Here is a 56,784-nt window from a genome sequence, read left to right on the forward strand (position 1 = left end):
CCCGGGCGCGTACGTCTTCGGCTCGAACGACTACTACGGCCCGACGCTGCGCAACCCGGCCCGGTACCTGCTGGAAAAGGCCCAGGGCCGCCATGGCCTGAACGGCAACGCGCCCGTCGTCGGCGCGGTCCACAACCCGTGGGAGGACCTGCGCGACGGCTTCGACGCGGCCGGGTGGCTGAACCTGACGAACACCCGCGGCATGCTGAAGGTCGAGGGCATGTCGGTGGAGCTGACCGGCGTGGACGACCCGCACATCAAGCGGGACCGGTACCAGCGGGTGGCCGGCGGTCCGTCGGGCGCCGCGGACTTCGCGATGGGCGTGGTGCACGCGCCGTACCTGCGGGTCCTGGACGCGTTCACGGCCGACGACTACCCGCTGATCCTGGCCGGCCACACCCACGGCGGCCAGCTCCGCATTCCCTTCTACGGCGCCCTAGTCACCAACTGCGACCTGGACACGGACCGGGCGAGGGGCCTGTCCACGCACGCGGCGGAGGGCCACAGGTCCTACCTCCACGTCAGCGCAGGCTGCGGCACCAGCCGCTACACCCCGTTCCGCTTCGCTTGTCCCCCGGAGGCGACGTTGCTGACGTTGGTGGGGCGGGAGTAGTTGCTGGGCCTGGAGTGATCGGTGGGTCGGGGCTGTCAGTTGGCTGGGTGGGCCGGGAGTGGAGCGGCGTCAGAGGTAGCCGATAGGCCGCGCGGCAACGCAGAGGCCGAGGCTGCCGCAAGTCCCGTACGCGCCGTACCCACCGCGGCTGCCGCGGCTGCCGTGGCTGCCGTCCCTGCGTACTCGGCCTCGTCCTCACCCCCACTGCCGTAACCCACCCAGACCATCCATATCGCCCATTTCGCCCACGCTGCTTAGCGTGAGGGCATGACCGCCCCGATACCCAGGGACATCCCGGAGATACCCGCGATACCGGGCGTACCCGTCCTGTTCCCTTCCCACGTCCCCGCCACGGCGGTGGTGGCTCCCACCCCCCGCCGCCCGGCCGCAGTGTTCCGCCTGCTGGTGGCCCTCGTGGCGGCCGCGGCGGTGACCGTGGAACTGGTCCTCGGCAGCCCCCTGCGCACCCTGAGCCACTTCGCGATCCAGAGCAACATCCTGCTGGCCCTGGTCTTCGCCCTCTCGGCCCGCCTTGCGTGGTTCGCGCGCCGCCCGCTCCCCTCGACCCTGACGGGCGCCACGCTGCTGTACGCCGTGACGAACGGCCTCGTCTACCACCTGCTCCTGGCGAACGAGGGAAGCTCGTACGCCCTGCCAGGCGTCCTCACCGGTACCGCGACCGCTCCCACGGGCTGGCACGCGATCACCACCCAGGTCCTGCACACGGTCACTCCCATTGCCGCGCTGCTGGACTGGCTGCTCCTCACGCCGTCGGGCCACCTGCACCTGCGCCAGGCGACGACGTGGCTCCTGTACCCCCTGACCTACCTGGCCTTCACCCTCGCCCGGGGCGAGTACCTGGTCCCCGGTGCGCCGGCCCGCTACCTCTACCCGTTCCTCGACGTGGCCCGGCACGGCTACAAGAGCGTCCTCGGCAACGCCCTCCTCATCGGCCTGGCCATCTACGCCCTGGCCATCCTCCTCGTGGTCCTCGACCACGCCCGCCCAAACCCACTCCGCCACCGCGCCCACCACGCCCCGAAAACCGGATTTCGTCTCCAGCCACCAGTGGGCTAAAGTAAACGTCGTCGCCGCGACAAGCAGCGACATCGGGGTGTAGCGCAGCTTGGCAGCGCGCTTCGTTCGGGACGAAGAGGTCGTGGGTTCAAATCCCGCCACCCCGACAGTGAAACACCAGGTCAGGCCCGGTGCTGAGAAATCAGCACCGGGCCTGATGTGCTTCTCCATGGCTCTCTGGAGAAATTCTGGAGAAGATCTTGAAATTCGCCTCCAGCCCAATGCCCTAGGGACGAGCCTTCAACAGCGCATCCAGGACAGCCACGGGCGAGCCGAGACTCATCGCCCGACGCGCCTCCAGCGCTTCCTCCCACATCCCGGTGAGCGCGATCATCAGCGCCTGCCGCATCCCCGCCGTGATGTGGTCGTAGCGCGACTGCACGGAGCCGTCCTCATGACCCAGGCGTTCATCCATGAGCTTCGGCGGTGTCCCCGCTTCCCTCATCAGGGTCTTGTGAGTGTGGCGCAACCCGTGCGGTGTGAGCCCCGGAGCGATCGGCACCCAGCACGCTTCAGCCCGATTGGAGGCGCCTCGCCCACGTGCCGGGATGCCAGGCCACGGCTCGGCGATCACGGGCACCGGGTGCTCTTCTTGATTGCCGCGCCCGGGATACCGCCCTGTGGCGGCCGGCCGAAAGAGCCAGGTGGCGAAACCAGAGCGCCGCCAGTGGGCGGCCAACTCGCCCGATCCCGCGTTCCGGACGTATCCGAGATCAGTGATGGCCTCCAGCACCTTCAGCCGAGTCGGCTCCGTCACGGCGTCCGGGCGGTTGAGGACGTTGGAAACGGTGCCGGCCGAGACACCAGAGCGGCGAGCCACGTCGACCAGCTTCGCCCCCAGGCGGCTCGCGGACCCGTTGGCGGCTCCGTGGCCGCGGAAGATGTAGGCGCGTCCGTGGCACTCGCAAGGCTTCGGTCTCGTCCGTCCAATGTGGCCGGCGAGCAGGGAAGCGAGGAAATCCGGACTGTCGATGTCACGGTAGGAGTCGTCCTTGGGCGGGCACCGGTGCAGTTCGCCTGTATCCAGTTCGTAGAGCTGCCACTCAACGCGGAGGCTGTTCGGCCGGACGAACTCGGTCTCAAGGCCAACAAGCTCGCCCCAGCGCATTCCTGTGTAGCCCTTGACGATGCCGCCAACGAATTCGTCGTCGCGGCCGGACAACAGCGCCATCCGCTCGGCAAGCAGCAAGATGCCGAGTGCCGTCGTGACCACCTTTTCCGGTCCACGGTTGCGTGAGCGTCCTGCGCGCTTGCCTCGCCCGCGGCGCCTGGTTGCGGGGTTGGAATCGCGCAGCCCCTCGTCAACGGCGTCAGCAAGGATCAGGTGGAGCGTCGCCCGCCAGGTCTTGACGCTGGTGGGCGCGTAAGGGACGGCGCGTTCGTGCTTCTCCCAAGCGGCGATGTCGGTGCTCAAGATGTCAGCGATGGCGAAGTCCTCGAATGCGGGGAGCAAGTGCTCTTCGATGTGCCGCCGGTAGTTCTGCATGGTGGACGCCGCCAAGTCCTGCGCGGCGTACCAGCGGTTCACGTAGGCACCGAATGTGATCCGCTCAGGAGGCGCCTTCTTCGTCCCGGCCAACAGCTTCGCTTCTTCGGCGTCCGCTGCCTTCTTTGCGGCTGTCTTGGTCCGGAAGCGGATGGCGTCACCATCAGCATCGCGGACCGTGGCGTACTTGCCGGGCGCGAGCTTGTACCGGCCTCGCCAGTAGCTGCCGAGGTTCTCGGCATATCCCAACTTGCTCTCCTTTGTAGATGGGTTGCCGCCCGGCCGGACGCCGGGCGGCAACCGGAATCAGGCTGCGGTGGACTTCGATTGGCCCTGTCGCGCCCTGCGCGGGGTCCTTGCCTTCAGCGAGGTGACGGTCACCGCCGTTGTGACGGCCCGGCGACGCGGCGCCTCTGAACCCGCTCGCGAGACAGGCATGACAGCAGCACTGCTTTCGGCAGGACGGCTCTCAAAGATGCGCGTGATCTCTGCGAAGTGCTCGGCCGTGAACCGGTAACTGCCTCCGGGCTTGGTGAAAGGGATGCGTCCCCTTCGAGCCTGTTCCTTCACCCACCACTCGGAGCAGCCCAGGGCTTGGGCCACATCTGCGGCGGTGTGGAGCTGAGGCAGGGCAGTGGTCTTCTGACTCACTCTCGTGGCTCCTTTGGAGTTCGCTTCGGGGTCTTCTCAGAAGCCCGGACCTGTCCGAGGTGGAGATTTCTGCGTCATGGCGTCACGCACGTCATTTGTGGTTCTGACCTGCGGGTATGTGGTGACGCGGGGAGCTCGGGACGTGTCATGGGGCTGTCATCCGTGACGCGGGTGACGCGGGTGACGCGGGATGACGCAGGTTTGGCCGTCTGCGTCACCGTTGTAACCGCAGGTCACGGACCGCTTTCGGGTGGCTAATGACGTGGGTGACGCAAGGTCTCTTCTCTTAGGAAAAGAAAGGTGGTGTCTGTGGTGGTGCGGTGCGGCTCAGGACGTGAAGAAGGAGCCGCTTCGCGGCGCGACCCTGGGGCGGCGGCATGCCGCCGCAACAGCAAGAGGAGCACCTCGGGGGAGAGCGGTGCTCCTCTTGCTTGTTCAGTGCGGCTCCGCGGTGGCGCGGGTCAGAAGGCCGCTTCCTGCTCGGCCAGTTGTGGGAACGGGGGCCGGGTCATCTCGATGTAGCGGGCCGCACTGGTGCGGCCCCAGTCGATGAGGACGCCGCGTGCCGCGAGGGTCGGCTGCAGGCGCTTGAGCCGGTCGGAGAGGACCTTGCCGGTGGCGGGCCAGCCCTTGGGCAGGGGACGGCACTCCTCGCCGCTATAGAGGCCGGTGAGGCAGTGCAGCCACTCCGATGACGTCATACGGACTTCCTCGCCCGGGTCGAATCCGCCGGCGTGCTTAAGAACCGTCTGCGCGAGCAGGTCTCCTTCGATGACGTCGTCGTTGAGGTCATCGAGGCTGGCTCGATACGCGGCCAGCGAGCCGAAGCCGGTCGCCGCGTCGAGTTGCGCGCACAGGTGGGCGAAGTCCGCCATGCGCAGGTCGGTGGGGGTGTCCGCCTCGGCGGCGCGCACCTTCACGGTCAGGTCCAGCAGGGAGCCGAGAACGAGCGGCAGGATCTCCGCGTACTCCCTCCACAGTTCTGCCTCGGTCCGCCGCACCCGGGGCCTTACGAGTCGGAGAGTGAGGAGGCGTTCGGCGAGGTCGGGGCGGATGACGCCGACGTCGATGCCGGTCAGCAACATGGGGCGCCGGTAGCGGGAGCGCACGACGTCGCCGTCGGTGAACAGCGCGCGCTTGATGCTTTCGGCTCCGGTGACGATGCAGCACATGAGGTCGGACAGGTCGGGGGGCAGATGGGAGAGGTTGTCCAGGGCGGTGACCCACCCTGCGGCGACGGCCGTGATCATGTTCTCCTCGTCCTTCGGCGCCCGGCGCAGGTCGCCGTTCATGCCCTCGATGATCCGCACGAGCATCCGGCCGCCGGTGGACTTTCCCGCCCCTTGCGGCCCGGTGAGGAACGGCGCAGGAACGGGCACGGACGGCTCCAAGCAGCCGATCAGCCAGGCGATGGCCAGGCACTCGGTTTCGGCGCTGGCGAAGTTGCACAGGCCGAGCAGGAGGTCGATGCCCTTGCCGTCGGTGTCCTTGGCGGGCAGGGGCAGTTCGCCGGTGAGCTGGGTGCGCCGCCAGCACACCTCACGCGGGTCGGGCGTGAGGATGGTCCAGCCGGTGGGGTGGATCCGGACGGACTGGCCGTCATCGCGGCCCAGGTCGAGCCAGGTAGCACCATCGAACCCGGGCGCCACGCGGATGTGGGTGGGCTGTACGTCCTCGGTCAGGGCGAGTGCTTCGATCAAGTCGAGCGCCTCCTTAAGTGCCGTGCCGTTGAACACGCCGACCCCGTCCTTGAAGAGGCCGACCATGAGTTCCTGCCGGTGGCTGCCCGTCGTGCCTTGGGAGCGGATGGGCCGAGCGACGGGATGGCCGTTGCGCTGCGCGTAGACGGTGCCGTCGATGGTGCGGAAGTACCGGAAGTGCTCTTGCGCGTAGTCGGTGATGATCTGGCGGGCCGGAGTCTTTTCGTCCTCGGACATGGCTACATCCCCAGGGCGTTGAGGGCGTTGGTCCACGCATCGGTGCAGTGCCTCGGGGTTTCGCCCTTGGCCTGCGCGGCGGCGAACAGTCGCGCGACATGTGCGTCGGTGAGGCAGCCGCACCGGCCGTGGGTGGACAGCACGGCGAGGAACGTGCGGTACACCGTCGCGTGGACCGCGCTGCGAACCTCGGTGATGCGCTGCTCTGCCATGGCGATGCCACGCTCCAGGTAGACGGGCGTGCGGTGTCGGCACTCCCCGGCGCCGGTCGGTGCGGACGCCGTGATGCCGTGATGCGCCGGCCAAACCGAAGAAGGCTCCGTCACAGCCAGTGCGCGGACGGCGTCCGGGAGCTCCGTCATGGTGCCGGTGCCGGGACCGCGCCAACGGGCGTAGGCCATCGTGGATTTGATGTCGACGCCGTCACGGATGGCGTTCACCGAACGCATGGCGCCTTGGTAGATCCAGTGTTCGCCGCGCGTGGTGGCCATGGTCCGGGTGGCGGGCAGGGTCTCGCGGGCCCATGCGACGGCTGCCGGGTTGTCGAGGTCAACCACGGTCAGTGTGGCGCCGCCGGGATGGTAGGCGACGGCTGCGCTCTGCCTCCATGCCTGAGCCCATGCGGGTGAGGTGAGGACGCTCGGATCGGTGGTGGCGGCGGCCCACGCATGGCAGGGGCTGAGGCAGCGGCAAGGGCCGGCGGTCTTCATGTTCGGCCGCCCACCGCAGGCACCGTCCATGCATGCGTCGCAGTTCCCGAAGGGGGCCTTGCCGCGCCGGAGGGGTAGCGGTGGCACTCCGGCCGCCGCGAGTTCGAGGGCGATGCGTAGGTGCGTGCGGGCCGTTGGGCTCTCGCCGACGCCGTGCAGGTGGGGCATGCTGGAGGTCTCCTGCTCTCTTGGAGGGACTGGAGAACCGGGGCGGGCGCAGGCTTGTGGTGAGACGGCGCCCGCCCCGGGCGTAGCTACAGGTCGTCGTCGGTGTCGGGCAGGTAGCGCAGGATCTGTGCGCGTTCGCGTTCACCGCGTTCGCGGGCCGCGTCCAGCACCGACCGGTCGATGACGGATACGAGGGCGGCGCGGACTTCGGCGGTCAGTTCGGTGGGGCTCATGGCTTCGGCTTGCACCGTGTGCCCCATGTGCTCGCCCCGTCGGTCGGTATCCTTCTGCGGGGCGGACGGCAGCCGGTAGCGGGTGATCTGCTCAGCTGGCACGGCAAGACGTGTGAAGGTCGGCGCGGGCGCGCCCATGTCGTTCACCAACGCGGAGATGTCCGCTGCGGCGGAGTCAAGGATGGACAGGCCACTTGGGTCGTGATCGCCGACGTCTCTCCGCAGCACTGCGAGTGTGCGACTGGCGTTTTCGCATCTCATGAGCGGTCGCATGCGCTGTAGCGGATGCAACAGGTGTTGTGCACGGCAGGCGATGGACCGGAACCATCGGCAGGTGCATGCGAAAGCCCCCACGCTGCGCGCGGGGGCCCGGTGATGGTGGTTCAGTCCTTGTCGAGCCGGCCGGGATGGATCAGGAATTGCTCGGTCAGTCCGTCGTTGTACTCGTTGACAATGTGCTTTGCGAGGGGGGTAGATCGGGAAGAGGAGCCGCCGCCGCCAACGGTGTTCGCGATGGACGACTCCTTCCACTGTGCGACCGTGAGCGGCTTGCGCTTGCCGTGGCCGGCAAGCTTCCTGCTCAGGCGGTCGAGTCGGGCGTCGGGGTTGCGATCGAGGACCATCGCGATGGCGCGCAACATGATGCCCTCCCACGTCGCAGGGTTACGTCCCCATGCGTCCTCGACGACCTGCAGAACCTGCGGGATCAGCGGAGAGCGCCCCTCAGGGAGGACGAGGGGATAGACCAGGCTTCCGCTCTCGTCCCGGGTGGCGTGCTTCTCGTCCATCACCGCGATGGCGGTGAGCGCCTGAACCGCGCCGATCTTGTTCGCCGAGGTACTGCCCGAGATGCCGAGATCGCGGCTCTCGACCTCGGCGAGAATCCGGGTGTTACGCGGGTCGCCGGCGGTGATCGAGACGCGGAAGATGTCGAACGGCTTCACGGCCTTGCGGTCGCGGTTCGCCGCGAGGAACAACTTCGCCTCCTGCTCGTCGGAGAGCCCCTCATAGACCATGCAGTCGCGGAGGAAGTCCGGGCCCTCCTTCTCGACCGCCACCTCCGTGGAGTGCTGCCCGTCGAGAAGGTAGTACCGGCCGTCCCCCCGGAGGGAGACGATCGCCGGGAGCAAAGCGAAGGGATCCCACATCTTCATGAGCCGCGCCGTCCACGCGGCGTCCTTCTTCCGCTGCGTGGCCGGGCCGGCGTCCTCGGCGGTGTTGGTGCCGAACAGGCGGGCGGAGTCGAGGGTCTGATCGACGTGCAGGTCCCCGACGCGGACCTCCGCGTAGAACTTCCGAACGGTCTTTGTCGCTCCGGCCTGCGCCGGGACGGTAGCGGTCTGTGCCACAAATCCCCCTTGGTGGTGGTCAGGTGACACACAGTCAACCATGGAAATTTCTCGCGCGTCTAGTTTTTCAGCGTCTTGGAATTTCTCGCGTCTCGTCACGGCATGCTGTACCGATTGCGCGACAGCACCACCGGAGGACCAGTCCAACGGCCCGCTCAGCCACCTCGGTTGGCGTGGCTCGCGGACTTCTTGATCAGTCGGTGTGGCGGTTGAGCTGGGCCATCAACTCGCGGTTCGTGGCACGGGCGGCAGCGAGGTCGTCGTACCGCTCCTGGGGCTTCAGCTCCAGGTCGATCACCCGTTGTTCTAGAGTCGTGATCCGGGCCTTGACCTGCTCGCAGTTCTCATCCGGCACGGCACGCACCTGGTCGACCAGCGCGAGCACGAGCGGGCGGGGGCCCAGGCGGCGAAGCCGCGGACGCGGGTGCGCTTATAGGTGCGGCCCGAGACGGTGCCGCAGGGCGCGGTCATGCGGACTTCCCTTCGCGCGTGGGGAGTTCGGGCAGGCCCGCGCGTTCCAGTGCGGTGGGGTCGAAGCCGGGCAGCGTGGCGCGGGTGACGACTGCTTGGGCGAGCTGTTCGGCGTAGGCGACGCCGGTGCGAGCCACCTCGATCTGCGTCGTGGCGCGCAGCGTTTCGACGCGCTCGATGTGGGCGTACTCCTCGCGCCGCTCGCCTGTCTCCCGCTCGTAGGCGACCGTCTCGCGGCGGTCGTGGCGCCAGTAGCGGGCGGCGAGGGTGTACGCGCCGGCGGTGGCGAGCGACCACAGCAGCAGCGGCAGCGAGAGCCCGTCGGAGTATCCGGCAATCCCGGCGAAGGCGAGCGCGCCGGACGCGGCGAACGCAGTCCCCGTAAGGACGCTGTCTCCGGTGTGGCTGCTCGCGCAGACGCCCGCGGCGGCGGCCCCGGCGGACAGGACAGTCATCAACACGGCGTTGCCGACGGAGTGTTCGGCGCCGTTGGCGTTCCAGATCCGAGCGAGCGCGAGCACGGTCGTGGTGGCGATGGCCGGCGCCGCCTTGGGTGCGGCTGCGGCGAGCCAGTGGCGTGCGGTGGTGGGGTCGTTCACGGCTGTTCCTCCTGTCCTGTCAGTTGCCGAGTGCGGACAGGGCGTCGGCGGACGCCTGCACGAGGTTGTGGATGGGCTCGTAGGCGCCGGTGCCGGCGGCGAAGAACCCGAACAGGAACAGCACGACGGCGGCGCCGCCCCCGGCGGAGCGGGTCTTGACCGCGAGCGCGGACGCTGCGCCGAACAGCAGCACGGCGGAGATGTTCAGGATCATCGGGAGCCTTCCGTTCGGTGCATGCAGGAGGGGTAGGCGGAGCCGCGGAAGCAGCTCCGGTAGTCATCGCGGCTGACGCGGAATTCCTGGCCCTGTCCGTCGTTCATGGTGACGGTGAGCCGGTAGCGCCAGCCGCCGGACTTGAAGTAGGCGGCGCTGCGGTCGCTCACGGTCCCGGCCGGACCGGCGCCGTAGCTCGGGTTGCACGCGGTCAGGACCGAGACGGTGGCGATGGTCGCGAGCGCGGTGGTGAGGATCTTGCGCATGGCGAGGTTCCTCCAGCGGGTCAGTTGGTGGTGCCGGCGCGGTAGATGCGGGCGAAGCGGTTGTAGAGCCAGCGGCCGGTGCGGATGCGCTTGCCGGTGGCCTTGCAGCGGCGGCAGTCCTTGCCGCGCTTGAGGCGGCCCTTGCGGTCGGCCTTGAGCGCGTGGCCCATGCCCTGGCACTTGCGGCAGTCGCCGAACGGCGAGGCCGCACACAGACCGCCGTAACCAAGAGTGATGACTATCAGGCAAGCGATAGCAAGGAGGATGGGGGTCATCGGGGGCCCTCCGGGCGGGTTTCGGGGGTTTCCGCAGATGGGGTGCTATCCGCTAGATCACAGGTGGAGGCTGTTTTGGGGTGCTAGCGGGGGTGCTACCGGTAGCAGGTGTGGGTGCTACCGGTAGCACCGTGCCGGACCTATGCAGCGCCCGGCTTTTCGTTACGCTCCGCAATCGCCTTGAGGAGGTCGGCGCGGGCGATGCCGCGCCGGGTGGTGCGGGTGCCGTCGTCCGTCGTGCCGGCGACGTCGCGGGTGCGGATGCCGTGCGGCTTGAGCGCGGACGTGACGTTCTCGCCCTTCCAGCCGCCGTAGACCTCCGGCCGCAGTTCAGCGAGGCGGGCGGCGATCCGCTCGTTCCACACCCGCTCTTCCTTCTCCGGCACCACGGCCGCGACGTCCGCAAGCAGGTCGTAGGACGGGCCAGTGACCTCCTCGGGGGCCTCCCCGAGGGCGTAGCCGGACAACAGTCCTGCCTGCTCACGCATGGTGCGGGCACGGGCGGCGACGGCCACGGCGCCGGGCGCGTCGATGAACGCGCCGGAGACGATCCGGGCGTCCGAGCCTTCACCGACGAAGTAGTGCAGGCCCTTGTCACCCCAGGCGAACATCGTCGCCCGCACCCCGCGCTTGTAGCTGCTCGTGCCGAGGACCATGTCGTTCTCGGTCTGACCCATGACCTTCAGGCACCAACGGGCGCCAGAGTTCGCAGAGATGCCGGTCGGCAACGACTTCGCGTCCGGCCGCTGCGTGGCCAGCAGCAGCACAATCCCGGTCGCCGGACCGCGCTTGACCAGGTCGGTCGCGATTTCCTCGAACTCCTTGCCGTGCTCCGAGTGCTCGAACAGCACCTGGCACTCATCCACCCCGATCACGATCGGATGCAGACCCAGCGAGCGCTTGTCGGCGAGCTGGCTGGTCACCTTCGACTCGGGGCAGATGTCCCGAGGCAGCGACCGGATCACCTTCGTACGACGCCGCAGCTCTTCCCGCAGAGCACGGAAGTCGTTCAGCGCGTACTGGATCGTCTCGTCCTCCTCGCCCACGCCGTGCCGGTGGGAGACGGCCTCACCGACCGGATCGAGGTCGCCAGTGCCCTTCATGTCGTAGGTGTGCAGCTCAGCCCGCGGATCCAACGCGGCAATGAGCAGCAGCAGCCTGAGCAGGAACGTCTTGCCCATGCGCGGGATCGCCCCGATCACCCCGGCGATGAACATCAGAGTGACCGCGACCCAGCGTCCGCGCTGGTCAGTGCCGTACGGGATGGCCTTGAACAGGTCGACCGTGCCGGACTTCAGCAGCGGCCACGCGGGCTTCGGCGCGGACTTCAGGTCCTGGTCCCCCACCCACAACACGAGCCGGCCGGTGTGTTCGTCGGAGACGGCCTCCGGCCACACACACCCCAGCGGCCGGCGCAGACCCGACGCGAGCCGGTCCCGGCGCTCGATCACATCGGTCACGGTCACGCCGTAGGGCAGGTTGCCCTCCGCCCGCCAGCCCGGGCCGTCGCGGGTGATCGGGGCGGTGAACTCGAACCCGTCCCGCCCCTTGGCCTGCGCCTGATTGATCGCCGGAATGCCCAGCGCACCGAGCGCGCGCAGCACGATGTCCGACGTGAGCTTGGTTGCCTTGGGAACATCCACAGCCCTGTGGATAACCGGATCATCCGCCTTACGCCCCGCGGCCCCGAAGGCGAGCACCAGGGCGCCGACCGACACGACTTGCAGCCAGTCGGGGGCGAGCACGTAGATGGCGAGCGCTGCACCCAACCCGACGAACATCGCCAGCACGGCGACCAGGGTGCGGAGTCGGACGCGGCCGTCGCGCTGGCGGGAGAGCTTGAGGTATTCGGCGGCGTCCTCGCGGCGGACGGCAGCGAGTCGGACCGGCTCGCCCTCGCGGTCGGCCATCCACCGCATGGTGCCGCCGACGAACCGGGCCAGGCCCGTCGGCGCCTGCATGGCCAGGCGCAGGGCGTAGACCGGGGAGCGCAGGGCATGATACCCGGCCACGTGCGTGTAGTGCCGGGCCACCCATCCGGTGGCGGTCTTGAGTTCCGCGACCGAGCGCAGCCACAGCGGGACCACGTCCCGCCGCTTGGCAGCGGCGAGCCGACCGAGGTAGCCCGGACCGGTCGCCTTCGCCGCCGACTGGTCGACCATCACGGGCGCGGTCGGGTCGGCCGACTCCTCCCCCGACTCGATCGAGCGGGAGTCGGCCGACGGGTCGGCGCCGGGTCGGGTGGCCGGGTCGGCCGACTCGGCACGGGCCGATCGGGCCTTGTCGAGGTCGACCACGCGGGAGTCGAGGTCGCGGAACGCGTCGAGGTCGCGAGTGCTGGGCGAGTCGGTGATATGGGGCGCACCGTCCCCCATCTCGGCTTCGAGGCGGTTGAAGAGTTCGTTGTCGTCGTCGGGGTGCTTCACTGAGATTCCTTCCACTTCCGGGTGTGAGGGAAAGCGGGCCCGGCCGACGCTGTAGGAGGTGGGCGGCCGGGCCCGTGAGAAGAGAGTCAGCCCAGATGGGCTAGGAGAGGGCACACAGACTGTGTGCGTTGTGAGGTTCAGGCTGCGGCGCGGGCGGGTGCAGTGGTCGCCGCGCTCACCACCAGCTGAACGACGGCTTGGCGGCCTTCGCGCTGGCGGCCTCGTTCACGATCTGCTGTCGCTGGGCCTGCAACGCGGTCAGCTCCGTGGTGAGCCGGTTCAGAACCTTGTGCCACAGCGTCTCCAGCGCCCGTTCCGCGCGGCCGGGGCTCTTGCCCCGAGCGACCTTCACCGAGCCGGCCGCCAGGGCGGCTACGACCTGGCGGCGTTCGCGGACGGTGAGCGGCCACATTTCCTGATTGCGGACGGCCTCGATCTTGCGTTCGGTCTGCTGGATTTCGCGGTCCAGTCGGCGGGTGTTGGGCTTGGGCATTGATCAACCCCTCCTCAGGGGAGTGCATTTGGCAGGCTGGGGGCTGTCGGGGTGGGCGCAGAGGATGCACATGCCGAGGGAGGTCGGCAGGCAGTAGCCGTAGATCACGCGGCACTTGGGGCAGGTGCGGCGGGCGAGCATCGCCAGCGCGAGCGCACCCCACTTGCGCGACGTCATCGGACGGACCGGCTTGGCCAGGTCCTCGCGGTAGAGGTACGCGACCTGCACCCCCGCCTTGCGGCCCCGGTGCCGGCGCATCACCTGCGCGGCGACCGGCTGACCACCGGGCCGTAACCCGCGCTCGCGCAGCTGGCGGCGGGTGGCGTAGCCGTCCGGGGCGAACTGCCAGGGGAAGGTGGGTATGCCGAAGCGGGCGCCGGACGGGTCGAAACACTTGCCATACGCGGCCATCACGCAGCCACCCCCACCACGGGCAAGTCCTGGCGGGCGCCGGAGCGGCCGGCGCGGCGACCGGTGACGGTGGCGAACAGCCAGCCAAGCCCGGCGCGACGCATTCCGGCACGGGCTTGCTTGGCCGCGTACATCGCCTCATCCGCCCGCCGCAGCAGACCCGAGAGGTCATCGGCGGGGAAGTCCTCGGCACGCACCCAGCCCAGCGAGACCGTGGTGTGCAGGGCCGGGTCTTGGCCGTCGACCGGCCGGCCGAGTACGCCGTGCAGGACGGCGAGCATGTCGGCAGCGGTGCCGTGGTCATCGATCAGGACCGCGGCGAACTCATCGCCCCCAAGCCGCCCGGCCACCCCGGACCGGCCGACGTGGTGGGCGAGCCGGTCCGCGGTCGCCTTCAGCAGCGCGTCCCCGGCGGCGTGCCCGTGGGCATCGTTGATGTCCTTGAACTTGTCGACGTCCGCCAGCACCACGACCGCGCGCGGGTCCTTGAGCAGGGTCGTGGCGCGGCGGGTGAAGCCGTCGCGGGTGCGTAACCCGGTGAGCGGGTCACGGCGTGCCGTGTTCAGGCAGCCGCGCAGCCACCACACGTGCGCCGCCCACCCAGCGGCCAGTGGCAGCGCGGGCAGCAGGACCGTGGCCAGGGTGTTCATGCCGCGACCTCCTCAGTGTCGAGGGCGGACGTGGTGGTGTAGGGGGCGTCCACGGCGTGCAGTGCACGGCCGTCGGCTCGCTCTGCGCGCAGGGCGTCACGGACCTGCCGGGCAGGCTGTGCACCGCAGTGCAGGGCCTTGCGCAGCGCCTCCGCGTTGATCGCGGCGTCCGTCCAGTCGGCCGTGGCGGTGCGCGCCTCAGCGAGCAGTTCAGCCGCGGTGCGATGTGCCGGCTTGACCTTGCCCGTTGTCGCCCGCTTGCGCGGCGGTTTGGGCGTCCGCTTGGGCTCTTCGGGCGCCTGCTCGGGCTGCGGCTCCGGGGTGAGCGGTGCGTGGTCGCTGGCGGGGGCGAGTTCGCCCATGCGCAGCATCACGCGCTCACGCCGTGGTGTCTGCGAGCGCCACCGGCGCCCGTACCGCTCCCGCAGGTCCGCGCGGGCCAACTGCCGCTCGCGCTCCTTCTCCAGCGCGACGGCGTAGGAGGTGACCTCCCACAGCGTCATGCGCCGCCACAGCGCGAACGTCGACAGCGGGGCGAGCAGCCAGCGGGAAAAGCGGATCTTTTCCATGCGGCGGCCGGTGGCGGCGCCGATGCGGACGGCGTAGATGTGGGCGCCGATCTCGGAGAACACTACCCACAGCAGCGGCATGGTGCCGTGCGCGACCTTTGCCCACATGCCCTGTCCGGCGGCGACGTTCAGCCCGCAGGTGACCAGGGTGAGCACCCAGGGCACGAACCGCACCCACGCGAGCGCCATGTCCATTCGGATCAGCAGCAGGTTGGCCACGGTGAACACGGGGATGGCCACGTCGATCCCGACGGGAAGCATCCACGGCTCACCGAACCCCCACCGGGCCGCGGCAGCGGAGACAGCGTCGAAGGAAGCGATGAGACCGAGCGCGCCGACGCCGGCGGCGGCCAGTGCCCCGAGTCCGGCGAGGCCCATTTCCGGGCGGGTCAGCGGCGGCACCCCGGACGCGGGTGCCTCCGGGGTGGGCGTCGAGGTCGTCACGCCGCCACCCCCTTTCGTGCCGCGCGGCGGCGCCAGGCGAGGCGGGTGAGCGGGAGGATGTCGAACAGGTCCGGGTTCTCCTCGATCACCTGCGCGGCCATGCGGACCAGGTCGTCGGGCATGTTCGGGTTGTCGGCGAGGATGTCGCGCGCCGCGTCCTCGCGAGCCGCGCGCTCTTCGTCCGTCTCGCCCTCCACCCCGAGCCACAGCTCAACCGGGGTGCCGAGCGCCAGTTCCGCGAAATCCTCGACAGAGACGGCCTGTTGGCGGCCGATGTACGCACGCATGAAAGCTCCTGACATGGGAGGGACAGGAAACCGGAGCAGGCGCAGGCGTGTTGGTGAGACGGCGACTGCTCCGGAACGTTGTGGACACCGGGGCTCCGGCTCCCCTCCACCCCGTCCGTACGGGACCGCTCCGCAGAGCTCCCGGACGGACAGGGCGAGCAACCGGCGCGGCGCTAGCCGCCGCGATTCGGTGGAAGGTGACCGGTCGCCCGCGGCACTGTGAGGTGCCTACGGGCCAGGAATGGAACGGCGCCGCCGTGCCGGTCAATCACGGCCGCGCCCATCGCTTTCGTCGACTCACTGCCACTCCTTGAAACCGCTGAACAGGGGATACGCACTGCAAGGGGGACTTGTCCCCACTCGCCGGCCGTTGCTCGCGGTCACCGGGCCACCTCGCCAGTACGGGCCGAAACCCTGTTCCACCTGGCCTTTAGCGGGATTGCAGCGTCCCCGCCCTCTGCGATTCATGCAGGTCAAGCACTTGCGAACACAGCCGGCGAGGCCCTTCCGGGCCGCCGCGCTGCCGGGAACTCAGATTGACCTAGGTCAATCTGAGTGTCAAGGGGTTGCGGAGAGAGATCAGAGATTGACCTAGGTCCGGTTACTCTCGATGCCATGGACCAGAGCCCTGAAGCGCCAAAGCAGACGCCTACGGCCAAGGAGATTGCGACGGAGTTCCGCGAGCGGATCGCGGGCCCCGATCGCGAGTACGAGCCGGGGGACCAGCTCCCAGCCGCTCGCAAGCTCGCCAAGGAACTTGGTGTGCAGCTCATGACTGTTCAGAGCGCGTTCGGCCAGCTTCGTGACGAGGGACTGGTACTCACTCAGCAGGGCCGCGGAACTTTCGTCCGTGATCCTTCTGTGCCCCTCGGCACCGAGCCGGGCAGTAGCCCCGCGTTCAGCGCTTTGGCGGCAGAGCTCAGCACGATTCATGACGCCCTCCACTCGCTCGGGGAGCGTCTAGATCGGCTTGAGCGGCTCGTGGGCAGCGAGACTCCACCATCGCCGTGAGTTCGTCCGCGCGCCTCAGTAGTCGTTCGACCTTGGCGCGCGCCTCGCTCAAACTCGCTTTGATCAAAGCGAGTTCAGCAGGAGTCATGCCGCCCAGCTCGCCGCTTCGCTCATTGATCCCTGACATGCCAATGAGCATGCGGCCGGGAACGGCAGAGGACCCGGACACTCTGTCCGGGTCCTCATTCCTTACAGGTCAAGGGAGTTGACGACTCGTCATCGAGTGGCCTCATCGACCGTGTCGAGCACGGTTGACCACGGGAGTGTGCGCCCCGCCGGCGCTTCCCGCGGCTCGTACAGTGGCCACACATCCGGGCCCTGGACGACGTGCACACCTCCGGCGAGCAGGGTGTCGATGTGGCGCTGCCACGCCGGGTGGCGAGCATGCGCCGCGTTCACTCGGGGGAAGACGACGACGGGCAAACCGAGGGTGCCGATTGCCTCTCCCACCTGTGTCAGTGCCTGGTTGTCCATCAGGCCAGTCGCAAGCTTGGCAACCATGTTGGCTGACGCGGGGGCGACCACGTAGCAGTCGACCGGCGGGTGTGGTCGGGCCTCGCCGGGCAACCGCGGCTCATCGCGCACGGGTAGACCGGTCAGCTTCTCCAGCCGCTCGACCTCGCCGCTCATCCGTAGCCATTGGCCTGCGGTCGGCGTCAGAGTGACGGCCACCTGCCATCCACGGTCCATCGCGGGCTCAACCAAACCGGTACGCAGCGCTTCCACACCTCCGGCCGCTGACCCGACGACTCCCAGCACACCACGCTTGCCTGAACTCACTGCACCGCCCTGCACCGTTGAGCCATTACGAACACCTCGGACGAAGGCGATCCGCCCGTCACCGGAGACTGTTTGATCAGGTCCCGCAGCGTCTCGCGCACCCTGGGATTGTTGCGCACGAGCTGCGGCGATGTGCGCTCAGCGGTTCGCAGCTCCGTGAACGCCTCATCGCTTTGTCCAGCGAACGACAGAGCACGTGCGAAGTCGATTCGGTGCGACACGCTGCGCTCCTGCGGCATGTGGTCGACGTTGATCCGGCCGTGTTCCACCACGTAAGAGACGTTGTCGAGGTCCAGCTCAACGGACAGGCGGTGAAGTAGGACGTTCGTGGGCCCAAAGCCGGTGTGCCAGTGGTTCTCATCCGACCCGAGGTCATCCGCGAGTTCATTGGCTCGATCCAAGAGGCCCGTTGCGGTGATTCGGTCCTGGTGGCGTGCTGCGGCCACAGCGGCGCGAAGGTGAATCATCCCCAGCAGGCTCAGCGCAGCCGGGTCGTTCTCAGCGACCCGAGACGACAGCCAAGCGGCGGCCGTGTTGCCGAGCTCCAACGCGTCGTCGTACCGGCCGTTGGCCAGCAGGGCGTGTGTGCCGGACCGTGCGGCCGACGCCAACACGAGAGGGTCGTCCGACTCATCCGCGGCTCGCATCGCGCGCTCGGCAGCAAGCCATGAGATGTCCGACTCACCGATCTTCGCGAGTGTCGTTGCTGCGAGGTGGTGCGTACGAGCTGACACCGCCCAGCAGTCTCTACGGTCCTCGCCACGGCGTACGGCTCGCTCTTCAAGTTCCTGTGCTGTCTGGAGAAGCGCAGGAAGTGCGGCGATGACGCTGCCGAGTCGCCCACCCTGGTAGTCGTCCCATGCCTGCTCCACACGCACAGCCACGGGGGTGGGCGTCGGGAGCTGCACCTCGGCCTCGCGGCCGAAGAGCAAACGCGACAGCCGCCGCGGGCTCATGAGCGCGTCGCGCACCGCCGGAACGTCGTCCTGCTGCCTCTCGTCCTCTACGAGCACGGTCTGACCGAGCAAGTCTCCGAGAGGCACGCGCAAGATGCGCGACAGCTCTGTGAGCATGTCGATACGCGGCGGTTTCCTGCGGCCAGTCTCGATCTTCGCCAGCCAGTCAGTACTACGGCCGACCAGTCCGGCCAACACCTCTTGCGTGTAGCCGCGACGCTTCCGATAGAAAGCGATCCGCTCACCGACGCTGAGGTGATCTCCAAGACCACGCATGGGGTGCTGCCTCCCGCTGTGGAGTAGGGGCTGATCTCACCGTACCGACGGGTGAAGGCCATCGCGTAGGCCCGAAGCCTGCCCTCCCCCTCTTCAGGTTGCACCCATGAACAAGAGACGACCCGGACAGAGTGTCCGGGTCTGGAGTAGTTGGATGGAAACTGATTGCAGCAGTTGGCACCGGGATGCCTACCTAATCTGCTTCGCCAACCAAGATGCGCCAGGCCTGCCTGTAGTCATCGCCAGACATAGTCGCGCCTGCGGGCCGATGCCGTTCCCACGCTTCCGGTGGCAATCCCTTGAGGTAGGAGCGAGCCTCACCTGCGCTTGGGACTTGCCCCTGTGCACTGAGCACTTGGGCTCCCAAGGAGTCAGCAACAGAGCGGGGGACAGACGCCATCCGCATCACTACGCCGCTCTCTGTTGCCACGCCATGGTAGATCATGGCGCCAAGCATATTGATGCGTCTCACATCGTCCTCTGGCAAGGAGTCAAAATCTAGTCCCGAGCTCGGCATCTTACTCAGCGCTGAAATTCCCCAGGTTCCAGCCATGGCTAGATTCCTGTAGATCGCCTTACAAGTATCAGTCAGGGCCTTGGTCAGACTCTCGTCGCCATCTTGCTGGAAGTATCGTTGAGCGATTTCCTGAATCGACGTGCCATTAACCCATTCCGTCGCAATCTCGGCGACTTTACTTCCATCGTTAGATCGCCCAGGGGCGATCTCTTCGATACTCTCACGCACTTGCGGCATCTTCATCAGGACGCCCATCAAGTCAGGCAGCGCACTACCTTGAGTCCCAAATAGACTTGTCGGCATCCAGTCTTCGCGTGTCAGGTTTCTATCCAGTTGACGCAATTCTCTGGTGGCTGTACCTACGGACTCGGGTGCAAAGCCAGTACTATCCGCCAATTTGGCATTCTGGGGATTCCGCGAGAGAGACTCGGCATACTTCCGTGTCGCCGACAATAGCGCGCGCCCCTTTTGCCTCTCGGTCTCATCCCCATCCGCCAGCTCGTTATAGCCGAAAGTATTCCGAAGAATCAGCTCAGTCTTAGAGAGAACTTCAGCAAGCGAGTTGCTCTGGTTGTAAAGATGAGCAACGTATCCACGGAAATCAGCCCACTGATCCGAGTATAGGAAGCCTTCCAAGTCCATGAGGCGACCTCTGGCCGCGATCTCATTCACCATCGAGACCAGCCGTGACGCCAAGGAACCCATCGCGTCCTTTACGAAGCGAGTCAGCTCCAACTCGTCTTTATCGTCACGACAGGCTAGACCTACGATTCCGATGCTATCTTGGTCAACTCTGCCTGCTCGACCGACCAGGTTCCAGAAGTCCCGCGAAGGCATCTCCTCGCTATGCGTCTTGAATGAAACTTGTCTACTAGCAACGAAAACAGAAGAGACAGGGAAATTGATTCCCTGAGCAATGCTGGTGGTCGCGACCAAGACTCGCAGGTGACCACTCTCTGCCAACCACTCCATCATACTTCTAGCCTCGTCAGAAAGGCCTGCGTGATGAACGCCAATCCTGCTGTCAAGTAGGCCGATTAGTTCAAAATCTGGGCTAACTTCCGTCGCAAGGAATCGCTGCACCAAGGAGATTTCTTCCGGAATATCCTCCGCAGGAATACTCTCCTTGAGGTTACGCGCAATTGACCAAACGTCGCGGATAGTACGTGCCATAACGATGCTCGTGCCACGATCACTGAGAGCTCTGGCGCCGGCCGCCGCAATCAACCCAAGATTGCTCTTCATCCTGGCATAAGTGAAAGGAAGGTTGGCGCCCTCCCCAATCCTTAGATCCTCATCAACGACAAGGGTATGTGCGCTCGTCGATAGGGTCTTGTATGCAATCGACCAATTTCTTCTATCTTTTTCCTGAGCTGGTGGATTAATCTTCACAAGCCCAACAAGCCGGTCATTGGGTTGCCATGCAGATGTGCCCAGACTGATACTGCGACCGCTTTGAGGAGAAAGCCAATTCGCCAAGTCATCAGCGTTTGGCACAAATGGCATCAGTAGGAGGAAGTTCGCTTCCAGACAATCCTGCTTGACTGTTGCGAGCAGGAGTTCAATCCGGACCCCACGTTGCTTATCCGCGATATTGTGCGCCTCATCAAGAACCATGAGAGACAATGGTCGCTCAACTACGCCATTTCTAATTAGAAGATGCAATTTTTCCGGTGTCGCCACCAGCACGTCAAATGGATCATCCGCTTGAGTTACCATTTGCTGCTCAATATCATCCAGCTCTACAGCAGCCGTGAGCTGTTCTACACGGATACCAAGCGGGGATAGGTCCTTGCGGAGTCTGCGGGTGATCTGAGCGACAAGGGCCCGGGTTGGGGCCACGTAGGCAACCCAGCCACGTTCCTCTTTGAACTGGTTCAATGCTTGAACAGCTTTGAACTCCGCCAGCACAGTCTTCCCTGCGCTTGTTGGTAGATCTACCACTACCGCTGTCGATGCCTGATCGAGCAGACCTTGTTCAAGAAGCGCGGAACGCTGTGGAGGCAAAAATTCGAATAGCGCGTTTCGCGTCTTCACGCTAATAAGGTTTCGGGTCTCTCTGCCGGCAGACGTGAGAGACCAAAGAGAGCCCGCAACCATTCGAGATGCGAGAAGGTGCAGCCATTTTAGTGTTACTTCAGTTGGGGCATCAAGAGCAGATTGCGATGCGTCAATAGCCCGGTCAAAATGGAAGTCAAGCTCAGCTTGGATTCCGGCAGGCGTACCCTGCAACATGTACTCGGCGATCAGTTCACTCGCACGAGCCCAGTGATACAGGGCAATCAGTCTCCAAGCCTTGGGCTTAACTGTACCGTCCTGATCTGCATCAAGAAGGTAAGCCTCTTCTCGCTCAGATTGGGATTCTCTCAGGGTAACAACGAGTTCACCAACAGCCGTTAGGTCACTCCACCCATCTTTGCGTAGCAACCGAATCCAGATATTCGACAAGACGTGCAAGATGTGGCCATCCCAATCCTCGTTCTGCTGAGGAATTACTTCGGGGGTGACATTTCGGTCTCGCAACCATGCCCTAAATTCGGCCCACCGGTCTGAAACATAAGCGAATGAACCAAGTTGCAGAACTTGATAAATGAGAGATCGAGGATTCTCTAAATCGAGCGGTAGGGCACGCCTGAGCTCGAAAGCACGATGTGTGGCCGCTTGAGCTACGGCAGCCTGACCGCTTAGATTTCCGCGATGAGCCCTGAACAGATCATCCATACCCTCTGCGGCAACGATTTCATAGGCGGTTGCTGTGCGGCGAATGAGCTCGTCTGAGTCGCCATCAACGGCAGAGCCGTGGATGTACCGCCCAACGTTTCGCTCTACGTAGAGTCGCGACGCAGCAGTCATAGCCCGCTGCACACGGTCTTCACCAAGCGCGCTGATCGCCCAGTGCTCTGCCAAACGTTCGAAACTACCGCGATCTACTGTCATTGCGGCGTCTCCCACTGCACTTGATCGCCGGCCATGATTTGCAGACCCTGATCAGATACGTATATTGCGGTCAATCGGATCTTCGTGGCAGGAGGGCATCCATCCGACAGATTCTTTGCCCGCGTCTTGAGATCAAGTTCATTTGAATCTGCTATGTGGACAAGAGTCCCGAATAGCTGCACATCTTGAGGATCGTCAAGGAATCTTACCATGGCTTCGGTAAAAATTCCGTGCCAGTCCTTTCCAACGGCATGCATGGCTATATATCTGACAGCCCAGGTCTTCCTGTCATCGTTGTTTCGCAGACCTTCAAGTTGCTTTTCCAAGCCGTGGCGACCGGTGAGTGCTGAGGGCGGCCAAAGCTGTTGCCTACTGGTTTTGACCTCACCGAGGGCTAGTGCTGCCTTTTCGCCGGACGTATCGAAGCCGATCAGATCGACTCCGCCTCCACTCGTGCCGGGATTTTTCAGATCTCGCCCGGATGGCCACGGAAACATACAAGAATGCTGAGATGCCATATGGTACTCGGCTAGCGACTCACCTACTCGCCACTCACTTACGGTACCTGTGGCCGAAAGAACCGTTTCTAAACGATCGACGCGAAAGGCAGTCCGCGTTACTTCTTCGAGTGAGCGTCGTACATCTTCAGCGCCTTTAAGATCTTGAAGCAGTTCTTGAATCGGTTCCGCGAGTGCATGGGCGTCTTCGTCTTGTAGGCCGTACCCCACGGCTGGCACATGTTCTGTCCCGACCGAGTACGTTTCCGTCCATGCCACTCAGGCCCCCCATCCCCTGGTGTTTGCTCCCTGCTACCACATACTGCCTGTAGCCATACCACTACGTCCAGATCGCGAGCGGCTCATTCAGCCGACGGAGCTACCGGCTCATCAGGCCAGTGAACTAACTGACGACGGAGCTCCGTTCGCACCTTGCAGTGCCCAAGCTCCGCTAGCTGAGCACCCTCCGTGGGGGGCCAAACATGAGGTCATAGGTCTGATCGTGTTCGGGACGATGGGGTCGTGTCGCACAACGCGCCGTTGGGTAGAGCGCGTCTGCAGACACAAGGGGAGGAGAGGGTATGACCTTCAGCAACATCCCACTGAAGTGGTCGAGGAAGCACCGCACGCGTCTTGTGAAGGCTGCCGGCGTAGCCAAGGTCGATCTGGTGTGCACAGCCTTAACGTGGCGGCTACTGCGTACTCAGGCTCGAAGCCAGTGGAGCACCGTCGCGTTTCCTGGGGACGCCAAAGAAGGCACCGACGATAGGGAGATGTTGCGCATATCGCTCACGGGTCCGCAGCTGACACAGCTCATGGAGCGAACGCTGTGGGGCACGCTGCCCATGGTTGCCGCTACCCCTGGCGAGCGGGCGGTGTACCAGCGAGCGTATGACGCGGTGGCTACCGTGATCGATGGTGTTGACCTGGCGATTGCTGACGGCGCGGAGGTGCCGGACATTGTGATCGATGCGCGGATAGCAGCGGACTGAGCTTCTGTGGTCTCAGATAGCCCTGTTCCGTGAGCGTCCGCCACCTGACCGAAAGGTCCGACTGGCGTCTCTGACCCGCGACGTAGCGGTTTCCTGCCACGACAGTGCCCACAAAGCCCGCGGTCGGCGAGCCTTCATCAGGTGCCGCCGTCGTGTTCGTGGGCCATGTGTGGGCCAACATGCCGAAGACGAGAACTGCTTGAGGTGTCGGTGCAGGTCATGGCGTTGTCAGCCGCGGCACCGCACTGCTCTTGAACGCAGTGAGCGGCGTGCTTCGGTGCCTGCTCCTTGACTGCAGGGGCAGGCACCGAAGCGGGTGTGTCAATTGAGCTTGGCCTCGTGGAGGCTGCGCGCCTGGGCTGCGAGGAGGCGTCGAAGCTTCTCCCTGTTCTCGCCGTAGGTCTTGAGCGCGTGGCAGTTTGGGCACAGAGCGATCATGTTCGAGGGGACGTCAGGTCCGCCTTTGGCCAGGTCCTTGACGTGGTCAACCTGAAGGATGGGCAAACCAGCGGTGGTCCGCTCGGTGGGGTGCCCAGCGCACTCAGGGCTTTCGCACCTGTTTTGGCAGCGTTTGATGACCGCCGCTCTCGCGCTGGGGTCACGCAGGTACTTGTCGACCAGCGTGGGCTTCTTCATCTGGCCCCGACGCTCGGCCTTCTCCTCTGCCTTCAGCGCCAAGCGTCTGTAGGCGTCCTCGTCGCTCTCTCCGGCGCCGGGCGCTTCCAGGTCGACGTCGCTGGGGCGGTAGTCACCCGTTTCGTCGTGCAGCTCACCCGTATCAATCTCCAGTGCCTCAAGAACCTCAAGAGGCCAGGTCTCACGTTCCGGGGAGGGGACGGGCGCCAGAATCCAGAGAAACTCGCGGCGAGGCTGCTTGTCAGCTCCGGTGCCCCAGCGAAGCCGGCGTTGCACGATCACAGCCCAGGTTTCGAAGCTGAACTGTCCCTGGAACGGTTTGTGCCAGTAGCGCAGCGGGCGACCGGTGCTCTGATGCTCGGCCATGAGCTCGTTGCCGTCAGTGAGCTTCTGGTCGCCCGAGAGACCATCGCCGACGTAGGCGATCCAGTTGGTATCCGGGATACGTCCGTCGGCGTAGGGGCCCTTGTCGTCCGAGAAGACGCTCAAGATGCCGTCGGCGAGGCAGCCGATCCCTGCCATCTTCTGTCCGCCATAGGTGGACCAGATGGCCTCGCGGTCTTTGAAGGTTTCCCCGAGCAGAGGTCGCAGAGCATCCGGCCACCGGCCGGCGAGCAGCTCGTGGAGGCTGAAGTCTTCCAACAAGCCTGCCGGCAGAGGGTGGAAGTAGCGGAGGATCAGTCCTGCCGCCGCCGAGGCTGCGGCATCAGGGTGCGAGCGGAGCAGGTCGTAGTCGTCCTCGCGCAGGCCGCCAGTGGGGTTGATCTCGTTCAGGGATTCCAAAGTGGGGCGCCGTCCCCGGCTGGTCAGGGTGAGTCCCTGTCCCTGCTCGATGGTCCAGAGCTCATCGCGGGTGAGGGCCCAGAACGGGTAACGGGCCCCATCCGAACCGTCGTCGACCTGGCCGTACTTCACCATGAGCGGAGCGACGGCATCACGGATGCCCGACCATGACTGCATGCGGGCGGCTCCGGCCACGGCCTGCCCGATTGCCCACAGGAGGAGAACCGGGCGGTGAAGGGCAGGGCCCGTCGCACGACGGGCCGGCCGGACATCTCCCACTCGTCGGTGGAAAGACTTGGGAGGCTCTACGACGGTGAAGCCTTCTCGCCGCAACCAAGCCACTGCGTGCTTGAGGCCGCCACTGAACCCTGGGGAAGAGGGCTTGAGCGCCACGCCAAAGTCGTACTTGTGGGCGACGCCGGCTATCGCTTTCGAGTCGTACAGCTTCCCCTCGTACTCAAGCAGATACGCAGCCGCGGCGCGGTAGCCGTAGGTGTCCCGGAACGCCTCCCTGCCAAGTCGGTCATGCTCTGCAATCGCCCACAGGATGCCTGCGCGAGTGATCTCAGACGGTGCCATGGCCGACACCGTAGAGCAGGCCACTGACAACGAACCCTGGGTATCTTGTCCAGGGCACCAACTACGGCTCATCGGGCCCGTCGCGCAGATCTAAGTTCTGGTGTCACTCGCCTCCCGAGGGCGGCTGTACGCCCGCCCAGGCCAGACCTTGCAAACTGCTAAGCCCTCGCCGCCCGCTCAAGTCGGGCGGCGCGGCGCGCAGCGTTGAAAATTAACCGATCCTGACCTCGCCGCGCTCAGTCTTCTTTCCTCGCCGACAGCGCCTACATGGGCGCCAGCTCTTGGATAGCGACACCCCTCCGACGCCCGCCCGGCCGATGCCGACCTGGCAGACCGTCTACCGCGCGCTGTCCGCAGCACGGGCACCAGTCGCGCGCGGCGTGGCACCGACTGAAGGCGTGGCGGATTTTCCGCAGGGCTCGGTGCAGCTCGATCGAACGTCATCAATCGCCGCAACTGTCCTCACGTTGGAGCGTCGGTGCTGAAATATCTCAGGGAACCCTTTCAGGGTCGCCAAAGTAGGACTTTAGCCAAGCGCTACCCTCTGGGGTCGCTTTCAATTGTTGAAGGTCCGGGTCGACCAGTGCCCACTCGGGGTTGAATTCAGCTCTCGGATCACGAAGTACTCGACTAAGGCTATCGAGAGCCGCGACGATATAGGAATCGAGCACTTCACCATTTTGTCCACCCATTTTAGTCGCATAAATACAGGCGGCATTGTAGCGCGCCATCCATCCAGGCCGACCCTTGAGCAAGGAACTCATATCCTTACTCAAGTCGACATCACCAACCCGGGACTTTACCCCCAATTCCATGACCTTCACCGCTGTCAGGAAAATCCTGCGCTTATTCTGTCGCAGAGCTATCACGTCCCCATTGCGTCGATTCCAGGTCCTTTCCCAAGACAGCCAATAGTGAGCTTCGCCAAGGTGCTTTTTCCCGGGGTAATGAGATTTCATCCATTTTCCCAGAATGCTACGTCGACTGAGAAGTTTCTTCACTTCCTTTATTTCTTCCAAAACCTCCGTAGAGTCAGCCTCCGCGTTTATGCGCGCCGCTATCCCGCGATACCGTGCTTCAATATTTTGACTCCAGATCTGGCTGCAAAGACGATAAATTGATGCGGCTTCTTCCCGCCTACCCAAGCTCTCCACCAGCTGCGCCCTGAGGAGACGCAAATGGACATTGCTGGCTTCTCTCGATTCCGCTTCCAGGAGTATTTTTATGGCGGCTTCATTATCATTTTCTCCCGCCTTCTCCAAGGCGTCTCGGTAGCAGCGATAGCCTCGCAGATCCGCAGACCAGCGTTCCCAGCGAGGTGTGTGCCTGGCATTAAGGGGAGAGCGGCGGATTTCTTGCAGGCAAAAACTACCTACGTCGGCAATGACGTCCCTCCAGCAACTACCTTCAAAGAAACCGACCGCTTCGATTCGATTGCGCGGCATCTCCATTACCTGTGCCGAAAGTGCACAGGTCTGATCAGAGGGTAGAATTTCAAGTTGCACAGAATGAGCCGGCTTCTGGGCTGCGCGATGAAACATCCATCGACTGAAGACACCCTGCACCGTCTCCGGCGGCGCATGCGTATCTGCCGCAAGCCCTGAAACCCCTGCTTCACCAGGTGGTTGCGCAAGATGCGGCTTTGGTGAATCCTCAACGAGATACTTCGAGAATTCAACCGTTAACTTGTGGGCCAAATCAGCCTCCTCTTCTTCTGTGTGACGGACCTCGCGCACCTCGATTGGAATCGTCCCTCTTCTCTTCATATTCCAATCTCGAAATTTCCTCCAAACCCAGAGGATAGCGATAGCCGCGACAAAGAGTACGGGGACAGCAATAATATTGACAGTGTCAAATACATCTGCCGCAGATTTGCTTCCCATTGCATACCCCCTGGGTTACCAATCAACGCCACGCCGATCACCCGGTGGGTGCCCACCAGTAGCGAAGAAGACGACTGTCCACACTCATACCGGCTAATTTCTTTCCTACACCCATACCGCCAGTCGCGCCACTTGAGTGAGGTCCACATTGCCGTTTAGTCTCGGTTCAAACGCAGGTATAATATGACTCTTATGCCAGCCCGCCGTAGGCCGGCCCTCAATACAAGGCTGCCCACGTCCATAACATCCTCGCCAGCCTCCGTAGGAACGGGCAGTATCTGACGGCGTCGAACGGCTGTAGAGCGCGTCGCGCGGCCAACCGCAGCCACTACCGGTGGGTGGCTAGCAGCGCCGTAAGCATGCTCCTGGAGCTGGAGAAATTCTGGAGACGATCTTGAGCTAGTGGCCCCGAAGCGCCAGCCGATACCGACACAGCCCGACACGCTGACCTGCATCTTTGACAACGGCCCCAGGTCGGCGATCCTCCAGGGCCTAATTCGGGACGAAGAGGTCGTGGGTTCAAATCCCGCCACCCCGACAGCCAAAACACCAGGTCGAGCACCTACGAATTTCGTAGGTGCTCGACCTGTTTCTGCGTGCGTGTCTAACTGCGTGACTCTCGCTCCGGGCCCTGCTGGAAGATGCCGTCCATGACCACGGCCCCGGTCTGGATCACAGGCCGGATTTGCTTCCGGTAGAGCTCCTCCGTGACCGCCGTCCCAGAGTGCCCGACGAGCCGTGAGATCTCCCCCAGCGTGACGCCTCGGTCTGAGAGCAGAGACACGAAGCTGCGCCGGAGCTCCCGGGGTGTCCACTCGTCGGCACTGATCCCGTCGATGTCCTTGAGCGCCTGCCGAAAGGCAGGGCGAACATTCGCGGCATCGAGCGGCTTGCCCACGGCCGAGGAAAAGACGAGCAAGGCGATGTGCGGGGGCTGCGGTGGATCGAACTCGGGACGTCCCTTCGGGAAGGCGTGATCCCAGGTGAGAGCTCGCCGCTCTTCGGTATGTGCTCCGGTCAGCAGTGCGACGACGATGTACGCGTACATCGAGGTCCCTTTGGCCCCTTTCAGGACGGCCTCGGCCTGGACGAAGGCGAGCGCCTTGGATGGACGCCCATGGCCCGCTTGACCGAGCGATTCAAGAGGGCTCCGTTGGCGGGTGCCGGCTCGTCGTGGTGTCTGTAGGGAGCTCCCATCGCGGTGGGACCGAGGTGGTCGAGGACGAGCGGCGGCGCAGGGCCCGGCTCACCCGCTGCAGACCGGGGCGATACTTGAACCATGGCGTCCGCAGCACATTCCGCCGTGCACCAATCGGTGGTGGTGGCCAGTTTCGAGAGCCGCCACACCGCCGAGTTGATGCTCGCGTCACTCGGGCGGGAGTTCCGGAACAAGGACGATTCGCTGAAACTCACCCAGTCGCGGGTGGTGACGGCGGGGGGCGTCGTAAGCGCCCTCCTCACCGTCCTCCTTGCGCTGGTCGTCGGGTTCCTGGGCATGATGTCGATGTTGAAGGCTGTCGTACGTGGAGGTCACGCCGCCCGCACGCGCAAAGGCCGGGTCGCATCGGATGACGAAGCCGCTCATGCGATCCTCGCCGGAGCAGGCCCGAACGCGGCCATCCTCCTTGTTCGCTGCACGAACGACGAGACTCGAACAGACGTCGCTACCCAGCTGCGGCCCGTGCCACCCGCAGCTGGGAAGACACACGCCCCGAATTCCTGGCTGATCTCGACCCGGGCAATAAGCACGACTGGATCCGCGACCTGCTCAGCGACCCGGCTCACCCGCATAAGCCCTCCTGAAGACTTCACCGGGCTCCGGAGCCGGGGCCGGCGGGAGTCCCCTGAGTTCTGGCGGACTCCCGAACTTCACCAGATCGCCTCGCGCGCTGATTCCAGGCGGCCCGCCAGCAGGCACCCCCGTTCGGGCCGTCTCTGGGCCGTGCGGGGATGCCCAGCGACGACCAACGCTGACAGCCACTGACAGCTGAGTCACAGGTCGCAGCGTTGATCGATTACACGGCAGCAGGTCAGAGACCCGGCCCTTCACTTCCGGAAGAACTTGTTTCTTGCTGCGATCACGGCCGTGCCATGCCCGCTGAACCGTTCGAGGGACGGCGTGCGGCAAACGGATTCACGTCTGTCCGAAGCGTTGTGAGGTGAGGCAGACCTCCTCCTGTCACCCCTTCAAGCCCGGAGGTCCTGCATGGTTCGGCTACTCACGGCCGGCATCGTCTCGGCGGCTCTGATCACGCTGGGAATTCCGGCGACCACCGCTGTCGCCGCTCCCTCCACCTGTTTCGGCATTCGGGCGACGCTCACCGGTGCAGGCACCCTCACCGGCACGCCGGGGCGCGACGTCATCGTCGGCTCCGCAGGGGCCGACGTGATCGACGGACGCGGCGGCAACGACCTCATCTGCGGCCTAGGCGGCGACGACCGCCTGATCGGCGGCCACGGCAACGACCGGATCGACGGCGGTGAAGGCAACGACGCGATCCGCGGTGACGTCTCCGTCTTGAGCGGGAATGCCAAGGGCGGCGGCAAGGACGTCCTGTACGGCCGCGGCGGCGACGACGACATGGTGGGTGACTCGAAGAGCGACAGCGGCACCGCCGAGGGAGGCGGCGACGACGTCATGTACGGCGGTGACGGAGCCGACTTCATGGTGGGCGACTCGGAGAGCGACGCCGACGGCAACGCCAAGGGCGGGGGCAACGACCGGATCTACGGCCAAGACGGCGACGAAGAGCACATCACCGGCGACAGCGTGGCCCTCGGCGGCAATGCCAAGGGCGGCGGCCGGGACTATCTGGACGGCGGCAACGGCAACGACGGCCTGCTCGGCGACTCGGCCGCGCCCTTCCAGGGTTCCGGAACCGGAGCGGGCGACGACGTACTCCGTTCCGGACCGGGTACCGCCGAAAACATCATCGGGGACAGCGAAGGCATCGACGGCGTCCATGGAAACGGCGGCGACGACATCATCGATCTCGGCGCCGACGGCGGCATCTTCGCCATCGGCGACCACAACATCGGCGACCCTGCGGGCGGGCGGGCGACCGGGGCGGGCAACGACCGGATCACCGGCGGCACGGCGGACGAGCTCCTCTTCGGGGACAGCTCGGTCGGCGATGCCTCCCGGACGGTCGCGGGTAAGGACGTGATCCACGGACGCGGCGGCGACGACATCCTCTTCGGCGACAACGTGAACTTCGACGGAGACACGAGCGTCGGCACGGCCGGCGGCCGGGACGTGTTGCGCGGCGACACCGGCAACGACGCCATCTTCGCAGGCCCCGCCAACGATCTCCTGGACGGCGGCGCGAACACCGACTCCTGCGACGGCGAAGCCGGCAACCACGACGTCGCCCGGCGCTGCGAGTCCGTCACCAACGTTCCCTGACCTCATGACCCGTGCGCGGCACGTCTGTTTGGCCGGTGCCACGGAACCGTCGCGGTACAGCAGCGAAGTACAGCAACTTCACCGACCGGCCATGGACGACAGTCCCTCTCAGGGACCTCACGACGGCCTCCATGCCCCAGGTGACCGTTCTCTGTAGAGCTACGGATCAGAAGGTCCCGCCACCATGAGACGGCTCGGGCTCTCGTCCCGGGCCGTTCGTGGGCAACGGCGGATTCGGCGCCGCAGAGTTCAGCGCAGAGCCCGACGCTCATCTACACGGCGTGACGGCACACCCAGAAACACGTCGTGCGCCGCAGAGCCATAAACGATGTTGAACGTTTCCAGTCGATAGAACCAGGCACCGTCACAACGGCCGACGAACCGGTGGTTGATCTGCCATTGCAGCCACTGGCCGGGAGCCAGGCGAACGCCAGGCGGGCGCCGATCGCGTCGTGGCATGGCGAACATGCTCACCTCTGGCGGGTCCACGCGCAGCAGCCCGTCAACCTCGCGAAGGATCGTCCCGGGTGCCGACAGATCCCGTACTTGCACGTGAGGTTCGAAGGAGTCGGACTCCTGCATGGCGACCTCGTGAAGGGCGGCATTCAAGCGCGGGGGCAGCGAGAAGGCCGTTGGTGCGGCGTTTCTGCGAGCAGCTCCAGGGCCGCCGCGCGACTTCTTCGTCCACGACGTGCGTATCCGCTGAACAACAACATCCATGGGACCAATCATCAGGCGGGACGCCGCACCGCGGCCACAGAGTTACGTGCCGTGCCACCGTGCCAGATCGAGCGGGGGAACCACGGGGAACAGCGGCGAGCGGCAGGCAACTCGAAGCGATCGCCCGTGGCCCGGAAGCTGCAGCTCACGGCGCACCCTCCCCACCTGGCTCCTGAAGCGGTGCTCTCCCAGACGACGTTGGGCTCAGCCTTACTGTTCCTCGACAAGGCCACAGGCGGAGGGGAATGATTCCAAGAACTCCCGTCGCGCGGGATCCGGCTCTACTTCGGCCAGGTCGGTGAGGACCTGCAAGAGACGGTCACGCTGGTCCAGAGACAGTCGCAGTAGTTCGCCGCCCACGCCTTCCATCATCTTCACGGCCGAGTCGGGGTCGACTTCGTCGTCACCACAACTCTCGAGAAACCAGACGGCGTCGACGACCAGCCCGGCGAGGGCCGGCACAAGCGGATCCGTAGCAGTCATCCCCGCAACCTAGCCGAGCCCTCCGACAACAAGGTCGCGGTCTCCCAGGGAATGAGGGTGCACGGGTAGAACATCGATCGCCCCAGCCGGTGAACCGAGCGCGGCTGAAGCCGATCGTCGCTCTTCGCATTAAAGCCTCGAAAAGGCGGGGCCGCCCGGTAGGGGCTCAGGGGCGGGCAACCCAGCTTGTTGGGTGTTTCAGTGCCCTGCTGAGGGTCTGTGCCACCGGTGGTGCGCATAGTGGGGTTATGACTGCCGCTGCCAGCAGCGTGATCGTTGCCACGCCCGTCGGGTGGTGGAGCCAGGGGGAGGTGTACCAGCCCCAGTGTTCGGCTGCCTGGGCGATGAAGCCGTGGAGCAGGTAGGCGTACAGGGTGCCTGCGCCCAGTGTGGTGAACCACCTTCTGTTCCTCGGGACCAGGGCCAGGAAAGCTGCCGTCAGCAGTACCGAGCAGCCGAAGGTGGCCAGCGTCATGATCGGGCCCGACCAGGCCGGTGCGCCCAGGGCCGTCGCGCTGTCGTTGTGGAAGAACCAGGCGTAGTTCATCCTCGGCACCGCCCAGTACGCCAGCAGCAACGCGCAGACGAAGAGCGGGGCCGCCAGGAGGCGGGCCTCGCGGCGGTGGAGCAGGCGGAAGTGCTCGGGCCTCAGGCACAGGCCCAGTACGAAGTACGGCAGGAACTGGAGGACTCGTTGCAGGTCCAGGTCGTTGCCGTCGGTCGGGGACAGTGTCGCCAGGGCCGCGATCGTGAGGGCCAGTGGGAGTGGGTGGCGCAGCGTTCGCCAGAGCGGTGACGTCAGGCGCCAGATGAACAGCGCCGCCAGGAACCAGGTCAGGTAGAGCGGGTCCAGGAGGGTGATCGGGCGGTCTGGGTCCTCGCTGCTCCAGCGGGTGAAGCAGGTGTACGCCGTCTCGAAGACGACGTAGGGCAGCACCGTGCGCTTCAGCAGGCCGGCGAGTTTCCTCGGGGTCGCCTCGAAGTCTCGCGATAAATAGCCCGCGATCAGGGCGAACACCGGCATGTGGAAGGCGTACACGAGCGTGTACAGGGCGGTGATCGTCCTGCTTCCCTCACGCAGGGGCTCCCACGCGTGGCCCACCGCGACCAGGACGATCGCCAGGTATTTGGCGTTGTCCAGGAACGGGTCCCGCCCCGTCCGTCCCGGTGCCGGGGCCGATGCCGGTGCCGGTGTCCGGGTCGAGGCCGGGACCGGGACCGGGAGCGGCACCGGTCGCTGCGTCTGTGCCCGTCTCTCCCCCGCCTCCGCGGACGGCAGGAAGTCCTGTCGTCCCTCCGGTGCGGCAGTGGCTTCTGTTACCGGTGTGGCGCGTGTGGGGAGCAGCATTGCCAGCACCCTAAACACATCGGCTAGCCCTCGCTCAACCCCCGACGGGAATCACGGCAGGCCCCTGCCCTCCCTCCGACGGGAATCACCGCAGGACCCTGCCCTCCCCCGGATGGGAATCACGGCAGGGCCCCGCCGTCCCCCGACGGGAATCACGGCAGGGCTCCGCCGTCCCCCGACGGGAATCACGGCAGGGCTCCGCCGTCCCCCGACGGGAATCACGGCAGGACCCCGCCCTCCCCCGACGGCAACACAACAAGGGCCCGTCCGCCCCCAACGGGAACCACAACGAGGGCCCGCCCCCCGACAGGAATCACGACGGGCCCCGCCCTCCCCTCACACCTCCGCCGGCGCCGGTCCCACCAGTTCTGACAGGACGTCCTCCATCGTCACGAAACCGATCACCTTGCCGCCCTCGCCGAGGACGGCGGCGAGGTGGCTGCCCTCGGCTCGCAGGGCCGTCAGTGTGTCGTCCAGGGGTGTGTCGATGCGGACCCGGGTGACGGGGTGGAGAGTGGACGGCGGGAACGGGCGGTCGCGGTCGGTCGTGCCGAGCGTGTCCTTGATGTGCAGGTAGCCGAGGACAGTGCCGTCCGGTGCGGTGACCGGGAAGCGGGAGTAACCCGCCTCCGCCGCGACCCGCTCCAGCCGGGCCGGGGTGATCGACGCGTCCACGGTCCGCATCCGCTGGGAGGGGACGAGGATCTCGCCGACGGGGCGGGTGCCCAGCTCCAGGGCGTCACGCAGGCGTTCGCCGTCCGCCGGGGTGAGCAGTCCGGCCTCGCCCGCCTCGACGACCATGCGCGCGAGCTGGTCGTCGGTGAAGACGGCCTCGACCTCGTCCTTCGGTTCGACGCGCAGCAGCTTCAGCAGGGCGTTGGCGAAGGCGTTGATGCCGAAGACGAACGGCCGCAGCGTCCGGGTGAGGGCGACCAGGGGCGGGCCGAGCAGCAGTGCGGTGGGGACGGGGGCGGCCAGCGCGATGTTCTTCGGGACCATCTCGCCGATCAGCATGTGGAGGTAGGTGGCCACCGTCAGCGCGATCACGAACGCGATCGGGTGGACCAGGGCGTGCGGGACGTGGGCCGTCTCGAACGCCGGCTCCAGCAGATGCGCGATGGCCGGTTCCGCCACCGCGCCCAGCACCAGCGAGGAGACGGTGATGCCGAGCTGGGCCGTGGCCATCATCGCGGAGAGGTGTTCCAGGGCCCACAGGGTCATCCGCGCCCGCTTGTCGCCGTCCTTCGCGCGTGGCTCGACCTGGCTGCGGCGTACGGAGATCAGGGCGAACTCGGCGCCCACGAAGAAGGCGTTGGTCAGCAGCGTCAGGGCGCCGATGGCCAGTTGCAGGGCGGTCATCGGGCGTCCTCCGTGAGCCGGGCCGCGGGGGCGGCGACAGGCGCCGGCTGCGTGATGCGGACGCGGTCGGCGCGGTGGTGGTCCACGTCCACGACGTCCAGCCGCCAGCCGTCCAGGTCGAGCACGTCCCCCTTGGCGGGGATCCGGGCCAGCCGGGTGGCGATCAGGCCGGCGATCGTCTCGTACGGCCCCTCGGGCGCGGTCAGTCCTATGCCGGCGAGTTCGTCGAGGCGTACGCCGCCGTCCGCCTCCCACACCGCACGCCCGTCGCGGGTCGCACGGGCGGGCTGGAGGTCGGGGACCTCGACGGGGTCGTGCTCGTCGCGGACCTCGCCGACGACCTCCTCGACGATGTCCTCCATGGAGGCTACGCCGGCCGTGCCGCCGTACTCGTCGATGACGACGGCCATGGTGCGGTGGGCCCGCAGGCGCTCCAGCAGCCGGTCGGCGGTGAGGCTGTCGGGCACCAGCAGGGGTTCGGTGGACAGTTCGGTGACCGGGGTGGTCAGGCGCCGCTCGGGCTCCAGGGCCAGCACGTCGCGGATGTGGACGGTGCCGATGACCTCGTCGAGGCTGTCGCGGTAGACCGGGAAGCGGGACAGGCCGGTGGCGTACGACAGGTTCGCCGCGTCGGCGGCCGTCGCGTGCGCCTCCAGGGCCTGTACGTCGACCCGTGGCGTCATGACGTTCTCCGCGGTCAGCTCGCCCAGGTGCAGGGTGCGTACGAACAGCTCGGCGGAGTCCGGCTCCAGGGCGCCCTTGGCCGCCGAGTGCCGTGCCAGCGCGACGAGTTCCTCGGGGCTGCGCGCGGAGTCGAGCTCCTCGGCGGGCTCCAGTCCGAAGCGGCGCACGAAGTGGTTAGCGGTGTCGTTCAGATGGCGGATGAACGGGCCGAAGGCGGCGGTGAAGCCGCGCTGCGGGCCCGCGACCACCTTGGCGACGGCCAGCGGGCGGGAGATCGCCCAGTTCTTCGGCACCAGTTCACCGACGACCATCAGCACGACGGTGGAGAGCGCCACGCCCAGCACGGTGGCCACGGTCGGGGCGGCGCCGCCCAGGCCGGCCGCTTCCAACGGCCCGCGCAGCAGCGCGGCGAGGGACGGCTCGGCGAGCATGCCGATCACCAGCGAGGTGACGGTGATGCCCAGCTGGGCGCCGGAGAGCTGGAGGGTCAGCCGGCGTACGGCCCGCAGCGCGCCCTCGGCGCCCCGCTCGCCCGCCGCCGCGGCGCGCTCCAGTTCACCGCGTTCGACGGTGGTCAGCGAGAACTCGGCCGCGACGAACAGCGCGCAGGCCAGGGTGAGGAGGAGGGCCGTGAGGAGCAGGAGGACCTCGGTCACCGTGCCGCCCCCCTTCCCTCGTACGGGCGGGAATCGGCACGGCTGGTACTGGGAGGCTCACCCATCGGCGGCTCGTGTCTCCTTCTGTCTTCGGTGGGCCGGAGGGCCGACGTCCGTCCCCGTGGGCCGGAAGGCATCGACCGTTTTCGGACTTTCCCGCGGCGTGCGCCGGGACACCGGTTCCGGCGGGTCCGGCCATCCTATTCTTCTACTCGCTTGTAGAGAACGGCTCGGAATCCCCGGTTGTTCCCACGGACACGCACGTACGCACGTGAAGGAGTGAACGCCACGATGGTGTTCAAACGACTGCTCGGCTCGCTCGGCGTGGGCGGCCCCACGGTGGACACGGTCCTCGACCCCGGTCCCGCGCTGCCCGGCGGCGCGCTCACCGGCCAGGTCCGCCTCAGGGGCGGCGGCGCCGACTTCGAGATCGAGTCGATCACCCTGGAACTGGTGGCCCGGGTCGAGGCCGAGCACGAGGAGGGCGAGAGCGAGGGTGCCGTCACCTTCGAACGGTTCACCGTCGGGGGCGGGTTCCGGCTCGCCGAGGGCGAGGAGCACTCCGTGCCGTTCAGCGTGACGCTGCCCTGGGAGACGCCGGTCACGGAGCTGTACGGCCAGGCGCTGGGCGTCGTCCTCGGTGTGCGCACCGAGCTGTCGGTGGCGGGCGCGAAGGACAAGGGCGACCTCGACCGGCTGGCCGTCGGCCCGCTGCCCGTGCAGGAGGCGGTCCTGGAGGCCCTCGGGCAGCTCGGGTTCGGCTTCCGCTCCGCCGACCTGGAGTACGGCCGTATCGGCGGCACCGGGCAGCAACTGCCCTTCTACCAGGAGATCGAGATCACCCCGTCGCCCCGGTACGCGCACCGGGTGAACGAGATCGAGGTGACCTTCCTCGCCGGCCCGGCCGGGATGGAGGTGGTCCTGGAGGCCGACAAGCGCGGCGGGCTGTTCTCCGGGGGCCACGACGCGCTGACCAGTTTCACCGTCGGCCACCACGACTCCCGCGACTGGAACGCCGAGGTCGAGGGCTGGATCGAGCGGCTGGTGGAGCACCGGGCACCGCACGGATCGCACGCCGCGTACGGCCATGGGCACGACGACCACCACGGCCACCGTCACGACGGGCACCGCTCCGGGCCCGGTGTCGGCACCGCCGTCGCCGCGGGGGCCGCCGGGCTCGCGGTCGGTGTGGTCGGCGGCATGGTCGCGGCCGAGGCCGTGGACGAGGTGGGGGACTTCTTCGAGGGCGAGGAGGAGGACGAGGAGGGCTGATCCCGCCGAGCTCACACCTGGTAGCTTCTACAGTGCTGTAGAAGCTATCGATCGTATGGAGTTCTCATGGCCCTGTGGGACCGCATCAAGGAGTCCGCATCGACGATGCAGACCCAGCTGGTGGCGAGGAAGAACGACCTGAAGAGCGGTGCCTTCCGCGACGCGAGCATGGCCATGTGCGCGCTCGTCGCCGCCGCGGACGGCACCGTCGACCCCTCCGAGCGGCAGCGCGTGGCCCAGCTGATCGCCGGCAACGAGGTGTTGCAGAACTTCCCCGCCGACGATCTGCGCCGCCGCTTCGAGGAGAACCTCAACCGGCTCACCACCGACTTCGACTTCGGCAAGGTGAGCGTGATGCAGGAGGTCGCCAAGGCGAAGAAGAAGCCCGCCGAGGCGCGTGCCGTCATCCAGATCGGCATCGTCATCGGCGGCGCCGACGGCGACTTCGACAAGGACGAGCAGGCCGTGGTCCGCGAGGCGTGCTACGCCCTCGGCCTGCCGCCGCACGAGTTCGACCTCTGACCGACCGGCGCCTGAGCGGCCCCTCTCGACGAGGGGGGCCGGTCAGCGGATGCGTTCGGGGTCGAGGTCCTTGCCGACGACCAGGGTGACCACGCCGGCCGTGGCGTCGGCCGCCTGCACGGCCTTGACCCCGGGCAGCCGTGCGGCGAGCGCCTTCGCCTGCTTCTCCAGGCCGGGCGGGTAGGTGACCTCGGTGGCGCCCGCGTGGGCGGGCGCGTTGCCGGTGCCGGTGACCGTGACGCCGGCCGTGCGCAGTTGCTCCGCGACGGTGCCGGCGAGGCCCTGGACCGGGGTGCCGTTGAGGACCTGGACGCGCACGGCGGAGGCGTACAGCGGGTTCTTCGAGCCCGCCTCCAGCCGCTTCTTGTCGACCTCCCTGTCCTTGGCCAGATCGGTGAACAGGTCGGTGGCCTGCGGGTACTGCCAGACGACGTTGGCCTTGTCGGTCGCTATGTCCGCCTCGCGCGGGTAGTTGGGGACCGTGAGGAAGGTCAGGCGGTCGCTCGGGATGCCCTTGAGCTCCGAGGCGAGTCCGTACAGCGGCTTGATGCCGGCCAGATCGGGGTCCGTGGTCAGGGACTTGGTGCCGGACTGGAGGAAGCCGTAGAGGGCCTTCGGGCTGGTGAGCTTGTCCTTCGCCTTGGCGGCCAGGGCGTCCATGAACTCCTGCTGGCGTCCGATGCGCCCGATGTCGGAGCCGTCCCCGACGCCGTAGCGGACCCGGACATAGCCGAGCGCCTGCTCGCCGCGGACGGTCTGGCAGCCGGGCTCCAGGTCCAGCCGGGCCTTCTCTGAGTGGATGGCCTCCTTCGGGCAGACCTCTATGCCCTCCAGGGCGTCGACCATGCCCTTGAAGCCCTGGAAGTCGACGGACATGAAGTGGTCTATCCGCAGGCCCGTGTTGGCCTCGACCGTCTTGATGGAGCAGGCGGCCGCCCCGGCGACCTCGCCACCGCTGCCACCGATCGCGAACGCCTCGTTGATCTTGAAGTGGTGCGGGTCGGAGGTGCTGCCGTCGCCCTTGTCGCAGGCCGGTATGCCCACCCAGGAGTCGCGCGGGAACGACACGACCGTGGCCCACTCACGGTTCGCGGGCACGTGCAGCACCATCAGCGTGTCCGACTGCATGGTGGTCAGGTCCTTGCCGTACTTGGCGTTGGCGCCGTCACGGCTGTCTGACCCCACGACGAGGATGTTCTTCGAACCGGGGCTGAGATTGACCGGCCGGTCACCGCCGATCCTGTCGTCGACGTCGGCCGACCTGATGTTGTCGTTCAGGTCCTGGTAGACCCACGCGCCGACACCGGCCACGCCGAGGACGACGACCGAGGTCACCCCCGCGCTCCAGGCCAGTATCCGGCCCCGCCGGGTCAGCCGTGCCGGGCCCGTCCCGGTACCGGCCGACGTGCGCCGCCGTTTCCCATGTCCGCTCACCAGCGTCCCTCCCCCTCGCCCCGGCCGTCTCCCCCATGAACAGACGGCGAATTCCCTCACTTGCGTTGCCCGGACCGGCCGATCGGGTCCTGGGTCACAGGGGCGTGGCCGCGTGCAGGATGAGGACCATCGTCACCGCCGAGTTCGCCGACGACATCGCCGATACGGCCGTCCCCGCGGCCGCACACCACGCCGCCAGCCCCACCGAGGTGAACAGCGACGGCCACCGGCGCACCACCGGGGCCGGCCCGAGCAGCGCGGCCACGCGGCGCGGCACGGGCCCCGGCGCCGCGAAGCCGGCCAGCGTCGCGACCGGTGCGCCGCGGGACACCAGCGCCGCCTTGCCGATCGCGTGCGCCACCGTCCGGCGGCTGCCGACCGCCTGGGCCGCCGCCTCGTCCGCCCAGCGCTCCGCCGTGTACGACACCGCGGTGCGCAGCGGGCGCAGGAACGGGTTGGCGCGGGCGGCCAGTTGGACGGCGAGCAGGAAACGGTGGTGGCGCTCGGTCAGATGGGCCCGCTCATGGGCGAACAGCGCCCGGCGTTCGGCGGGTCCGAGTTGGTCCAGCAGACCGGTGGTCACCACCACGCGGTCGCGCCGCCCGCCGGGCAGGGCGTACGCGTACGGCAGCACGTCGGGCAGTACGGCAACCCCGGTGTCCGGCAGGCCGGTCAGCGCCCGGTGGGCGTGGCGGCGTACCCGGGCGTGCCGCCACAGGGTCCTGGCGCAGGCCACGAGCACCGCGCACAGGGCCGGGATCGCCGCCTTGCCGACGATCTCGTCGTAGGGCACGGCCGCCCGCACCTCGGGGTCCGACCAGCCGTCGGGCAGCGGGTTGCCGGGCAGCTGGGCGGTGCCGACCACCATGGCCAGGCCCAGGCACACGGTGCTGCACGTCGCCATCACCGCGGCGACCGCGGTGAGCAGCCGGGTGGCGGTGCGGGGATGCAGATGCTGCTCGGCCAGGCGGGCGATCGGCCATGCCGTGAGCGGCAGGACGAGCGGCAGAAAGACGAAGACCCCCATGAGGCGTCAGTCTTCCCCTTCGTCCCGGCGCCGACCCGCGCCGCCGGGCTCGGCCACGCCGGTCTGCCCCAGCAGTTCGCGCAGCAGCCGCTCGTCGTCCGGCCCGAGCCCCGTGACGAAGCTGGCCAGCACCGCCTCCCGGTCGCTCTCGGCGTCCAGCACCCTGCGCATCCGGTGCGCGGCGAGACCCGCCTGGTCCGAGGCCGACGTCCACGCGAAGGACCGGCCGGCCCGCTCCCGGGTCACCGCGCCCTTGGCCAGCAGCCGGGTCAGGATCGTGATCACCGTCGTATAGGCGAGGTCCCCGCCGAGGCGCTCCTGGACCCAGCCGGCCGTCGCCGGGCCGTCCGCCTCCGCCAGCGCCGACAGGACCAGGGCCTCCAGCTCGCCCTGCCCCCGGCGCCGGGATCCCTGCCGGTGATCCGCCATGCCCTGTCTCCCTTCCGCTGACATGCACGTCATGTGCGATACATCGAGCCGTACATCGTAAGGAAAGCAGAGGCCGTCCGGCACGGACGCCCTTCCCTGATTTCTACAGTGATGTAGATTTCAGGGGTACGGCAACGCCATCACCCGACGCATGAGGAGTGCACCAGTGGGAGTTTCCCTGTCCAAGGGCGGCAACGTCTCGCTCAGCAAGGAGGCGCCGGGCCTCACGGCCGTCCTGGTCGGACTGGGCTGGGACGTGCGCACCACCACCGGCACCGACTACGACCTCGACGCCTCCGCCCTGCTGCTCGACGCCGCCGGCAAGGTCCCCTCCGACCGGCATTTCGTCTTCTACAACAACCTCACCAGCCCGGACGGTTCGGTCGAGCACACCGGCGACAACCTCACCGGTGAGGGCGAGGGCGACGACGAGGCCGTCAAGGTCGATCTGGCGGCCGTGCCGGCCGACGTGGAGCGGATCGTGTTCCCGGTCTCCATCCATGACGCCGAGAACCGGGGCCAGAGCTTCGGGCAGGTCCGCAACGCGTTCATCCGGGTCGTCAACCAGGCCGGCGGCGCCGAGCTCGCCCGCTACGACCTGTCCGAGGACGCCTCGACCGAGACGGCCATGGTCTTCGGCGAGCTGTACCGCAGCGGCGCCGAGTGGAAGTTCCGCGCGGTCGGCCAGGGCTACGCTTCGGGCCTGGCCGGGATCGCCGCGGACTTCGGCGTCAGCGTCTGACCCCGTCCGGCCCTCGCGGCACCCCAGCGTCCCTGCTCACCTGGAGGACAGGACCCCATGTTCGGACTGAGCGAACTCGCCGTCATCCTCATCGTCGTCATAGCCGTCCTGTGCGCGAAGAAGCTGCCCGAACTGGCCCGTTCGGCGGGCAAGTCGGCGCGCATCCTCAAGGCCGAGGCCAACGCGATGAAGGACGAGGACGACCCGGCGACGCCCCGGGTGATCCCCGGCGAGACGGTCCCGCCGGGCACGGACGAGCCGAAGGACCAGGGCGGCCGGCAGCCCGGGCAGTGAGCCCGCTCAGGGGGCCGTCGGCACGGCGGCGGCCCCGCCCGGGGTGCCGCCGGGGGCCGGGGTGCGCGGCAGGCGGGCCGCGGCGGCGAGGCCGATGAGGCCGAGGGCCGCCAGGGTGATCATCGCCGCCGCGTAGGCGCCCTCGGTGAGGCCGGAGACGAGGATCGTGCCGGCGATGGCCGTGCCGAAGGACGAGCCGAGGTTGGACACGCTGCGGGACAGTCCCGAGATCTCGCCCTGTTGGGACTCGGGGAAGCTGGACTGCACGACGTTGACCGAGGGGGTCAGCATCAGGCCGAGGCCCAGGCCGATCAGCAGCAGGCCCGGCACGAACGGCCAGCCGCCGCCGTAGGCCCCCGCCAGCACGATCAGGACGACGACACCGGCGATGGTGACGGCGAACCCGGTGACGACGAGGGTGCGTTGCGGACGCCTCTTGGCCAGGCGCTCGGCGGACAGCGAGGACAGCAGCAGGCCCAGCGTCGCCGCCGTGAAGATGACACCGGTCTCGATGGCGTTGTAGTCCCGCACGGTCTGGAGGTACGCCGCCACCGTGAACGAGGAGCCCATCAGCAGCAGCCACTGGATGTTCTGGGTGATCAGCCCCAGGTTGGACGTGCGGTTGCGGAACAGGTCGAGCGACAACAGCGGTTCCTCGCCGGCCCGTTCCATCGCGCGCGCCCGGCGGAGGAACCACAGCAGCACCAGGATGCCGGCGGCGATCAGGGCGATCATCAGCCCGACGTCGTTGTCCGCGGCCAGGATGCCCATCACGACGAGGACCAGGCCCACGGCGGACAGCACCGCCCCGCCGGTGTCGAAGGCACTGTTCGGATCCGGCGGCAGAGGGTCCTCCAGATGGCGGCTGAGCAGCACGATCACCGCGATGACCAGGGCCTGGAAGACGAAGGCGGCCCGCCAGCCGATCCCCTCGGTGATCAGTCCGCCGATCAGCGGTCCGGCGGCGGCGCCGATGCCGCCCAGCGCCATGATCAGCCCGAAGGCCCGGGCCCTGGACGTGACGTCCGGGTAGAGCAGTGTCGTGAGGATGTACACCGGCGGGATCAGCAGGGCGGTGCCGATGCCCTCCAGGATCGAGTTGCCGAGGATCAGCACGCCCAGGCCGGGCGCCGCGGCGCACAGCAGGGCCCCCACCGCGTAGACGACCAGGCCCGCCAGGAAGCAGCGCTTGCGGCCGTAGCGGTCGGTCAGCTTGCCGCCGGGGATCATCAGCGCCGCCATCACCAGCAGGAAGAGGGTGATGGCGACCTGCACGCCCTGCACGGTGGTGTCCAGGTCCTCGCTGATGTCGTTGATCATCACGTTCATGTTGGAGCCGGCGAAGCTGCAGATGAACTGTGCGAGGGCGAGGGCGGCGAGGACGCGCCCCTGCCCCGGCCGCCGGTCGCCCCCGGGCGGCCCGGACACCTCAGCTCCTGGATCCGGGGCGGGTGACCAGGCCCTCGGCGGTGACGTGCACGTGGTCGAGGTGGTCGGCCGCTCGCGGGTCGGTGCCCGCCCTGCCGAGTTCCTCGTCCAGCGCCATCGCCGCGGTGACCAGCGCGAGATGGGTGAACGCCTGCGGGAAGTTGCCGAGTTGCTCCCCGGAGGGGCCGATCTCCTCGGCGAACAGGCCGACATGGTTGGCGTACGTCAGCATCTTGTCGAAGGCGTACCGGGCCTGGGCCAGCCGGCCGCTGCGGGCGAGGGCCTCGACGTAGAAGAAGCTGCACAGGTTGAAGGTGCCCTCGGAGCCGCGCAGGCCGTCCGGGGAGGCCGCCGGGTCGTAGCGGTAGACCAGGCTGTCGCTGACGAGTTCGTCGTCCATGGCGTCGAGGGTGCTGAGCCAGTCCGGGTCGTGCGCCGAGACGAAGCCGACCCGGGGCATCAGCAGCAGCGAGGCGTCCAGGACGTCGGTGTCGAAGTGCTGGACGAACGCCTGCCGTTTGTCGTGCCAACCCCGCTCGACGATCTGCCGGAACACGGCGTCACGGGCCCGCGTCCAGCGCTCGGTGTCGGCGGGGCGGGAGCTGTAGATGGCGGCGCGGATGCCGCGGTCGAACGCGACCCACGTCATCAGCCGGCTGTAGGTGAAGTTCTGCCGTCCGCCGCGGGTCTCCCAGATGCCCTCGTCGGGCCGGTCCCAGTTGTCGGACAGCCAGTCCAGCACGCCGCTCAGCGCCTTCCAGCCGCGGAGCGCGCCGATGTCCCGGCCGACGATCAGGGCGTCGGCGGCCTCGCCGTAGATGTCGAGCTGGAGCTGGTCGGCGGCGGCGTTGCCGGCCCGGACGGGCCGTGAACCCTGGTAGCCCTCCAGGTGGTCGAGGATCTCCTCGGTCAGCAGCGGGTCGCCGTCGACCCGGTACATGATCTGCAAGGGGTCACCCGAGGCGGCGTCGCCGGCCTCGATGCGGTCGCGCAGCCAGCGCCGGAAGGCGTACGCCTCGTCCTTGAAGCCCAGGTCGATCAGCGCCCGCACCGACAGCGAGGCGTCGCGGACCCAGGTGTAGCGGTAGTCCCAGTTGCGCTCGCCGCCGACCTGCTCGGGCAGGCCCATGGTGGCCGCCGCGACGGGGGCCCCGGTGGGCGCGTAGGTGAGGAGCTTGAGGGTGATGGCGGACCGGTTCACCATGTCCTGCCAGCGTCCCCGGTAGGTGCAGGCCCGCAGCCAAGACAGCCAGAAGGCCCGGCAGTGCTCCAGCTGCCCGATCATGCCGTCCAGGGACGGCGGGGGCGGCGCGGCGGCGCCGTCGGCCGTGCTGGTCAGCACCACGGCCGCGATCTGCCCGGCCGAGAGTGTGAAGCGGGCGGTGACGTCGTCCCCGTCGGCGTTCAGGGCGATGTCACCGCTGGTCTGCACATGCAGGTCGGTGCCGGGTCCGCGCAGCACGGCCCGGTGGTCGTCGGGCAGGTTCAGGGTGTGCGGGGCCCGGCCGTAGTCGAAGCGCGGACGGCAGTCGAGCGCGAACGGCAGGCTGCCGCGTACGACCCGGATGAGCCGGATCAGGGTGTGCCGGTCCGTGGCGGCGGGCGACTCGACGGGCGGCATGAAGTCGGCCACCTCGCCGACGCCGCCCGGCGCCATGAACCGGGTGACCAGGATGGCGGTGTCGGACAGATACAGCTGACGCACGCTCATCCCGTCGTCGGGCAGCTCCACCGCCAGCCGGCAGTGTCCGCCGCGCTCGCTGTCCAGGAGCGAGGCGAACAGGCTGGGCGAGTCGAAGCGGGGGGTGCACCACCAGTCGACGGTGCCCCCGGAGGAAACGAGTGCGGCTGTCTGCAGGTCGCCGACCATGCCGTGCTCGGCGATGGGTGGGTACTGGTTCACGAGCCCTCCTACGGCAGGTGGACGAAGACCCGGACGTTCGGCATCAGCGGTTCTCCGCCGTGCTCCCCGCGCTCGCGTGCGCGGTGGCTCACCTGCCGCAGGGCTCGCGCCCGGCGGGGCGGGCTAGCGGAAGTCTTCCTTCCGTGCGACGCACAGTGCCCAGATGATGAAGCCGGACATCGCGATCATCACGACCGACCACACCGGGTAGTACGGCAGCGAGAGGAAGTTGGCGATGATGATCAGACCTGCGATGGCCACTCCTCCGACCCGGGCCCACACCGCGGGCTGGAACAGGCCGATGCCGATGATCACGGCGACCGCGCCCAGGATGAGATGGACCCAGCCCCAGCCGGTGAGGTCGAACTCGAAGACGTAGTTGCGAGTGGTGACGAAGACGTCGTCCTCGGCGATCCCCATGATGCCGCGGAAGACGGCGATGAGTCCGGCGATGGTGAGCATGACGGCGGCGAAGACCGTCAGGCCCCCGGCCCAGGCGTACTTGGTCTCGTGCGCCTGATTGGTCTGCATGGCGGCCATGGTTGTACCTCGCTTCCTTCTGCGTGCTCGTGCTGGTGTTGCGTCAGGACGGAGTGGCGGAGTCGCTGCGGGCCGAGGTGCCGGCACCGCTCAGGACGAGTTCCTTGGCACGGCGGAACTCGTCGTCGGTGATGTCTCCGTGGGAGCGCATCTCGGAAAGCTTGGCGAGCTCTTCGGCGCTGCTCGGCTTCTTGGCCTCACCGGCCCGGTCGCGGACGTAGTCGTCGAACACCCGCTGCTGCTTCTGGGCATGGTCGATCTCGCGCTGGCCCATCGACTTGCCGCGGGCGATGAGGTACACGAACACGCCGAGGAACGGCAGCACTATGCAGAAGACCAGCCAGCCGGTCTTGCCCCAGCCACCCAGGCTGTCGTCGCGGAAGATGTCGCCGATGATCCGGAAGAGCAGGACGAACCACATGATCCACAGGAAGAACCACAGGAGCGTCCAGAACATGCTCAACAGCGGATAGTCGTAGGCGAGGTACGTGTGTGCGCTCATCGTCTGCCTCCGTCCGAGCGGGGTACTCGGCTGCCGTCCCCGCCGCTTTCAGCGTGCCCATGCTCAACGTGAACGACCTCACCCTGAGCGGGTGAAGCCTGTCCGGTGCAGTGCGGACCGCCAGGCGAGCGCGAGACCCAGCTCGGTCAGCCCGAGCAGCACGAGCCACAGGCCGACCAGCCTGGTCAGGACGACGGCGGACTGGTTGGGGGTGGCCAGCACCACGATGCCCGCGACGACGCCGAGCAGTCCGGCGACGAGGACGAACCCGCGGTGCGGCAGGCCCTTGGCCGCCAGGGCCGTCCAGGCGGTCAGCATGCCCGTCACGACCCAGACGGCACCCACGATCAGGGAGAGCGCGGCGATCGTCTGGAGCGGGTTGCGCAGGCACAGCACCCCGGCCAGGACGTACAGCGCCGCGGCGAGCAGCCCAAGATGGCGGTCGCCCTGTTCCCGGGCGAACGACGAGACGAACCGGAAGGCGCCCGTCACCAGCAGATACAGCCCGATGATCACGGCCAGGACGTGCAGGGTGGCGTCCGGCCAGGCCAGGGCAAGGATGCCCGGCACCAGCGCGGCCACCGCCGACCCCAGCAGCCACAACCACGAGCTGCCGAGGTCGGCAAGCAGCCGCTCGGCGTCCTGGTCGGCGGCGGGGTCCGTCCAGTCGGTCACAGGATCGGGTCCGGTGTCCGGCCCCGGACCACGCGGCACGGTCATTTCTCCTCCTCGCGTGATACGGCCGACGACCACCGGACCACCGACGGAACGGTGTGCGGCCCTCTCACGGGGCCAGCGTCACGCTCGCCCCCGCGGGCCGGGTCACCCCTCACGGGTGATCCGCGGACGGGACGGCAGCGATGAGGTGGGGTGGAAGGGTCCGACGGTTCTGTGCGGAAGGGCGCGACGGTCGCCCGGAGGTGGAGGGTGCGTCATGTCGATTCCGAGTGCGTTCGCGGCCTCGCTGTCGCCCGACCAGCGGGCGACCTACGGCAGAAGCGCCCGTAGCCGCGTCTCGCGTTCCGGCCACGGCCGGTACGACGGAGGGGACCGGACCGACCCGATCGAGGTCATCGAGCGCCAGTCGGCCCAGCGGGTACCGGAGCTGGTCCCGATCCGCTACGGCCGGATGCTGGAGTCGCCGTTCCGCTTCTACCGGGGCGCCGCGGCCATCATGGCGATGGACCTGGGCCGGATGCCGCACACGGACCTCACCGTGCAGCTGTGCGGAGACGCCCACCTGCTGAACTTCCGGCTGCTGGCCTCCCCCGAGCGCCATCTGGTCTTCGACATCAACGACTTCGACGAGACGTTCCCCGGCCCGTTCGAGTGGGACGTCAAGCGGCTGGCGGCCAGCTTCGTGATCGCGGGCCGCGCGAACGAGTTCTCCACCGCCGAGCAGAACGCGGCCGTACGGGAGTGCGTGGGGGCCTACCGGACCCGGATGCGGGAGTTCGCCGGGATGCGGACCCTGGACATCTGGTACGCGCAGGACGACGTCGACAGCATGCGCGAGCTGATGGCGTCCTCGATGAGCAAGGAGGCCAGGCGCCGCACGGCCCGGGCCACCGCCAAGGCACGGACGCGCACCTATCTCCAGGCCTTCGAGAAGCTCACCCATGTCACCGGCGAGGGCCTGCGGATCGCTGCGGATCCCCCGCTGATCATCCCGCTCAGGGACCTGGTGGCGGGCTCCGGCGCGGGCGACGAGGCGAAGGAGCTCCAGACCGTCTTCGAGGAGTACGCGAAGACCCTGTCCTCCGAGCGCCGACACCTGCTGAGCCACTACCACCTGGTGGACATCGCCCGGAAGGTGGTGGGGGTCGGCAGCGTCGGCACCCGCTGCTGGATCGTCCTGCTGCTGGGCCGGGACGACGACGATCCCCTGCTGCTCCAGGCCAAGGAGGCCACGGAGTCGGTGCTGGCCGCGCACACCGACGGCAGCGTGCGCTTCGACAACCAGGGCCGCCGCGTGGTGACGGGACAGCGGCTGATCCAGACGACCAGCGACATCTTCCTGGGCTGGACCCACATCGTCAGCGGTCTCGACGGCGGCGACCGGGACTTCTACGTACGTCAGCTGCGGGACTGGAAGGGCATCGCCCGGCCGGAGAACTGGGACCCCGACCTGCTGCGCCTGTTCGGCAAGGTCTGCGGAGGCAGCCTCGCGCGCGCCCACGCCCGCTCCGGCGACCCCGTCGCCATCGCCGCGTACCTGGGCGGCAGCGACCGCTTCGACCGTGCGCTGACCGACTTCGCGCAGGCCTACGCCGATCAGAACGAGCGGGACTTCGAGGCGCTGCGCGTGGCCGCCCGGTCGGGACGGGTGCAGGCGAAGGACCTCTGAGGAGGCACGAAGTAACCGCCGGTCCGGCGCTTCGGCGTCGGGTCGGCGGTTCGGTGTCGGCCGGCGGTCCGGTGCGGGCCGCTCACTCGGGCAACTGGCGCATCTCCAGCACCCGCAGCCCCAGCGACTGGCAGCGGGCCAGCAGGCCGTAGAGGTGGGCGTCGTCGATGACGGGTCCGAACAGTACGGTCTGTCCGGACATGACCACGTGATCCAGTTCCGGAAAGACCTTGGCCAGGGTCTTCGAAACATGTCCTTCGACGCGGATCTCGTAGCGCATGTGCTGCCTCCCGCCGACAGCCGCTGGCAGACCTGGCCCCGCCATGGTCCCGCCGCGGCGGGGGTGCCACCTCACCCGGTGCAGGTGACCCCCTCCGACGAGGGCGTCCGCGGGTCAGTGCGTCACGACGAGCTTGAACACGATGATGAGCAGACCGAGCAGCAGATTGACCGAGGCGGTGACGGCCATCAGCGGCCAGGAGGCACCGGCCCGGCGGGCCGCGGCCAGCGACCAGCCGACCTGCCCGGCGACCGCCACCGACAGGGCGAGCCAGGCCGCCCCCGACACGTCCAGCCCCAGCAGCGGGCTGACGGCCACCGCCACGGCCGGCGGGACGGCCGCCTTCACGATCGGCCATTCGTCGCGGCACACGTGCAGCACCGTCCGCCGGTTCAGGGGGTGCTGTGCCAGCCGGGCGCCGAACAGCTGGGCGTGCACATGCGCCACCCAGAAGACCAGTCCGGTCACCAGCAGCAGCGCGACCAGCTCCGCTCGGGGGTAGTCCCCCAGGGCGCCGGCGCCGATCACCACGGAGGCGGCGAGCATGGAGCCGTAGACGCCGCCGGTGTAGTCGGCGCGGGCTCGGTGCTCGGCCCGGCGCTCGCGCGCCGTGGGCAGGTCGGGTCGGGACATGGCCGCCTCTCGGGGTCGGCGCACGTGCGTCACAGCAGGTGCAGCTCGCGGGCTCGGCGTACGGCGTCGCCCCGGCGGTTGACAGCCAGCTTCCGGTAGACGCTCTTGAGGTGGGTCTTCACCGTGTTCACGGAGACGTACAGATCGGCGGCGATGTCCTCGGTCGACATCATCTGCGCGAGCCGCTGGAGCACGTCGCGCTCCCGCCCGCTCAGGTGCTCCACGAGCAGCGGTGCCGGTTCGTCGACGGCGGTGCCCGGCATGAGCCAGCCCGCCGCGAGCCCGCGCAGCGGCGCGGTGGCCAGGTACGGCCCGACCCACGCCCCCGCCTCCAGGAAGGGCAGCCGCAGCCGCTCGCGCCGGGCCTCCGTCAGCGCCCGGGCCAGCAGCCTGCGCACGGTCGCGGCGTCGCCGGCCGTGTTCGCGGCCTGTGCCCGCAGCAGCGTGGCCCGTACGAGCAGCGCGGGGCCGGTGCGCTCCTCGGTGCCGACGACGTCGAGCAGTTCGAGGGCCGTTGCCGGGTCGCCCGCCGCGAGGTGGGCCCGCGCCGCGCCCACCGCGCAGGTGGGCTGCCGGTCGGCGACCGGCTCGAGGACCTCGGCGGCCTCGCGCGGGCGGCCCTCGGCCAGATGGGCGGCCGAGGCGACCAGCGCGGCGTGGCTGCGCTCCCAGGGGGAGGCGACGTCCGCGGTCACGGCGGCCTCGGCGGCCGTGAGGGCGGCGCGCGCCTTGCCCCGGGCCAGCAGCAGGTGGGCGGTGGCGATGGAGCGGCCCGCGGCCGTGACCGGGTCGCGGGCCTCGGATCCGCCGGCCTGGTCGAGGAGTTCCTCGGCCTCGGTCAGCTCGCCCCGGTCCACGGCGACGGCGGCCAGGACCAGGCGTCCGAGGGCGGAGGCCGACGCCTGCGGCAGACTGAACCGTTCGGTCTCGGTCAGCGCGGCGACGGCCTTGCGTTCCGCCCGGGTCGGCCAGCCGTCGAGGTAGTCGATGAGCGCGAGGTGCTCCAGGGCCTCCTCCCGCGGCAGGGCCGTCGCGGCGCCCGCGGTGGTGTCGGCGACGGTGCCGAGGGCGTCCCGTGCCGCGTCGAAGCGCCCGGCCCACAGCCGTGTCGAGCCCAGGTGGGTCAGCAGCAGCGCGGGCAGCTCGGGGTGCTTGTCCAGCAGCTGGGCGGGGACCTCCCCCTCCAGCTCACGGGCGGTCCGTACGGCCTGTTCCGCGCGGCGGGGGGAGCCGGCGAGGCGGGCCGCCAGGGCCTGCAGCAGGGCGCAGCTCAGCTGGGCGGCGGCGGGGCGTGAGTCGTCGGCGGCCAGTTGCTCCTCGGCGTGCTGGAGATGGGCCAGCGCCTGGTCCAGATCGCACTGGGACAGGTCGCGTGCCGCGCGGACGAGGTCGGCTGCGGGGCTGGTCGTCCCGGGGCCCATGCCGGAGAACAGCTCCGTCAGTTCGTCGGAGCGCAGTCCGGTGAAGAGCTGTCCGATCGCCAGGTCGTCGACGAGGGCGCCGGCGGTGAAGTCCCACTCGCCCGCCGCCGCGCCGTGGGCCAGCACTTCCGGCAGCAGTCCGGAGCGGCCCAGCCAGCGCGCGGCCCGCAGGTGCAGCTCCGGTTCCAGGTCCGCCAGGCGCTCGCGCAGATGGGCCCGGAGGATCTCCCGGAACAGCGGGTGCAGCCGGTACCAGGTGTGCCCGAGGTCCTCGACGAAGGCGTTCTCGCGGTGCAGCCCGGCGAGGATGGGCTCGGCGTCGGTGCGCCCGGTCAGCTCGTTGGCCAGTCCGACGCAGAAGCGCTCCAGGACGCTGACCCGCAGCAGGAGGTCCTGGGTGGGGGGCGGCTGCCTTTTGAGGACCTCCGCCAGCAGGAAGTCGGCGACCGTGCTGTGCCCGGCCTCGAACTCCTTCAGATAGCCCTCCGGGTCCGGCTGCTGCCCGGCGGCCAGGGCGCACAGCCGCAGGCCCGCGGCCCAGCCCCGGGTGCGGCCCACGAGGGCGTCCGCCGCGTGGACGGGCAGGCGCAGCCCGTGCAGTTCCAGCAGGGCGACGGTCTCCTCGGGCGTGAACGCCAGCTCGGCGTTGCGGATCTCGGTCATCGTGCCGGCGGCGCGGTAGCGGTGCAGCGGCAGCAGCGGCTCGGTGCGGGTGACGATGACCAGGCGCAGCCCTGGCCCGGCGTGGTGCAGCACGAACTCCAGCTGCTCCGAGAGCTCCGGTGAGCTGACGCGGTCGTACTCGTCGAGCACCACGGTCACATCGCGGCCGCTGTCGCCGAGTTGGGCGGCGAGCCGGGTCAGCAGGGTGCGGCTCACGCCGTTCGCGGGGCAGCGGATGTCTTCGTCGACCGGCACCCCACGGGTGCGCAGGGCCTGGAGGAGATGGGCCCAGAACATGCCGGGGCTCTTCAGGGCCGGGTCGAGCGTGAGCCAGGCGACCGGTTGTCCGATGCCGGCCGCCCAGTCGGCGACCAGCAGGGTCTTGCCTGCTCCGGCGGCGCCGTTGACCATCGTCAGCGGGGTCCGCAGAGCCTGGTCGAGGTGCTCGATCAGGCGCTCGCGCCGGAGGAACGTGCCGGGCCTGGCCGGCAGTGCGAACCTGGTCCGCAGATACGGGTCGCCCAACGGATCGACGTGGTCGGCGGTCGATTCGTCGGGGATCTCATCGCTCACCACCACCACGCTCACCGCCTTGCGCGATCGGGGATCCGCTCCCCCCACCACCATCACAGCTTTGCCGCATTCCTGCTCGTCAAGGTCCGAAAGCCGCCCCACCTCGGCCTTCCGGCGAGCAGACGGCAAGGAGACGCAGGTCACATCCCCCCATGTCACAGGGGCTCGGTCCATCTCGTCCCGTGGGTGTAGCCACTACGACAGCCAAGGGAGCACCCATGGACGCGCGTCTGAACTTCTTCGCCGAGCCGGTCACCGGCAAGGCCCTCAAGCACGTCATGGCGGCGGGCAGGGTCGTCAAGGAATCGGCGCTGCCTGCCGCGACCCAGGAGCTGGTGTCGCTGCGGGTGAGCCAGATCAACGGGTGCGCGGTCTGCGTCGACATGCACACCAAGGAGGCCGCCGCGGCCGGGGAGAGCGCGGTACGGCTGCACCTGGTCGCGGCCTGGCGGGAGGCCACGGTCTACACCGAGGCGGAGCGGGCCGCGCTGGAGCTGGCGGAGGCCGGGACCCGGGTCGCGGACGGGGCGGGCGGGGTCTCCGACGCGGTGTGGGAGCGGGCCGCCCTGCACTATGACGAGGAACAGCTGGGCGCGCTGCTGTTGCTGATCTCGTTCATGAACCTGGCGAACCGGCTGAACGTCATGACCCGGCAGCCGGCCGGCGCCTATGAGGTCGGCCAGTTCCACTGACCGGCCGGGACACCATCAGGGGGATGCCATGAGCAAGGTCGAGGAGTTCGAGGCGCTGCGGCCGCTGCTGTTCTCGATCGCCTACCGGATCCTGGGCAGCGTGGCGGAGGCCGAGGACGCGGTGCAGGAGGCCTGGCTGCGCTACGACGGCTCCTCGACCCGGCCCGCCTCGGCCAAGGCGTATCTGTCGGCCACGGTCACGCGGATCTCGATCGACGTGCTGCGTTCCGCGCGGGTGCGGCGGGAGGAGTACACCGGGCCGTGGTTCCCGGAGCCGCTGCTGAGCGACCCGTACGAGGATCCGGCGCGGGCGGTGGAGCTGGCGGACTCGGTGTCGATGGCCGCGCTGCTGCTGCTGGAGCGGCTCAGTCCGCTGGAGCGGGCGGTGTTCGTGCTGCGGGAGGTGTTCGGCTTCGGGTACGACGACATCGCCGCGGCCGTGGACCGCTCGGAGGCGGCGTGCCGTCAGCTGGTGGTCCGGGCGCGGCGGCACATGGCGGCCGGCAGGCCCCGGTTCGCGGCCGACCGGCAGGAGCGCCAGGAGCTCGCGAGCCGCTTCTTCGAGGCGCTGAAGGACGGTGACGTGGGCGCGCTGCGGAATCTGCTGGCCGCCGACGCGCAGCTCGTCGGGGACGGCGGCGGCAAGGCCCCGCAGCTGGCCAGGGCGGTCGTCGGCGCGGAGAACGTGGCCCGGCTGCTGGCCTCCGTCGTCCCACGGCTGGCGCGGGTCGAGGTGTCGTTCGAGCGGCACGAGATCAACGGCCAGCCGGGCGCCGTCTACCGCGACCGGGACGGCAGGGTGCTCCAGACGCTGGTGCTCGATGTGCTCGACGGGCGGATCCAGACGATCCGCACCGTGCTCAACCCCGACAAGCTGGCGCACATGGGTCCGGTGGCCGACGCGTGGGAGATCACCCGCGAGCTGAAGCGGGCTCCCCGGCAGGGCTCCTGACCGCATCGTCCGGCACCGGTCCCTCCCCTCGTGGGGACCGGTGCCGAACGGCGGGGCGGCGTCGATCCGTCACCCCGCCGGCCGGGTGGGCCGGCGGGTCAGAGCGGATCGAGCAGGACTTGGACGGCGCGACGCGCTTTCGGCGCTCGAGGAAGTTGATCCGGTGAAAGGTGTCCGAGAACGTTCGGCGCCATGACTGGTGTCTCCGAGCTCCTGGCTGGTGGCCTGCCTGAGCGACGCGCGAGAGCTGCGCATGTGCGTCGTGATCCTGCCAGCCGACGGTGCCGACGAGGAGGTTCCGGCCTCCGGAGACCCCATTAACCGCAGGTCAGCCGTATAAGGTGAGTTTTCCGGTCCGGATGCCCAGGTGCGGCTGAGTAAAGGAGTGCAGGCTTTGAGTTCCGACTCGTCGGCACGCACAGCCTTCGCTGAACGGCTCGCGCTGCTCTACAAGGAGGCCGGGAATCCGCCCCTGAAGAGCGTGGCCGAGGCGGTCGTCCGGCTCCAGCGGGTCGACGAACGGGGACGGCCCGTACGGGTCTCCGCACAGCGCATCAGCGACTGGCGCCGGGCCCGGAACGTACCCGCCCAGTTCGCCGCCCTGTCGGCCGTACTGCACGTACTGATCCCCCAGGCCCGGCGCGAGCGGCCCACCCCCGTGTCCGCCGGGCTCTACGACCTCGGGCAGTGGCAGCGGCTGTGGGAGCGGGCGACGGCCGGGGAAGAGGAGGAGCAGACTCCGGTCGAGGACACCGCGCTGTCCGGCGGTGTGTGCCCGTACCGGGGACTCGCCTCCTACCGGCAGGAGCACGCCCGGTGGTTCTTCGGCCGGGAGCGCAGCACCGGGTCCCTGGTCGCCCAGCTGCGCGCGGTGGGCAGGAGCGGCGGCCTGGTCATGCTGGTGGGCGCCTCGGGCGCCGGGAAGTCCTCCCTGCTGAACGCCGGTCTGGTGCCCGCGCTGCGGGACGGCGCGCTGGGCGGTGAGAGCGCCGGGTCCGGCTCGGTCGTGCAGCTGGTGCCGGGCGGGGATCCGCTGGCCGAGCTGGTCCGGCGGATACCGGAACTCTCCGACGTCGTCGCCTCGGCGGGCCCCGACCGGCCCGAGGACGCGGACGAGCGGGACGGCACCGCGCAGGAGCCCGCCGACGCCGACACCCGGGAGCCCTGCGCCGGCTTCGTGCACGCGGCCCGCGAGGCCGTCACCGCATGGGCCCGCCGCGAGGCCCCGGACACCGCCCCCGCAGTCCTGATCGTCGACCAGTTCGAGGAGATCTTCACCCTCTGCCCGGACGAGTCCGACCGCCGCACCTTCGTCCAGCTCCTCCAGGCCGCCTGCACCCCGGCCGGCCCCGGCGACCCACCGCCCGTCCTGGTCGTCCTCGGCATCCGCGCCGACTTCTACGAGCAGTGCCTCGCCCACCCCGAGCTGGCCGACGCCCTTCAGCACCGGCACATGGTGCTGGGGCCGCTGACCACCATGGAGCTTCGGGAGGCGGTCACCGGACCGGCCAAGGCGGTCGGGCTGGAGCTGGAGCCGGGCCTGGCCGAGCTGATCGTGCGGGAGGTCAGCGCCGACGGGCCGCGCGGTGGGGGTACCTCCCACGCCTTTCGGGCTGTGGGGGAGCACGACGCGGGCGCCCTGCCCCTGCTGTCGCACGCGCTGCTCGCCACCTGGCAGCGGCGCAGGGGCGGCCGGCTGACGGTGGCCGGATACCGTGCCGCCGGCGGCATCCAGGGCGCGGTCGCCGCCACCGCGGAACGCGCCTGGTCCGGCCTCGACCCGGCGGCCCGCACCGCCGCCCGGCTGCTGCTGCTCCGGCTGGTCCGGCTCGGCGAGGACACCCAGACGACCCGGCGCCGCGGGACCCGACGCCAGCTCGCGGCCGAGTCCACGAACCCGGGCAAGACCGAGGAGTCCCTCGAAGCGTTGGTGCGCGCCCGGCTGGTCACGCTGGACGCGGAGACCGTGGAGATCACCCACGAGGCGCTGCTGCACGCCTGGCCCCGGCTGCGGGACTGGATCGACGAGGACCGGCAGGGCAACCTGCTGCGCCAGCGCCTGGAGGAGGACGGCCAGGCCTGGGAGGCCTCGAACCGCGACTCTTCGCTGCTGTACCGGGGCAGCCGGCTGGAGCAGGCGCGCGGCTGGGCCCGGTCGGCCGGGGACACCTTCCTCACCCGGGGAGCGGTGGAGTTCCTCGCCGCCTCGGTCCGGCTGCGCCGGCGCACCGTGTGGATACTGCGCGGCGCGGTCGCGGCGCTGGTCGCGCTGGCGATGCTGGCCGTCGGCGCGGCGGTGGTCGCCTGGGACCAGCGCAACGACGCGATGTTCGCGCAGGTCCTCGCCGAGGCGGACCGCTTCCAGTACACCGACCCCTCGTTGTCCGCCCAGCTCGACCTGGTGGCGCACCGGCTGCGCCCGGACGACGAGGACACGACCAGCCGGCTGATCTCCATCGTGAACGCCCCGCTGGCCACGCCCCTGCGCGGCCACACCGGCGCCGTCTATCTCACCTCCTTCAGCCCTGACGGACGGCTCCTTGCGACCGCCAGCTACGACCGGACCGTACGGCTGTGGGACGTCAGCGACCGGGACCGGCCCAGGCCCCTCGGCAAACCGCTGACCGGGCACCGGAGCTGGGTGAGCAGCGCGGTCTTCAGCCCCGACGGCCGCACCCTCGTCAGCGCCTCCGACGACGGCACGGTCCGGCTGTGGGACGTCACCCGGCCGAGCCGGCCGCGGCCGATCGGCGCACCGCTGACCGGGCACGAGGGCACGATCTACCTGGTCGCCTTCAGCCCGGACGGCCGCACCCTCGCCTCCGTCAGCGAGGACCGCACCGTACGCCTGTGGAACGTCGCCGACCCGAAGCGGCCGAAAGCGCTCGCCACGCTCTCCGGGGCCGACGCCGCCGTACGGTCCGTGGCGTTCAGCCCGGACGGCGACACCCTCGCGGCCGGGGGCGACGACGACACCATCCGGCTGTGGGACGTGGCCGCGCCGGGCCGCCCGAAGCGGCTCTCCACGCTCACCGGCCACACCGACCTGGTGCACTCGGTCGCCTTCAGCCCGGACGGCCGCACGCTCGCCAGCGGCAGCGCGGACGACACGATCCGGCTGTGGGACGTCGCCGACCCGCGCCGCGGCCGGCAGCTCGGCGCTCCGCTGACCGGCCACACCGGCCCGATCTGGTCGGTGGCCTTCGACCCCGACGGCAACACGCTCGCCGCCGCCAGCGCGGACAGCACCGCGAGCCTGTGGAACGTCAGCGACCCGGCGTATCCCTCACAGGTCGGC

At 68.3% G+C, this 56,784-nt stretch carries 53 protein-coding genes, 1 tRNA gene and 1 pseudogene (2 of these 55 running past the window's edge); 14 read left to right on the forward strand and 41 right to left on the reverse strand.

Annotated features, from left to right (window positions below; genetic code table 11):
* From CP983_RS19470 to CP983_RS19480, 3 genes are all read left to right on the forward strand, one after another.
* Window positions 1-613, forward strand: the 3' portion of a protein-coding gene (locus CP983_RS19470; RefSeq protein ID WP_150500730.1) for a metallophosphoesterase. It extends 314 nt beyond the left edge of the window; the window shows 613 of its 927 coding nt (coding positions 315-927); the start codon falls outside the window, past its left edge; its stop codon occupies window positions 611-613.
* Between the two features lie 267 nt (window positions 614-880).
* Window positions 881-1,690 carry a Pr6Pr family membrane protein gene (locus tag CP983_RS19475; RefSeq protein WP_150500731.1) on the forward strand — a complete coding sequence of 270 codons (810 nt, stop codon included), beginning with the start codon at window positions 881-883 and terminating at the stop codon, window positions 1,688-1,690.
* A gap of 33 nt (window positions 1,691-1,723) precedes the next feature.
* Window positions 1,724-1,797, forward strand: a tRNA-Pro gene (locus CP983_RS19480).
* Between the two features lie 119 nt (window positions 1,798-1,916).
* On the opposite strand, the gene CP983_RS19485 is transcribed toward CP983_RS19480, so the two are convergent.
* From CP983_RS19485 to CP983_RS19560, 17 genes are all read right to left on the reverse strand, one after another.
* Window positions 1,917-3,425, reverse strand: coding sequence for a tyrosine-type recombinase/integrase (locus tag CP983_RS19485; RefSeq protein ID WP_150500733.1), 1,509 nt, complete (start codon window positions 3,423-3,425; stop codon window positions 1,917-1,919).
* Window positions 3,426-3,482: 57 nt separating this feature from the next.
* The gene (locus CP983_RS19490) at window positions 3,483-3,827 is read right to left on the reverse strand and encodes a helix-turn-helix domain-containing protein (protein ID WP_150500735.1); all 345 of its coding nucleotides are present in this window, start codon (window positions 3,825-3,827) and stop codon (window positions 3,483-3,485) included.
* Between the two features lie 461 nt (window positions 3,828-4,288).
* Window positions 4,289-5,764, reverse strand: coding sequence for an ATP-binding protein (locus tag CP983_RS19495; RefSeq protein WP_150500737.1), 1,476 nt, complete (start codon window positions 5,762-5,764; stop codon window positions 4,289-4,291).
* A gap of 2 nt (window positions 5,765-5,766) precedes the next feature.
* Window positions 5,767-6,642 carry a bifunctional DNA primase/polymerase gene (locus CP983_RS19500; protein WP_150500739.1) on the reverse strand — a complete coding sequence of 292 codons (876 nt, stop codon included), beginning with the start codon at window positions 6,640-6,642 and terminating at the stop codon, window positions 5,767-5,769.
* An 86-nt stretch (window positions 6,643-6,728) separates the two neighbouring features.
* Window positions 6,729-7,022 (reverse strand): hypothetical protein, encoded by a 294-nt coding sequence (locus tag CP983_RS19505; RefSeq protein WP_150500741.1) that lies wholly within the window; start codon window positions 7,020-7,022, stop codon window positions 6,729-6,731.
* A gap of 236 nt (window positions 7,023-7,258) precedes the next feature.
* Entirely contained in the window at window positions 7,259-8,224 is a 966-nt protein-coding gene (locus CP983_RS19510; protein WP_150500743.1) for a DUF6551 family protein, read from the reverse strand.
* Between the two features lie 193 nt (window positions 8,225-8,417).
* Window positions 8,418-8,579: a hypothetical protein gene (locus tag CP983_RS44020; RefSeq protein ID WP_167537729.1), complete on the reverse strand. Its 162-nt coding sequence runs from the start codon at window positions 8,577-8,579 to the stop codon at window positions 8,418-8,420.
* Window positions 8,580-8,691: 112 nt separating this feature from the next.
* The gene (locus tag CP983_RS19515; protein WP_150500745.1) at window positions 8,692-9,294 is read right to left on the reverse strand and encodes a hypothetical protein; all 603 of its coding nucleotides are present in this window, start codon (window positions 9,292-9,294) and stop codon (window positions 8,692-8,694) included.
* A 19-nt stretch (window positions 9,295-9,313) separates the two neighbouring features.
* On the reverse strand, window positions 9,314-9,508 hold the full coding sequence (locus CP983_RS19520; RefSeq protein WP_150500747.1) for a hypothetical protein: 195 nt from the start codon (window positions 9,506-9,508) through the stop codon (window positions 9,314-9,316).
* Window positions 9,505-9,774, reverse strand: a complete 270-nt coding sequence (locus CP983_RS19525; protein ID WP_150500749.1) for a hypothetical protein — start codon at window positions 9,772-9,774, stop codon at window positions 9,505-9,507. Before CP983_RS19525 ends, CP983_RS19520 begins: the two co-directional genes overlap by 4 nt.
* Window positions 9,775-9,794: 20 nt before the next feature.
* Complete coding sequence (locus CP983_RS19530; protein ID WP_150500751.1) at window positions 9,795-10,049, reverse strand: hypothetical protein; 255 nt, start codon at window positions 10,047-10,049, stop codon at window positions 9,795-9,797.
* Window positions 10,050-10,189: 140 nt separating this feature from the next.
* A complete protein-coding gene (locus CP983_RS19535; protein ID WP_189749078.1) occupies window positions 10,190-12,475 on the reverse strand; it encodes a cell division protein FtsK in 2,286 nt (761 codons plus the stop codon).
* Between the two features lie 175 nt (window positions 12,476-12,650).
* Window positions 12,651-12,968: a hypothetical protein gene (locus CP983_RS19540; RefSeq protein ID WP_150500753.1), complete on the reverse strand. Its 318-nt coding sequence runs from the start codon at window positions 12,966-12,968 to the stop codon at window positions 12,651-12,653.
* Between the two features lie 3 nt (window positions 12,969-12,971).
* The gene (locus CP983_RS19545; protein WP_150500755.1) at window positions 12,972-13,379 is read right to left on the reverse strand and encodes an RRQRL motif-containing zinc-binding protein; all 408 of its coding nucleotides are present in this window, start codon (window positions 13,377-13,379) and stop codon (window positions 12,972-12,974) included.
* Entirely contained in the window at window positions 13,379-14,029 is a 651-nt protein-coding gene (locus CP983_RS19550; protein WP_150500757.1) for a GGDEF domain-containing protein, read from the reverse strand. Before CP983_RS19550 ends, CP983_RS19545 begins: the two co-directional genes overlap by 1 nt.
* Complete coding sequence (locus tag CP983_RS19555) at window positions 14,026-15,042, reverse strand: DUF2637 domain-containing protein (RefSeq protein ID WP_229915048.1); 1,017 nt, start codon at window positions 15,040-15,042, stop codon at window positions 14,026-14,028. Before CP983_RS19555 ends, CP983_RS19550 begins: the two co-directional genes overlap by 4 nt.
* Entirely contained in the window at window positions 15,039-15,329 is a 291-nt protein-coding gene (locus CP983_RS19560) for a hypothetical protein (RefSeq protein ID WP_150500759.1), read from the reverse strand. The genes CP983_RS19555 and CP983_RS19560 overlap by 4 nt, the downstream gene beginning before the upstream one ends.
* A gap of 615 nt (window positions 15,330-15,944) precedes the next feature.
* Here CP983_RS19560 and CP983_RS19565 point away from each other — a divergent pair.
* Window positions 15,945-16,340 (forward strand): GntR family transcriptional regulator, encoded by a 396-nt coding sequence (locus CP983_RS19565; protein WP_150500761.1) that lies wholly within the window; start codon window positions 15,945-15,947, stop codon window positions 16,338-16,340.
* A gap of 216 nt (window positions 16,341-16,556) precedes the next feature.
* Here CP983_RS19565 and CP983_RS19570 read toward each other — a convergent pair whose 3' ends face one another.
* The 4 genes from CP983_RS19570 to CP983_RS19585 form a co-directional block, all read right to left on the reverse strand.
* A complete protein-coding gene (locus CP983_RS19570; RefSeq protein ID WP_208852838.1) occupies window positions 16,557-17,135 on the reverse strand; it encodes a flavoprotein in 579 nt (192 codons plus the stop codon).
* Complete coding sequence (locus CP983_RS19575; RefSeq protein ID WP_150500763.1) at window positions 17,117-18,352, reverse strand: helix-turn-helix domain-containing protein; 1,236 nt, start codon at window positions 18,350-18,352, stop codon at window positions 17,117-17,119. The genes CP983_RS19570 and CP983_RS19575 overlap by 19 nt, the downstream gene beginning before the upstream one ends.
* Before the next feature lie 193 nt (window positions 18,353-18,545).
* The gene (locus CP983_RS19580; RefSeq protein WP_150500765.1) at window positions 18,546-21,806 is read right to left on the reverse strand and encodes a DEAD/DEAH box helicase; all 3,261 of its coding nucleotides are present in this window, start codon (window positions 21,804-21,806) and stop codon (window positions 18,546-18,548) included.
* Complete coding sequence (locus tag CP983_RS19585; protein ID WP_150500767.1) at window positions 21,803-22,543, reverse strand: hypothetical protein; 741 nt, start codon at window positions 22,541-22,543, stop codon at window positions 21,803-21,805. The genes CP983_RS19580 and CP983_RS19585 overlap by 4 nt, the downstream gene beginning before the upstream one ends.
* A gap of 341 nt (window positions 22,544-22,884) precedes the next feature.
* Between CP983_RS19585 and CP983_RS19590 the strand changes: the two genes are divergently transcribed.
* Window positions 22,885-23,295, forward strand: a complete 411-nt coding sequence (locus tag CP983_RS19590; RefSeq protein ID WP_150500769.1) for a hypothetical protein — start codon at window positions 22,885-22,887, stop codon at window positions 23,293-23,295.
* Window positions 23,296-23,616: 321 nt separating this feature from the next.
* On the opposite strand, the gene CP983_RS19595 is transcribed toward CP983_RS19590, so the two are convergent.
* The 4 genes and pseudogenes from CP983_RS19595 to CP983_RS19615 form a co-directional block, all read right to left on the reverse strand.
* Window positions 23,617-25,293, reverse strand: coding sequence for an SRA domain-containing endonuclease (locus CP983_RS19595; RefSeq protein WP_150500771.1), 1,677 nt, complete (start codon window positions 25,291-25,293; stop codon window positions 23,617-23,619).
* A gap of 491 nt (window positions 25,294-25,784) precedes the next feature.
* Window positions 25,785-27,176, reverse strand: coding sequence for a hypothetical protein (locus tag CP983_RS19605; RefSeq protein WP_150500773.1), 1,392 nt, complete (start codon window positions 27,174-27,176; stop codon window positions 25,785-25,787).
* Window positions 27,177-27,780: 604 nt separating this feature from the next.
* A pseudogene (locus tag CP983_RS19610) lies at window positions 27,781-28,314 on the reverse strand (tyrosine-type recombinase/integrase); the annotation flags it as partial.
* Window positions 28,315-28,542: 228 nt separating this feature from the next.
* Entirely contained in the window at window positions 28,543-28,761 is a 219-nt protein-coding gene (locus tag CP983_RS19615; protein WP_150500777.1) for a hypothetical protein, read from the reverse strand.
* Between the two features lie 621 nt (window positions 28,762-29,382).
* On the opposite strand from CP983_RS19615, the gene CP983_RS19620 reads away from it, so the two are divergent.
* The gene (locus CP983_RS19620) at window positions 29,383-30,582 is read left to right on the forward strand and encodes a calcium-binding protein (RefSeq protein WP_150500779.1); all 1,200 of its coding nucleotides are present in this window, start codon (window positions 29,383-29,385) and stop codon (window positions 30,580-30,582) included.
* 249 nt (window positions 30,583-30,831) lie between these two features.
* On the opposite strand, the gene CP983_RS19625 is transcribed toward CP983_RS19620, so the two are convergent.
* The 5 genes from CP983_RS19625 to CP983_RS19645 form a co-directional block, all read right to left on the reverse strand.
* Window positions 30,832-31,302, reverse strand: a complete 471-nt coding sequence (locus tag CP983_RS19625) for a hypothetical protein (protein ID WP_150500781.1) — start codon at window positions 31,300-31,302, stop codon at window positions 30,832-30,834.
* Window positions 31,303-31,512: 210 nt separating this feature from the next.
* On the reverse strand, window positions 31,513-31,785 hold the full coding sequence (locus tag CP983_RS19630; RefSeq protein WP_150500783.1) for a hypothetical protein: 273 nt from the start codon (window positions 31,783-31,785) through the stop codon (window positions 31,513-31,515).
* Between the two features lie 166 nt (window positions 31,786-31,951).
* A complete protein-coding gene (locus tag CP983_RS19635) occupies window positions 31,952-33,016 on the reverse strand; it encodes an acyltransferase family protein (protein ID WP_229915046.1) in 1,065 nt (354 codons plus the stop codon).
* 453 nt (window positions 33,017-33,469) lie between these two features.
* The gene (locus tag CP983_RS19640) at window positions 33,470-34,492 is read right to left on the reverse strand and encodes a hemolysin family protein (protein ID WP_150500787.1); all 1,023 of its coding nucleotides are present in this window, start codon (window positions 34,490-34,492) and stop codon (window positions 33,470-33,472) included.
* Window positions 34,489-35,832 carry a hemolysin family protein gene (locus CP983_RS19645; RefSeq protein WP_150500789.1) on the reverse strand — a complete coding sequence of 448 codons (1,344 nt, stop codon included), beginning with the start codon at window positions 35,830-35,832 and terminating at the stop codon, window positions 34,489-34,491. Before CP983_RS19645 ends, CP983_RS19640 begins: the two co-directional genes overlap by 4 nt.
* Window positions 35,833-36,123: 291 nt before the next feature.
* Between CP983_RS19645 and CP983_RS19650 the strand changes: the two genes are divergently transcribed.
* Complete coding sequence (locus tag CP983_RS19650) at window positions 36,124-37,104, forward strand: sporulation protein (RefSeq protein ID WP_150500791.1); 981 nt, start codon at window positions 36,124-36,126, stop codon at window positions 37,102-37,104.
* A gap of 66 nt (window positions 37,105-37,170) precedes the next feature.
* On the forward strand, window positions 37,171-37,626 hold the full coding sequence (locus CP983_RS19655; protein ID WP_107904658.1) for a tellurite resistance TerB family protein: 456 nt from the start codon (window positions 37,171-37,173) through the stop codon (window positions 37,624-37,626).
* Between the two features lie 42 nt (window positions 37,627-37,668).
* On the opposite strand, the gene CP983_RS19660 is transcribed toward CP983_RS19655, so the two are convergent.
* The 3 genes from CP983_RS19660 to CP983_RS19670 all read right to left on the reverse strand — a co-directional run bounded on the left by CP983_RS19660 (window position 37,669) and on the right by CP983_RS19670 (window position 40,516).
* Complete coding sequence (locus CP983_RS19660; RefSeq protein WP_189749072.1) at window positions 37,669-39,060, reverse strand: LCP family protein; 1,392 nt, start codon at window positions 39,058-39,060, stop codon at window positions 37,669-37,671.
* Between the two features lie 94 nt (window positions 39,061-39,154).
* Entirely contained in the window at window positions 39,155-40,087 is a 933-nt protein-coding gene (locus CP983_RS19665; protein WP_150500793.1) for a M56 family metallopeptidase, read from the reverse strand.
* A gap of 6 nt (window positions 40,088-40,093) precedes the next feature.
* Window positions 40,094-40,516 carry a BlaI/MecI/CopY family transcriptional regulator gene (locus CP983_RS19670; RefSeq protein WP_150500795.1) on the reverse strand — a complete coding sequence of 141 codons (423 nt, stop codon included), beginning with the start codon at window positions 40,514-40,516 and terminating at the stop codon, window positions 40,094-40,096.
* Between the two features lie 166 nt (window positions 40,517-40,682).
* Between CP983_RS19670 and CP983_RS19675 the strand changes: the two genes are divergently transcribed.
* Both CP983_RS19675 and CP983_RS19680 read left to right on the forward strand, forming a co-directional pair.
* Window positions 40,683-41,258, forward strand: a complete 576-nt coding sequence (locus CP983_RS19675; protein WP_107904661.1) for a TerD family protein — start codon at window positions 40,683-40,685, stop codon at window positions 41,256-41,258.
* A 57-nt stretch (window positions 41,259-41,315) separates the two neighbouring features.
* Window positions 41,316-41,552: a twin-arginine translocase TatA/TatE family subunit gene (locus CP983_RS19680; protein WP_107904662.1), complete on the forward strand. Its 237-nt coding sequence runs from the start codon at window positions 41,316-41,318 to the stop codon at window positions 41,550-41,552.
* 6 nt (window positions 41,553-41,558) lie between these two features.
* Here CP983_RS19680 and CP983_RS19685 read toward each other — a convergent pair whose 3' ends face one another.
* The 5 genes from CP983_RS19685 to CP983_RS19705 all read right to left on the reverse strand — a co-directional run bounded on the left by CP983_RS19685 (window position 41,559) and on the right by CP983_RS19705 (window position 46,645).
* Window positions 41,559-42,980, reverse strand: a complete 1,422-nt coding sequence (locus CP983_RS19685; RefSeq protein WP_150500797.1) for an MFS transporter — start codon at window positions 42,978-42,980, stop codon at window positions 41,559-41,561.
* A gap of 1 nt (window position 42,981) precedes the next feature.
* A complete protein-coding gene (locus CP983_RS19690; RefSeq protein WP_150500799.1) occupies window positions 42,982-44,883 on the reverse strand; it encodes a glycoside hydrolase family 15 protein in 1,902 nt (633 codons plus the stop codon).
* A 123-nt stretch (window positions 44,884-45,006) separates the two neighbouring features.
* Complete coding sequence (locus CP983_RS19695; protein ID WP_150500801.1) at window positions 45,007-45,423, reverse strand: DUF7144 family membrane protein; 417 nt, start codon at window positions 45,421-45,423, stop codon at window positions 45,007-45,009.
* Window positions 45,424-45,466: 43 nt separating this feature from the next.
* Window positions 45,467-45,925 carry an SHOCT domain-containing protein gene (locus tag CP983_RS19700; protein WP_150500803.1) on the reverse strand — a complete coding sequence of 153 codons (459 nt, stop codon included), beginning with the start codon at window positions 45,923-45,925 and terminating at the stop codon, window positions 45,467-45,469.
* A 78-nt stretch (window positions 45,926-46,003) separates the two neighbouring features.
* The gene (locus tag CP983_RS19705) at window positions 46,004-46,645 is read right to left on the reverse strand and encodes an HdeD family acid-resistance protein (RefSeq protein ID WP_150500805.1); all 642 of its coding nucleotides are present in this window, start codon (window positions 46,643-46,645) and stop codon (window positions 46,004-46,006) included.
* Between the two features lie 214 nt (window positions 46,646-46,859).
* On the opposite strand from CP983_RS19705, the gene CP983_RS19710 reads away from it, so the two are divergent.
* Complete coding sequence (locus tag CP983_RS19710) at window positions 46,860-48,272, forward strand: DUF2252 domain-containing protein (RefSeq protein ID WP_150500807.1); 1,413 nt, start codon at window positions 46,860-46,862, stop codon at window positions 48,270-48,272.
* Between the two features lie 82 nt (window positions 48,273-48,354).
* On the opposite strand, the gene CP983_RS19715 is transcribed toward CP983_RS19710, so the two are convergent.
* The 3 genes from CP983_RS19715 to CP983_RS19725 all read right to left on the reverse strand — a co-directional run bounded on the left by CP983_RS19715 (window position 48,355) and on the right by CP983_RS19725 (window position 51,896).
* Window positions 48,355-48,552, reverse strand: coding sequence for a hypothetical protein (locus CP983_RS19715; protein WP_126901869.1), 198 nt, complete (start codon window positions 48,550-48,552; stop codon window positions 48,355-48,357).
* Between the two features lie 114 nt (window positions 48,553-48,666).
* The gene (locus CP983_RS19720) at window positions 48,667-49,185 is read right to left on the reverse strand and encodes a hypothetical protein (protein ID WP_107904668.1); all 519 of its coding nucleotides are present in this window, start codon (window positions 49,183-49,185) and stop codon (window positions 48,667-48,669) included.
* Between the two features lie 29 nt (window positions 49,186-49,214).
* Window positions 49,215-51,896: a winged helix-turn-helix domain-containing protein gene (locus CP983_RS19725; RefSeq protein WP_150500809.1), complete on the reverse strand. Its 2,682-nt coding sequence runs from the start codon at window positions 51,894-51,896 to the stop codon at window positions 49,215-49,217.
* Window positions 51,897-52,060: 164 nt separating this feature from the next.
* On the opposite strand from CP983_RS19725, the gene CP983_RS19730 reads away from it, so the two are divergent.
* The 3 genes from CP983_RS19730 to CP983_RS19740 all read left to right on the forward strand — a co-directional run.
* The gene (locus tag CP983_RS19730; protein WP_150500810.1) at window positions 52,061-52,534 is read left to right on the forward strand and encodes a carboxymuconolactone decarboxylase family protein; all 474 of its coding nucleotides are present in this window, start codon (window positions 52,061-52,063) and stop codon (window positions 52,532-52,534) included.
* 28 nt (window positions 52,535-52,562) lie between these two features.
* A complete protein-coding gene (locus CP983_RS19735; RefSeq protein WP_150500812.1) occupies window positions 52,563-53,486 on the forward strand; it encodes an RNA polymerase sigma-70 factor in 924 nt (307 codons plus the stop codon).
* A gap of 385 nt (window positions 53,487-53,871) precedes the next feature.
* Window positions 53,872-56,784, forward strand: the 5' portion of a protein-coding gene (locus CP983_RS19740; protein ID WP_150500814.1) for a WD40 repeat domain-containing protein. The gene runs 1,152 nt beyond the window's last position; the window shows 2,913 of its 4,065 coding nt (coding positions 1-2,913); the start codon lies at window positions 53,872-53,874; its stop codon lies beyond the right edge, outside the window.

This window comes from Streptomyces chartreusis, from assembly GCF_008704715.1.
Lineage (GTDB): Bacteria > Actinomycetota > Actinomycetes > Streptomycetales > Streptomycetaceae > Streptomyces > Streptomyces chartreusis.

Coding starts and splice junctions, on each gene's coding strand:
- CP983_RS19625 (WP_150500781.1), bottom strand. CDS start 31,302: ATGGATGTTGTTGTTCAGCGGATACGCACGTCGTGGACGAAGAAGTCG.
- CP983_RS19620 (WP_150500779.1), top strand. CDS start 29,383: ATGGTTCGGCTACTCACGGCCGGCATCGTCTCGGCGGCTCTGATCACG.
- CP983_RS19475 (WP_150500731.1), top strand. CDS start 881: ATGACCGCCCCGATACCCAGGGACATCCCGGAGATACCCGCGATACCG.
- CP983_RS19725 (WP_150500809.1), bottom strand. CDS start 51,896: ATGGTGGTGGGGGGAGCGGATCCCCGATCGCGCAAGGCGGTGAGCGTG.
- CP983_RS19605 (WP_150500773.1), bottom strand. CDS start 27,176: ATGGGAAGCAAATCTGCGGCAGATGTATTTGACACTGTCAATATTATT.
- CP983_RS19630 (WP_150500783.1), bottom strand. CDS start 31,785: ATGACTGCTACGGATCCGCTTGTGCCGGCCCTCGCCGGGCTGGTCGTC.
- CP983_RS19560 (WP_150500759.1), bottom strand. CDS start 15,329: ATGCGTGCGTACATCGGCCGCCAACAGGCCGTCTCTGTCGAGGATTTC.
- CP983_RS19670 (WP_150500795.1), bottom strand. CDS start 40,516: ATGGCGGATCACCGGCAGGGATCCCGGCGCCGGGGGCAGGGCGAGCTG.
- CP983_RS19530 (WP_150500751.1), bottom strand. CDS start 10,049: ATGACCCCCATCCTCCTTGCTATCGCTTGCCTGATAGTCATCACTCTT.
- CP983_RS19650 (WP_150500791.1), top strand. CDS start 36,124: ATGGTGTTCAAACGACTGCTCGGCTCGCTCGGCGTGGGCGGCCCCACG.
- CP983_RS19520 (WP_150500747.1), bottom strand. CDS start 9,508: ATGATCCTGAACATCTCCGCCGTGCTGCTGTTCGGCGCAGCGTCCGCG.
- CP983_RS19730 (WP_150500810.1), top strand. CDS start 52,061: ATGGACGCGCGTCTGAACTTCTTCGCCGAGCCGGTCACCGGCAAGGCC.
- CP983_RS19550 (WP_150500757.1), bottom strand. CDS start 14,029: ATGAACACCCTGGCCACGGTCCTGCTGCCCGCGCTGCCACTGGCCGCT.
- CP983_RS19545 (WP_150500755.1), bottom strand. CDS start 13,379: ATGGCCGCGTATGGCAAGTGTTTCGACCCGTCCGGCGCCCGCTTCGGC.
- CP983_RS19705 (WP_150500805.1), bottom strand. CDS start 46,645: ATGACCGTGCCGCGTGGTCCGGGGCCGGACACCGGACCCGATCCTGTG.
- CP983_RS19500 (WP_150500739.1), bottom strand. CDS start 6,642: ATGCCCCACCTGCACGGCGTCGGCGAGAGCCCAACGGCCCGCACGCAC.
- CP983_RS19495 (WP_150500737.1), bottom strand. CDS start 5,764: ATGTCCGAGGACGAAAAGACTCCGGCCCGCCAGATCATCACCGACTAC.
- CP983_RS19700 (WP_150500803.1), bottom strand. CDS start 45,925: ATGAGCGCACACACGTACCTCGCCTACGACTATCCGCTGTTGAGCATG.
- CP983_RS19665 (WP_150500793.1), bottom strand. CDS start 40,087: ATGGGGGTCTTCGTCTTTCTGCCGCTCGTCCTGCCGCTCACGGCATGG.
- CP983_RS19695 (WP_150500801.1), bottom strand. CDS start 45,423: ATGGCCGCCATGCAGACCAATCAGGCGCACGAGACCAAGTACGCCTGG.
- CP983_RS19655 (WP_107904658.1), top strand. CDS start 37,171: ATGGCCCTGTGGGACCGCATCAAGGAGTCCGCATCGACGATGCAGACC.
- CP983_RS19590 (WP_150500769.1), top strand. CDS start 22,885: ATGACCTTCAGCAACATCCCACTGAAGTGGTCGAGGAAGCACCGCACG.
- CP983_RS19575 (WP_150500763.1), bottom strand. CDS start 18,352: ATGCGTGGTCTTGGAGATCACCTCAGCGTCGGTGAGCGGATCGCTTTC.
- CP983_RS19615 (WP_150500777.1), bottom strand. CDS start 28,761: ATGAGCGGCTTCGTCATCCGATGCGACCCGGCCTTTGCGCGTGCGGGC.
- CP983_RS19715 (WP_126901869.1), bottom strand. CDS start 48,552: ATGCGCTACGAGATCCGCGTCGAAGGACATGTTTCGAAGACCCTGGCC.
- CP983_RS19595 (WP_150500771.1), bottom strand. CDS start 25,293: ATGGCACCGTCTGAGATCACTCGCGCAGGCATCCTGTGGGCGATTGCA.
- CP983_RS19640 (WP_150500787.1), bottom strand. CDS start 34,492: ATGACCGCCCTGCAACTGGCCATCGGCGCCCTGACGCTGCTGACCAAC.
- CP983_RS19720 (WP_107904668.1), bottom strand. CDS start 49,185: ATGTCCCGACCCGACCTGCCCACGGCGCGCGAGCGCCGGGCCGAGCAC.
- CP983_RS19540 (WP_150500753.1), bottom strand. CDS start 12,968: ATGCCCAAGCCCAACACCCGCCGACTGGACCGCGAAATCCAGCAGACC.
- CP983_RS19710 (WP_150500807.1), top strand. CDS start 46,860: ATGTCGATTCCGAGTGCGTTCGCGGCCTCGCTGTCGCCCGACCAGCGG.
- CP983_RS19680 (WP_107904662.1), top strand. CDS start 41,316: ATGTTCGGACTGAGCGAACTCGCCGTCATCCTCATCGTCGTCATAGCC.
- CP983_RS19580 (WP_150500765.1), bottom strand. CDS start 21,806: ATGACAGTAGATCGCGGTAGTTTCGAACGTTTGGCAGAGCACTGGGCG.
- CP983_RS19525 (WP_150500749.1), bottom strand. CDS start 9,774: ATGCGCAAGATCCTCACCACCGCGCTCGCGACCATCGCCACCGTCTCG.
- CP983_RS19735 (WP_150500812.1), top strand. CDS start 52,563: ATGAGCAAGGTCGAGGAGTTCGAGGCGCTGCGGCCGCTGCTGTTCTCG.
- CP983_RS19565 (WP_150500761.1), top strand. CDS start 15,945: ATGGACCAGAGCCCTGAAGCGCCAAAGCAGACGCCTACGGCCAAGGAG.